Origin of the sequence: Peribacillus sp. YIM B13472 (genome assembly GCF_042788005.1) — a bacterium.
Classification (GTDB): Bacteria; Bacillota; Bacilli; order Bacillales; family DSM-1321; genus Peribacillus; species Peribacillus simplex_E.
Genome location: NZ_JBHZPG010000037.1, coordinates 1 through 57,021, shown reverse-complemented (window position 1 = coordinate 57,021; position 57,021 = coordinate 1). Strand labels below are relative to the sequence as shown.

Sequence of the window (57,021 nt, the reverse complement as noted above, 5' to 3'; positions counted from 1 at the left end):
TGCTTTTTTAATAGTGTGTGCTCACTTAAAATTTAACGTTGGCGCTTTGTTTTGTTCAGTTTTCAAAGAGCAATTTGTTGTCGTTTCTCTCAGAAGCGACCTCTATAATGTAACACATTCTGTCACGTTTCGTCAACAACTTTTTTTAAAATGTTTTTTCCAACTTGTTAGTTGTTTAAGTTGTTGTCTTAGCGACAAGAAATAATATACCATGTACTAAAAATGTTTGCAATACGTTTTTTAAAACTTTTTCAAAAAAAACATTTTCACCTATTCCCTTCTATATATTCTTTACATCACCATCACACCCTTTCCCTGTTTCCGGGCCAAGCTCATGTATTATGAATAAACGAAGCATATTTCCAATGAAACACAAATAGACATATATAGATATCTTTTTTCCATGAGGTGAAGCAATGAATCTCGCATTAATCGGATTACTCATTTCTTACTGTATGGCCCTTTACTTATTCAGCACCGCTTTTTATGAAGCCATCAAGTTCAGCAGAGAAAAAGGGAAGGTAAATGGTACGACGTTTTTATTCAGCTTTACTTTTGCTTTGATTTTCACACGGATCACCTATTTGTTTCACCCCTATTAAATAAAAGCAGTAAGTCGGGAGACTTACTGCTTTTATACGGAAACTTGCGCTTCTTTATTTACCTTGCCTTTCTTTTCATCCTTTAAGAACATCATCAAACCACCCAATATGATGGTACCTCCAAGGACCTGCGTCCAGAGTATCGGTTCATCTAATATGAAGTAAGCCAGAATTGTCGCTCCCACCGGTTCAAGTAAAATTCCCATCGAAAGCGTCGAAGTGCTTAACCACTTTAGCGACCAATTGAATAAAGAATGCCCTAATAAAGTCGGGAAAATGGCAAGCAAAACGAAATTGATCCAATCGGAAGCAGGATAAGGCGCCAATGCCTCTCCTTTGAAGACCACATAGAAAAACAATGCGATAGTGCTGATTGCATACACGACAAATGTATATGTTATAGAAGAGATGCGTTTTCGAACATTTTGACCAAACAGTAAATAACCGGTTACCAGCGCACATGCGATAAGCGAAAGAATATCTCCCCAAAGCGCCATACCGCTGATTCTCAAATCACCCCAGCTTATGACAAGGCTGCCTGCTATCGCAATGACACCGCTCAATATCGCCTTCATTGAAAACCTTTCTTTAAAAAACAGGTAGGCTCCGGCAAAAGCGAATAAAGGCTGGAGGGTGACAAGCACAGTTGAACTCGCGACCGATGTGTAATTAAGCGATTCAAACCATAAAATAAAATGGAAAGCCAAAAACACTCCTGCCGCAATCGAATACAGCCAATCCTTTTTTTTAATGAATTTAAGTTCATGACGGTATTTCACCAAGAACACCGGCAACATAAGAAGGACAGTAAATAATAAACGGTAAAAGGCGATAACACCCGATGGAGCGGTCGCCAATTTAACAAGGATGGCCGAAAACGATACGGATGCCACACCGATCGCTAACGCTACATAAGGATTCAATTTTGGCATTTGACTTAAATTCCTCCTTTCAATGGAATTACGTTTCATAGAACTCTATTCTACTATGTTAAAATTATTAGGGTAGTTTTTTTTAGAAAACGGGTATATGGCAACAGACGATCTTATTATTCGATAATAATTCGGAAGTGGTGAAACAAAATGGAATGGACATTCGACCCTCAATCGGAACTGCAGATCCTTATCAAATTGGGGATTTCAGCTCTCCTTGGACTAATTATCGGACTAGAGCGAGAAATGAAACGAAAACCCGTTGGATTAAAAACAAGCCTGGTCATTTCAATCGTTAGCTGTTTATTAACGATCGTTTCCATGGAATCCGCTTATAAGTTCCCGGGGAGCGACGACGTAAATATCACAATGGACCCCTTGCGTCTAGCGGCTCAGATCGTTTCGGGCGTCGGCTTTATCGGTGCAGGCGTCATCCTCCGGAGGGACAACAACAGCATATCCGGATTAACGACAGCCGCCATCATCTGGGGAGCGGCGGGAATCGGAATCGCCGTTGGAGCAGGATTTTTTCTCGAAGCAATAGCCGGCGTCATCCTATTGATCATCAGTGTCGAATTGGTGCCCCTAATCGTCACCTGGCTCGGACCGATGAAGTTGCGGCAAAAAGAAATCTTTCTGCAGCTGGTGGTAAAAAATAAAGATGACATTGCCGTCGTACTGAAAAAAATCAAAGACGAAAAAATATTCATCAAAAACCTAAGAATCAAAGATGTGGAAGAAGACCACCACCTTTTGACGCTTAAAGTATTGGTCGATCATAAAGTAAGAACATCGGAAGTGTATTATACCGTCTCCAACCTTAAGGAAATTGCACGGGTAGAGATCGAAAATGCATAATAAAAAACCGTTTGACTTACCCTCAAACAGTTCACTAGATAAAAGGGGTTCGGAATTAAACATTCCGAACCCCTTTTAATTTCCCACAATATTAAGAGATCGAACCTCTACGAGTCAAGTATGTTAGACCACTTTTTAACCTTGGCAAAGTCCAATTGAGCATCCTCTAAGATTAATGGCTAAGTCTTGCCTGCATAAACCAATCGAAACTTCCGCAATCCTCTGGCTTTATCTCTAGCATCAAAAGCCAACACCATGCATATATGGACAGGTCAGTGAGAAAGTCTAGTGTTACGTGACTTCACTGTGGCCTGATCCATTATTTATTTTTCGGATCCACTATATACATATATTTCAAATTCGCAAAATATTCAAACCGATATCCTTCTCTATACGTTTATATATAGTGAAAGGACGAACTCCGGCTTGATTAAATATTTCAAAGGAAGGCGGGCAGGGCAACCAGCAAGATATTGACAGGGATTTAAACTATTATCAAGAAATAATTTTCCGAGGTGAGTAATGTTTAAAAAAATGAAGTTAATAAGTATATGGATTATCCCCTTACTATTTGTGGTTTTTATACCGAGTGTAATTGGTGCTTCTTCTACTAAAGGTGAAAGCCCGGTATTAGGGACAGGCTTCGGCACCCACATCACCAACAATTCCCTTGCCGTAAGTCCTGATGAGCAAATAGCGATTGTCTCAGATAGCCGTGAACACTCCATCCTGATCTATGGTCTCGCCAAAGGCAAGTTGCGTAAAAAGATTGACGGCTTCGGATCACCGAGAAACATCGTATTTATTGATGGGGGTTCAGAGTTTGTCGTCTCAGATAGTACGCTCGGTACACTTCGATTTTACAGCATTAAAAATTTCACCTTGAAAGATGAAGTTGTCGCTGGTCCAGGTGCATTTGGGACTGCTGTCAGTCCGGATGGAACGAAAATGTATGTGAACAATCCAGCAAACAATTCCGTCACGGTCGTCGATTTGGTAAAACGAAAACCCATTGACGTCATTACAGGTTTCGCCCAACCAAGGCAAGGCATTAAAGTCTCTTCAGACGGAAATTTCATTGGTGTAATGATTACATTTTGTGGCAGGTCTCAATCGTATAAACAAAAAACTGTAGGTCACTCGATTCATCAAGTCTATAGTCTGATCCATTTGACTGCCCTCAAACGGTTTTTTTATCATTTTTGCAAAAATCTCATATTTAATATTGACTTTTCACCAAAATCCGATAAAATAATTATTGTACCTCAATTCGGGGCATTAGCTCAGCTGGGAGAGCGCTACGCTGGCAGCGTAGAGGTCAGCGGTTCGATCCCGCTATGCTCCATACTTTATACGAAATCAACGTCACGACAACGTTCGTGGCGTTTTTCGTTTTCGTTGACTTGAACGAATAACAGCTATACCAACAAACCGATAACACGTCTTTTCTTTACGATAAATAATCGTATAGAAGAAACTAATCAATCGAAAGAAGAATCGGATAATCAAGGAGTAATGTACGACCGACTACTTGTTCAAGGAATCGAAGCACATATTCGACTAATGAATGAAGAGGAAGCCGCCAACCTTGAACCGTTTGGTTTCGACGCCGGTACGCCGATTAATCGAATTCATCAATACAATGCTTTAATGGTATTGTCCAATTAGATTTCCCACGGGAAGAATCGCTTGATCCGAAAGGCCAACCAACGAAGTATGTGGACGAATTAGCAAAGAATGAATCCAACGTCGATACCATTATCGAAAAGTTAGTCGCATATAAGGATGAAAGCGTCAATTCATGACGGTTTGGCACGTTTTTTATTTTTTGATTATTCCTTAAAATATGAATCTATTTATATTACGGTTAAAAAAGGAATTACATAGGGGCGATTTGCATGAAAGGGAAAAGAATTCTCGGTTGGTTATTGGGGATTGCAATTGTTGTCGGATTGGGTACTTGGGGAACTTTCGCAGTATTAGGAAACGTCAATGATTATAAAGCGATCGAAAAGAAACATGGAACAGCGGCGGCGGACGAAGGGGACATCTCCCGAGACGTTGACCAAGAAGTCGTGCACACACCGATTGCAAAGGACGTTGTAACATTGGCGGACGGCGGAGACGGTCACACGTTCATTGCGGATACTCATTCATTCTTGAACGATACGCTTGGATATGGTCGCGTTAATTCGGCGGATTATAGGTCACAACGAGCGAATGCCGAAGACGTGCTTCAAGCGTTGAAGGGTGCAAAAGTGAAGAACAAAGAAATAACGGCGGACTTCAAGAAAATAGAAGAATATGCGAACGTCGTATTCAAAGAAGATAATCGTGACGCAATGGTTCAACTTCACCGATTGTTTCACGATTTGGATATCTACTTCAACGGATATGATTATGACCAAACTTGGGGTGTAACTGATTTCAAGGGCGAATAATTGGGTCATTGGTCATTTCGTTGCAAATAAATCGGAGATAAAAGCACCATACTATTGCGGCTAACAGTTCCTAACGATATAAATAGACGTGTGACGTGTGACTTGTCATTGACTTTCGTTGATACTATTGACTTTCGAAAGACTTGACGCTTAATTTCGTAATAGATGATAACTGGGAGCGTAGAGGTCAGCGGTTCGATCCCGCTATGCTCCATATCCGAAAACCCTTGTGTAGCAAGGGTTTTTTCTTTGGCTTAAAAGAAAATAAACGAGAGGATAAAGCCACTTCTTCTTGCATGTTTGGAAATACATCGCGAAGGAGTTAATGAATTCTTTTATTAACAAAATGCACCTACCTCCTTTACGGAAGCAGGCGCATTCAAATTCAATAAAAAAAAGCTTCGAAATAGCTTGGAGTGTTAACCATTGCAATGATTAACTATCTTACAATCCTTCAGGGCAATCTATGAAAAAAAGATGCGATAAGCTGTCCTAGTCTTCGAATTCCCTCATTTATTTCTTTCTCATTGGCATAGCTGAACGAGAGCCGGAGAAACTCGGTTCCATCGTTTTGATCCAAGAAAAAGTATTTCCCTGGAATATATGAAACACCCTCAGCTAGTGCCTGTGATAATAGATGCGACGTATCAACACCTGGAACTCTCATCCATACAAAGTAACCACCATCTGGTACATACCAGGAAACGGATTCTGGAAGAAATTGTTTCATCGCATGGATTAACGCAATACATTTTGAACGATACACATCTTTTAGAAGGTCGAGCCGTTTGTTAAAATCGGTGTTTTCTAAGTATACAGCCATTGTACTTTGAGCAAATGGATGGTCTAAATCTTTTTTAAACCACTCTAAAGCCTTAATGAATTCACTTTCTCCTGCTATCCATCCAATCCGCATTCCTGGAGCAACAACCTTGGATAATGACCCAACTTGGAGGACTCGTCCGCATTTATCCAAAGATTTTATTGGCACCGGATTTTTATCGAAGGATAATTCTCCGTATGCATCATCCTCTATAATGAGGAAATCAAACTCGATAGAAAGCTCCAATAAATGCTTCCGGCGCTCAATTGTCATAGTCGTCCCAGTTGGATTTTGAAAGGTTGGGATTGTATATAGAAAACGCGGGAGTGTTAGACCTGTACGTTTCCTTTCATCCAATATTTCTTTTAATCGGTACGTTTGGAGTCCCTGTTCATCTATAGGTATACTAATAATCTGCTTCGTATAGTTTTGAAAAATCTCTAAAGCCTCCATATAGGTGGGAGCCTCTACCGCTACGACCGCTTTATCATCAAGAAGGATGCGGGCAATAAGATCAATTCCCTGGCAAGCTCCTGATGTAATCAAAAGCTGATCTTCCAAAATGCAAATTCCACGCTCTCCCAATCTATTCTGGATTTGATGCTTTAGTCTTGCAATTCTTGGACTTCCGATATAATGGAGCGGCAAATCCTGCTCCTCATCAAGAAGTCTGGCTACAGCTACCTTGAGCTCCTCAGCAGGAACGAGAGCAGGATCAGGATAGCCTGAACTCAAGCGAATGCAACCATCTGGCAGATCTGGCATCCATGCACCGGGCGGATCATTCTTAAGTGCCGCTTTAATGTTCTCAGGAAAAAAGGATTCAACATTCACCTCAACCATACACCTTTCCGTCAATCAAACCTGATTGATTCTCGCGATTTTTGAAGATAGCTGCTTATTTCATGATACACACAGATAGTCATCAATCTTTTGTAAAAAAACTGAAATTAATTTTAAACTCTCTTCTGATGAGAGACAACAATGCCGCTTTATATTTTGCAAGTTCCGGAGTCTCTTTTACACAGAACTCTCTTGGCTGCTCCAATCGAATAGGAGCTTTTTTCCTTTTAACTTTATGTGTATAGATAAGGACTTTTTTTGTCTATCAGTACCTGTAAAGCTGATAAAGAACCTAAACAATAAAGAAAGGCAGATCGTCCGCCTTTCTTCACTTTTTATGGAACTCATTCCATTTCTTAACCACACGCTTCGGTGCCGCACGTAAATAGGCTTCTTTAATTAGATAGGTCAATTCATCCCAGTCTTCCCTATCCGGATTTTGAATAGAAACCCAACCGTGACGTCCTATATATGGGGTTTTGAAAAAGTTCTCTTTCTGTAGCAATAATTCTTGAGTTTCTCGATCTGACTTGAACGACAAGCTGAACCCTTTCTCGCTTTCACCCGAAATCACGAAGGATTTTCCATTGATTTTAAAAGTATTGTGACCGAAACCGTCAATATGTTCAACAGCCTCGGGTAGTGCAAGACAGATATTGCGTACAATTTCAAGCATGGCTTCCGTGTCTTGTACTTTCATGTTTTAATTCACCTATTATCAACTCTATTTTGCGTTCACATCGGGTTGATGAATTCCGAATATATTGCCTTCGGTATCAATATAGTATCCTTGCCAAGCCATACCAGGCAGGGCATATTTGGGCATTGCGACCTTGCCGCCATTCTCAATAATTTTAGCTTCAGTTAAATCGTAATTTTCCACTCCCATTGTACAAGCAAATGCATTTAATGCTTGGTTTGTTTCCGGCGGAGCACTTTGACGCTGCATCAAAGCACCATTGATCCCAAGTTCTTTCTCATCGCCAGTTACCGCTCCAAAGTAAGGCATACCTGCATACTCACTCCAATCTTGAAATGACCATCCAAATACCTCTCCATAAAACTTCTTTGCCCGTTCCATGTCATTCGCATGAATTTCGAAATGAACTAATCTTCCCATGATTCCCTCCTAAGTAACATATGAATTAACCATTTACTTACCTTATCCAGTCTGTGTTCGCTTACAAATACCCATTTATTATTATAATGTAAATGGAAATAAATTCAAAGAACTTAGAGCTTCATCATAGTATCTGTCATGACCTTTTAGAAAGACCACAAGAACCGGTTTTCAAATATCGTTTGTTCCGACCAACCGTTTGTATACTAAAAATTTGCGAAACTATGTGTATATTTTTGTGAAAGTTGGACTAGACTGCTAGTAAATAATTCTAGGAGGTTATCAAAATGTTTAGATTCGGGAAGAGAAAGCTGCGGAGCAAGGTCGGTAAATTAATCGATAAGCACGGATATACTCAAGAGGAGTTTGTAAGTGCTTCAGGAATCTCACGTAATACGATAAGCAGAGTTTGCAGCGATCCTAAGTATGTACCGTCAGCCGGAGTTTTAAAGAAAATCATGAAGGCGGTTCGAAGCATAGATACTGGCGCAAAGGCAGATGACTACTTTGATTTGTAAACAAAAAGGGCCCTAGCGCAATGGCCGGGGCTAAATGTATTTGTTCGCCTTATCCATGCCCACATAAACCATGCTTTCCTTTCGCTGGAATATAGTCATCCAGAAGCTGCATACCCTTAACTTCCCAAGCGAACCCTTCCACTTTGAATTCACTTCCAATATTGCCTGCGTTCCGTTATTTTCAAGCTTACATACACCAATGATCATACCAGTTGAAAGGTTGCCCTTTGAGTATCCATGCTTATCCAGCAACAGCTGGATTGGCTTTCTCGCTACAGAAAGCCTCATCCACTTGGATCGCCAGCGGGCCACGATAATTCGTTCTCCAAGACCTTGTTTCGTATTTGACCTCGCCCAAGGCTGGGTCATCGATAATACCTTCAATCCAAATTCCCCCGAATCTGAAAATTAAAATCCCCCACTTCCATTAGGAGCGGGGGTTTTCAGATGATATGTATATTTTGCGGTACTTTTGTCCCTTTTAGACAAACCCTGCAGGGATTTCTTTAGACAACGGCTTGTTATCGATTAGGGACAGAAGGTTATGTATTCCGCTTAAATTATTTTCGACTAACCATTTTCTTTATGAACTGAACCACAGGTGACACAATCGATTCATGTACATTCGTAAGGGCATAACCGATCAGACCCATTATTACCAGGGCCAAGATTAATCCTATTATCAATCCTGATGTTTCTCTAAGTTCTTCAAGTACAGCATGCATCATTCCTTATCCTCCCCGGCTTGCCGATGCGACTTAATTTTATGGTTTTACATCCATTTTACTTCTGTCATTTATCGTTTTTTCTTGGCCTTTGCCCCATTCTGTTAAATAAGGTTCATTATAACGCATTGGATGATTATGGTCGAGATGCCACTTTTGAACGTATTTATTGATGTCATTCACATCATTGCTTACTATAAAGGCTTTACCTCTAGCGTTTCTCTTTAAGTTAAAATATAAACCTTCGTTTCATCCGAACATACAAGAAACAATGTAAACCCTTTCATTTGTCCAAAACCGACAAATAAATGACACAATTATTGTTTTTTTAGAACATTGAGAATATTGTCGAAAAACCGTAAGCTTAATTTATTGAAATACATCTTCTTAGGGGGTGCGCTTTATATGGAAGCCATTACAAGGGACTTTTTCTTATTTTTATCTAAAAATAATCTGCTTAATAATATTGCTAAAAAAAGCGGAGGAAATTTTGCTGCTGGAAAGATCATTGGGGGAACTGATTTCCAAAGTTCCATTAAATTCATTAAACAACTTAACAATAGCGGCTTGTCGGTTACAGTAGACCATCTTGGGGAATTCGTTGATTCTAAGGAAGTGACTCAGGAACGGACGGCAGAATGCATCGAAACCATCGAAATGATCAGCAGGGAAAAACTTGATTCACAGGTTTCTCTGAAGATGACTTCTTTGGGACTTGATATCGATCATAAACTCGTGATTGAGAATATGACGAAAATTCTTGATACAGCCGAAAAACATAAAGTCATGGTCACGATCGATATGGAAGATGAAGTTCGCTGTCAGGCAACTATCGATATCTTTAGACAGTTCAAAGAAAAATACAGCTGCATAAGTACTGTTCTACAAGCATATTTATTCCGCACAGAGAAAGATTTGGAGGACCTTGGCCAATATAAGCCATTCCTGCGTCTCGTAAAGGGTGCCTACAAGGAATCTGCCGAGGTGGCTTTTCCCGAAAAGAATGATGTAGACGAAAACTATAAAAAGTTGATTAAGCAAAGTCTTCTTAACGGAAATTATACGGCCATTGCCTCACATGATGACAAAATCATCGAATATACAAAAGAGCTGGCTAAGAAGTTCGACATCCCGAATACACAATTTGAATTTCAAATGCTTTATGGCATGAGAAACAAAACTCAATATGAATTGGTCAAGCAAGGTTACAAAATGCGCGTCTATGTACCATATGGTCTGGATTGGTATGGATACTTCATGAGAAGGCTTGCAGAAAGGCCATCCAATATTGCCTTTGCCTTCAAAGGGATGGTCAGAAGCTAAATATACATTCAACATTACTAATACTACAAAAATTCTATTAAAAGGTGTGATTATCAATGATTTCATATAAACACGAACCATTTATTGATTTTACAAACGAGGAAAACAAAAAAGCATATCAGGAAGCACTTCAAACTGTTGAAGGCTACTTAGGGCAAGACTACCCTCTTTATATCGGGGCAGAGAAAGTGACGACTGACGAGAAAATCGTTTCATATAACCCTGCAGATAAGCAAGAGGTCATCGGCCGAGTATCGAAAGCGAACAGGGATCTTGCTGAAAAAGCCATGCAAGAAGCTGTTACCGCTTTTGAAAGCTGGAAAAAAGTGAAGCCGGAAATCCGTGCTGACGTTTTGTTCAAAGCTGCTGCCATCATTCGCAGACGCAAGCATGAATTCTCTGCGTTATTGACAAAAGAAGCGGGAAAACCTTGGAATGAGGCTGATGCAGATACAGCGGAAGCGATCGATTTCCTTGAATTCTATGCCCGCCAAATGCTGACGCTTAAAGATGGTGTGCCTGTTCAAAGCCGTCCGGGAGAATTTAACCGCTATGATTACATTCCATTAGGAGTAGGCATCATCATTTCTCCTTGGAACTTCCCATTTGCAATCATGGCAGGTACAGCTGTTGCCGCTATCGTCACTGGTAACACAATCCTGTTGAAACCAGCTTCGACTACTCCTATCGTTGCTGCGAAATTCGTTGAAGTGATGCTTGAAGCCGGTCTTCCAGCAGGTGTGTTGAATTTCGTTCCAGGAAGCGGAGCCGAGGTGGGCGACTACCTGGTTGACCATCCTAAAACACGTTTCATTTCCTTCACAGGTTCACGTGATGTAGGTCTGCGCATTTACAAACGTGCTTCAGAAGTGAACGAAGGCCAAATTTGGCTGAAGCGTGTCATTGCTGAAATGGGCGGAAAAGATACGATCGTCGTTGACAAAGAGGCAGATCTTGAATTGGCCGCTCAATCGATCGTGAAATCTGCATTTGGCTTCTCTGGACAAAAATGTTCTGCTTGTTCCCGTGCTGTCATCGTGGAAGATGTATACGATCAAGTATTAGATCGCGCTGTTGAATTAACCAAACAACTAACAGTTGGTAATCCTGTAGAAAATCATTTCATGGGACCAGTTATCGATCAAGCTGCTTTTGACAAAATCATGAGCTATATTGAAATCGGGAACCAAGAAGGACGCGTTCTGACTGGAGGAGAAGGAGATAGCTCTAAAGGCTACTTCGTTCAGCCGACAATCGTAGCTGATGTCGATCCGCAAGCACGCTTGATGCAAGAAGAAATTTTTGGACCAGTTGTTGCCTTCACAAAAGCGAAGGACTTTAACGAAGCTCTTGAGATCGCCAATAACACTGAATATGGTTTGACTGGGGCTGTCATTACGACAAATCGCCTTAACATGGAAAAAGCACGCGAGGAATTCCATGTGGGGAACTTGTATTTCAACCGCGGCTGTACTGGTGCAATCGTAGGTTATCAGCCATTCGGCGGGTTCAACATGTCAGGAACCGATTCCAAGGCAGGCGGACCGGACTACTTGCAGCTTCATATGCAAGCCAAAACAACATCCGAAACGTTTTGATAATGAAGAAGATTTGAAACCCCTTTGGTTTTCGTATCTTCCATTCTGGATACGGAAACCAAAATGAGGTTAAATGGAGGAAGTGACAAATAGGTTGCTTCCTCTTTTAAAACAAAAAAATATAAATTTCAACCTGAAGGGAGTCTTTTATGGATTACGCATTAATAATTTCGATCAGCATTTACATGGCTGGCATGCTTTTCATTGGTTACTTCGCTTACAAAAGAACTTCCAATTTAAATGATTATATGCTGGGCGACCGGGGTCTTGGACCTGCTGTCACTGCATTAAGCGCCGGTGCCGCGGATATGAGCGGCTGGCTTTTAATGGGGATGCCTGGTGCCATGTTCGCAACAGGACTAAGTTCCATCTGGATTGTAATCGGTCTCACGTTAGGAGCCTATGCGAACTGGCTGTATGTTGCACCAAGATTGAGAACTTATACGGAAGTCGCCAATAACTCCATTACGATCCCCGCTTTCCTGGAAAATCGTTTTGGCGAGGGCTCACGGATCTTAAGGCTCATTTCGGCATTGGTTATCCTGATATTCTTCACCTTTTACGTTTCTTCCGGAATGGTATCCGGCGGAGTCTTATTCCAAAGTACATTTGGCCTTGATTACCACTCAGGTCTATGGATTTTGACAGGTGTCGTCGTCGCCTATACTTTATTCGGCGGATTCCTGGCAGTAAGCTGGACAGACTTTGTTCAAGGTATCATCATGGTCGTCGCCTTGGTTCTTGTACCGATCGTCACCCTTTTCCATGTTGGCGGTTTCGGTCCTTCGATCGACACGCCACGTTCCATTGATCCAGCTCTATTGAATATTTTCACAGGGACGAGCTTTTTAGGCATCATCTCATTGTTTGCATGGGGACTGGGTTACTTCGGACAGCCGCATATCATTGTCCGCTTTATGGCGATCAGCTCTGTTAAGGAAATCAGGAAAGCCCGTAATATCGGGATGAGCTGGATGATTTTCTCCAGTGTCGGTGCGATGTTGACTGGATTCATCGGAATCACGTATTATCACCAGAACGGACTCAAGTTAGCTGATCCTGAAACGATTTTCATAGAGTTAGGGGAAATACTATTCCACCCATTCATTACTGGTTTCTTGATTTCAGCAATACTGGCAGCCGTCATGAGCACGATTTCTTCGCAGCTTTTGGTTACAGCCAGCTCTTTAACCGAGGATATATACAAAACCTTCTTCCGTCGCTCCGCTTCAGACAAAGAACTTGTTTTTCTCGGCAGACTTTCTGTACTGATCATTTCAATCATCGCGCTTATTCTCTCTTGGGAGAAAAATGACACGATTCTTGGACTTGTCGGGTATGCTTGGGCTGGATTCGGTTCTTCATTCGGTCCATTGGTCTTACTAAGCCTTTGCTGGAAACGGATGACAAGATGGGGGGCATTAGCAGGGATGGTCGTAGGTGCAGGCACCGTAATCTTCTGGTCCATGGCCGGATTATCCGATACGCTTTATGAAATGATTCCTGGTTTTGGCGCAAGCTTGATTGCCATCATCGTGGTCAGTCTCCTAACAGCGAAACCATCAAAAGAAGTAGAAGCGAAATTCGAGGAATTCGAAAGAACATTAAAACAATAATAAATCCCCTAAAAGGAACGGTATTTTTTCATATACCGTTCCTTCTTTGTTCTTGCCCCCTATACACATCATTACTTTAAAAGTATTATTAAACTAAGTTGTCATATACTTCAAAAAACTACAGGGGGCCATATATGTCATTAGAAAAAATTCTGACTCTCACAAACATCAACGATATAACGGATATGGTCAGCACTTATTTAAAAAAACCAGTCGTCATCGAAAATGACCAATTTTTATTGCTGGCATATAGTTCATATTATATCGAACACTTCGACCAAGCCAATCGGCAAACCATCTTCACAAAGCATTGGCCGATTCCAATTCTGGAAAAATTCATGGATGAGGGCATTGTCGAACAACTTAAAACCGTGGAGCATCCATTTAGGGTGAAACAAATCGAGGAAATCGGATTAAATCAAAGAGTCGTTGTGAGCGCCGTCCACAAAGGACAGGTCTTCGGATTCATTTGGGTCCAAGAAACGGAAATGATGACTGATTCCGATTTGGAATTTTTACATGAAGTTTCCCATCATATCGGCAAGCTCCTTTATCAGAAAAAACAGATAAACATGAAAAAAGATGAAGAAAAAAATGAGTTTTATCAAAAGGTCATTGACGAAGTCTATCAAACGGAAAATCAAATAAAATGGGAAGCCGCCAATATGAGACTTCTCATTCCGGAAACATTCCTTGTCAATGTCTTTACCATCGCTCAATCCGATGCGGAACATTTCGATGAATTAGCGGATACAGTCAGTCTTTTCGCCAATGCATTGAATCATTTTACCCATGTATTCACAAACCAATTGAAGATCATCGTCTTGATTGGCAGCAACGGAAAAGGGAAAGACCTGCTTACCGATAGCGCCAGTGATTTAACGAACACCGTTCTTTCCCAATTCAATGACAAAAAGGTATTCCTTGGAATCGGAAATGAGTACTCTTCGATTCTTCAATTAAGAAAATCCTATCTCGAAGCCCTGGAAGTGATCAACGCAGCCAAGTTCATCGGTGAACCTGAACAGCTTCCCTTCCAATATAGCAAGCTTGGGATTTTCCGTTACCTCGAAATGATCTCCAACCATCATACTAAAACGAATTATATCAATACGGATTTAGAGATTCTTCAAAAGAAGGACCAGGAAAGCCAAACCAAACTCCTTCAAACACTGGAAATATATCTGTTGAACAATTGCCGGATCAAACCGACAGCTGAACAGCTATACATTCATACCAACACATTGAAATATAGATTGAATCAAATAACCGATCTCACCTCAATCAATTTTGATGACTTTCATTCGAGAATGCAACTATACATCGATTTACAGCTTATAAAGCAAAGATCTTAAAGAGCATCCCCGGTTTTTGAGTTCGGGAGATTCAACAAGCTAAGGAGAGAAGAAACTCGGCCAGGTCTGCCGGTTTCCTCTCTCCTTATACATGTTTCACCTATTTTCAAAAGGTTTACAGTTTCGTCTTGTTACGATTTAAGTGGACTTACCTTATCCGGAAACTTTATGCGTCCCAGTACGAACTCCATAATTTCCTCTTTCGATAGTTTGCTAAGAACAAGAGTTTCAATGGTCCCACCACTTTGCGGAGTGCCGCCAACAAGAATTTCCCCCAAGGTGATCATGGAAATCCATCACTGGTGTTTCCAATCCAATATGGTCGGCAATTGAAGCGAATGTTCGCAAACTAAAAGGAATGTCTTCGGATGAATAACGCGATTGTTAGTGAGTCATTTCCCTACGACGAAAAATGGCTCCAAGAAAAGCTTGATACCAATGTGCCGATTCTCGACTTATCACTTGAACCAAGCACCATTCCGTCTTTATCAGTAATAAGCACATCATGGCCGATTACTTCACTGGTTATGTTCGCAATTTCTTGAGCAAGTTTAGCTAACCTATCATCCCCCCTGGTTATCGCAAAACTATAAAAAACCAGCTCTCAAATACCTAGAGCTGGTTTTTCATGTATCTTCTTATATTAAATTAATATAAGGGCATCTTCCTTTAAGAAACATTTTCCTTGTCACCGGTGTATTCATGCTCCCAAAAATCGGCATTTTTTATGCCTAAAGATTTGGGATTGAAAACTGGATCCACCCCTGCCTTCTTTTGCTTTTCGTAATCCTTTAGCGTAATAAGCGCAGGTTTAGCCAGAATTAAAATGGCAATGACATTGAGCCATACCATAATCCCTAATCCAGCATCACCTAATGCCCAAGCCAGCTCTGCCGTACGAATGGTTCCATAGAAACTAGCCGCAAGTATGACAAGTTTCAATGCCAGCATGGCCCACTTACTATTCCGGTTGCGCATTAAATAGGCAATATTCGTTTCTGCAATATAATAGTAGGCCATGATAGTCGTAAAGGCGAAGAAGAAAAGGGCTATTGCAACAAAGCCAGCACCAAAACCTGGGATTACACTATCGATTGCCGCTTGTGTGTACCCTGGACCAGGTGTTACATCTCCCAAATTATTGACGATATATGAACCATTTTCCGCTTGTGTATTATACATGCCTGTAAATAAAATCATGAATGCCGTAGCGGAACAAACGAACAATGTGTCGATATAAACCGAGAACGCTTGGACAAGACCCTGTTTTGCCGGGTGCGACACCTCTGCGGCAGCAGCCGGGTGAGGCCCTGTGCCTTGTCCCGCCTCATTCGAATAAACGCCGCGTTTCACTCCCCAAGCTATCGCCATCCCGATTAGCCCGCCAAATGCAGAGTCCATCCCGAAGGCACTTCTGAATATTAATGAAATGACACCTGGTAATTCTGTTATATTCATTAGGACGATGACTACAGATAGTGCTATATAGCCCAGGGCCATGAATGGCACGATTATTTGTGCAGCATTAGCTATCCTTTTTACACCGCCGAATATAATGAAACCAAGTAATAGAATGACAGCTACACCCGTGATTGCAGGTTGAATTCCAAATGCGTTCTCCATACCGGCAGCAATTGAATTGGACTGAACACCAGGCATCAGCACAGCCATGGCTATTAGTGCAGCGAATGCAAAAAGGACAGCAAACCACTTCACGCCCATTCCCTTTTCAATATAATAGGCAGGGCCCCCTCGATATTGACCGTCTTGTTTGACTTTATATATTTGAGCTAAAGTGGATTCCACGAATGCACTTGATGCTCCAATGAAGGCTATGGCCCACATCCAAAAAACGGCACCAGGGCCACCAAAAGCGATAGCCGTCGCGACTCCTGCAATGTTACCTGTACCGACCCGCCCTGAAAGTGCTATGGATAAAGCTTGAAATGAGGAAACCCCCGCTTCCGAACTTTTTCCTTGGAACATCAAAACGACCATTTCCTTTATATGCCTCACTTGCAGAAAACGGGTTAAAATCGAGAATACTAAACCTACTCCCAATAAAATATAAATGACAGGTGTGCTCCATAAAACTCCATTTACAGCCGTAATAAACTCAGACAATCATGTTCCCCCTTAGAATATATTTAGAAAATTCAAACTTATCTATCGATGATTATATTTCATCTTGAAGAATTAAACAATAGTTTTCGGGTCAGGAAACCTAACATGATAGTATCTATTTTTCTTTCCTTCCCGAATTTAAAAAAACGCCAGCGATTCCGCCGGCGTCATGCTTTTTTGCATATAGGTCAAGATACTCTAATCGCACCCGATATTTCCTGTTCCAATTGATTGGTTCTCTCCATTTTTGTTGATTCCGTCCATCCAAAATATCCAGCCATATAATCGATCACTGCATGTTTATGCGTTTGGACTAAATCGATATCGAATAATAGCGTCCCCGTCCTGCGGAAGAAGAAATCCACTGGAGTTGCGGCCATTTCATGATCTAGTGCGTATTTTAGCTGTACGAACAATTTCTTTGGAAGGCCCCTGCTTGCCCCTCCGTCTCCTTCGCTTTTTGCGATATCGAATAACACAGGTGCGTTGGACCCGTACATGGCCAATATCACTTCCGAGTCCTTAACATCGAGTCCTGAGTCAACTCCCATTTGAATATGTTGCTTGATATAATAGGAGAAGTTGCTTGATCCCCCGACATCCCCTCCGGAAATCGGCATGCCTTTAGTTCTGCTGGCTGGGTAAGTTTTATTGGATTGCTGGGCAAGCTTCCCTGCCAAAAGGTCGACCGTCGTTTTTGCCATTTTGCGATAACCGGTCAATTTCCCTCCCGCAATCGTGATAAGGCCAGAATCGGACTCCCATATTTCATCTTTCCTTGATATCTCAGAAGGATCTTTCCCTTCTTCAAGAATCAGCGGCCTTACTCCAGCCCAGCTTGATTCGATATCATCATCCGTAATGTTCACTTCTGGAAACATATAATGTATGGACTTTAATAAATAGGCACGGTCTTCGGAAGTAACGGTCGGCACTGCAGGATCACCATCATAAAAAGTGTCCGTAGTCCCTACATAAGCTTTACCGGCTCTCGGGATGGCAAAAATCATCCGGCCATCAGGCGTATCAAAATAAAGAGCCTGCTTCAACGGGAATTTCGATTGGTCGATGACCACATGAACACCTTTGGATAACTTCAGCGTTTTCCCTTTTTTCGATTGGTCCTTCTCACGAATGGAATCGACCCACGGACCTGCTGCATTAATAACTTTGTCTGCGTATATTTCATAAGCATCCCCTGAAAGTAAATCGGCAACTTGGACGCCATTCACCTTGCCATTGTCATATAACAATTTATCTACTTTTGTATAATTTATCGGTGTTGCACCTTTATCGACAGCCGCCTTCATGACTTCAATCGTAAGACGTGCATCATCTGTCCGATATTCAACATAGTAGCCTCCGCCCTTTAGTCCCACTTTCTTAACGAGAGGCTCCCGTTTTAGTGTCTCCTCCGCCGAAAGCATTTTCCTGCGTTCAGCTTTTTTTACCCCTGCAAGGAAATCATATACCCGAAGTCCAATGGAGGTACTGAATTTCCCGAAGGTACCTCCTTTGTGCATCGGTAACAGCATCCATTCCGGCGTGGTAACATGCGGTCCATTTTCATAAACGATTTCCCGCTCTTTACCAACCTCGGCAACCATTTTTATTTCAAATTGCTTCAAATACCGTAATCCGCCATGAACAAGTTTTGTCGAGCGGCTTGAAGTACCTGCTGCAAAGTCCTGCATTTCAACCAAAGCCACTTTCATTCCACGGGCCGTTGCATCCAGGGCGATCCCTGCACCGGTAATTCCCCCGCCAATGACAACCACATCATATTTCTCTTTTTTCAGAAGTTCGATCGTTTCTTCCCGATATATATTTGAAAACCTCATGCCTGACTCCTCCTATAAGTATTGCATTCTATTTTTTTCTTGAATTCTGCATTTACTCGTGAATTTGTGCGGTTTACTCGTGAATTCTGCACTTTTACTCGTGAGTTCGCGCTTTTCTCGTGAATTTGTGCGCTTTACTCGTGAGTTCGCACGCTTTACTCGTGAATTCGCACGCTTTACTCGTGAATTCTGCACTTTTACTCGTGAATTCGCAGCTTTACTCGTGAATTCTGCACTTTACTCGTGAATTCGCGCTTTACTCGTGAATTCGTGCGGTTTACTCATGAATTCTGCACTTTTACTCGTGAATTCGCGCTTTTCTCGTGAATTCGTGCGGTTTACTCGTGAATGCACACGGTTTACTCGTGAATTCTGCACTTTTACTCGTGAATTCGCACGCTTTACTCGTGAATTCACACGGTTTACTCGTGAGTTTGGTCATTATATTCAATTGGTTCATTTGTTCGCATAGTTTATATAGATATTAATATCCCTAATCTGCCATTAAAAACAAAAAAAGAGACCATAAATGACATTATCGAATTTACGATAACGCATTCATGGTCTCTCCTGTTCTCCGGCCGAGTTATTAACTTGATTTCATTATAGCATACTCCAGCTCATTTGAGAAAGAATACATCTTGTTTTTTATTTAAATGCCATAGCGGCATGTACAGCTTTTTTCCAGCCTTCATATAATTTTTCACTATTTTGCTCTTCCATGGAGTGTTCAAAGGTTTTGTCTACCGCCCATTGCCGGGAGATTTCTTCTTGATCCTTCCAATACCCGACAGCAAGGCCAGCTAAGTATGCAGCACCTAATGCTGTAGTTTCGTTTATGGTCGGCCTCTCGACAGGCACCCGTAATAAGTCGCTTTGGAATTGCATCAAGAAGTCATTCTTGACTGCCCCGCCATCCACTCTTAATGTCTGGAGCTCGATTCCTGAATCCGCCTCCATTGCATCAAGGACATCCTTCGTTTGATATGCCAGTGATTCAAGTGTGGCACGAATGAAATGTTCTTTGGATGTGCCGCGCGTCAAACCAAAAACGGCTCCCCGCACTTCGCTGTCCCAATATGGAGTTCCAAGTCCTACAAAAGCCGGTACCACATATACTCCATCCGTACTTTCCACCCGTTTTGCATAGCCTTCGCTGTCCTTGGCATCATGAAGCATCCGCAGGCCGTCGCGCAGCCATTGGATTGCGGAGCCCGCTACGAATATACTGCCTTCGAGTGCATATTCGACCTTCCCATTCAGTCCCCAGGCAAGGGTCGTCAATAGTCCGTGTTCGGAACTGACAGCCTTGGCCCCTGTATTCATGAGCATGAAACAGCCTGTTCCATACGTATTTTTAGCCATTCCTTCATTAAAGCAGGCTTGGCCGAATAATGCTGCCTGCTGATCACCGGCTGCCCCGGCGATCGGAATCGATTGGCCGAAGAAATGATATTCGATCGTACGTGCATACTCTTCAGAGGAAGGCCTCACTTCCGGCAGCATCGACTTTGGTACAGTCAATATCTCGAGCAGTTCTTCATCCCATTTCAGTTCATGGATATTGTACATCAATGTCCGGGATGCATTGGAATAGTCCGTTACATGAGCCTTGCCTCCTGATAGCTTCCAGATCAGCCAAGTATCGATGGTACCGAATAACAGCTTCCCTTCATCCGCCTTTTGTCGTGCCCCTTCCACATTATCGAGGATCCATTTCACTTTCGTTCCGGAAAAATAAGCATCTATCAACAATCCCGTTTTATCCCGGAATAGATCGTTAAGTCCCTTTTCCTTCAAATCATCACAGATTTCACTTGTTTGCCTGGACTGCCATACAATCGCATTATAGACAGGGGTACCTGTTTCCTTATCCCAAACGACTGCCGTTTCACGCTGATTGGTGATCCCGATCCCGGCAATTTGCTCTGGCTTTACACCGGATTCAGAGAGTACACCGGCAATGACCGCCAAGATCGATCCCCAAATCTCATTGGCGTTATGCTCGACCCAGCCCGGTTTAGGGAAATGCTGCGTGAATTCCTTTTGGGAGGAATGGACGATTTCCCCCTTTTCGTTAAATAAAATCGCCCGGGAACTCGTTGTTCCTTGATCTAATGATAAAATGTATTTTTCCATTGTGTATGCCCCTCCTTTTAATTAACTGGCAATATTTCTGCTTTCCAATTCATGTGACTGTTTTTTACCAAATGCATAGGCTAATATCAATAGTACCAGGCTTGCACCCAAAACAGACCAAAATCCTGCTGTTATTTCTCCCATAAAGAATGCTTTATAACAAACGGCACCAAGTGAACCCCCAATAATCGGTCCAACGACCGGAATCCATGAATAGCCCCAATTCGAATTGCCTTTACCCGGTATCGGCAGCAAAAAGTGAGCGATGCGCGGTCCCAGATCGCGGGCAGGGTTAATCGCGTATCCTGTCGTTCCCCCAAGTGACATCCCGATCACGACAATCAATAACCCGACTGCGAATGGGTTTAGACCCTCTGTAAAATTATTGGCACCTATAAATAATAAACCAAGAATAAGGATGAAAGTTCCAATCATCTCACTTAATAGATTTGAAAATGTGTGCGGGATCGCAGGTGATGTCGCGAACACACCAAGCTTCGCTCCTGGATCATCCGTAGCTTTCCAGTGTGGCAAATAGTGCAGGAATACTAGAGTTGCTCCAAGGATTGCACCAATCATTTGGGCCACGATGTAACCGGGCACATCACTCCAAGGAAATTCCCCAATAATGGCAAACCCTACTGTGACCGCCGGGTTTAAATGCGCCCCGCTTATGGAACCCACTGCAAAAACACCCATGGTAACAGCCAATCCCCACGCAATCGTGATAACGATCCAGCCGGCATCTTTTGCATAGGATCCCTTTAAGGATGAACCAGCCCCAATGCCCGCTCCGAATAAAACTAATATCATCGTACCTAACACTTCTCCCCAAAATGGAGTCATGAATAAAACCCCTCCCCTGATAAATTTTTAAACCTTGCCAACAAATAAAAGGAGACCCACAGCAGAACTATCTTCATAAAAAAAATTATGAATAGATCTGTTGTGAATCTCCTAGTCTCCGTCACATATATTAACTTGTACTGTAAAATATACTAGTTTATGAAAACGCTGTCAATATTTTGTGAAAAATTAATCCTATTTTTCTGTATTTTTTTAGTTCCCCTATTAAACGATATCCCATAATTCAGTTTTGGAAGTGGTAATTGACGATGCTCCTGCATCAAGGGCGTTCAGGACTTCATCCGAAGTACGTATGAGGCCGCCTGCAAAAATCGGTGTCTGCAATCGTTCCTTCACTTCTTTTATCATCCATGGCATAGCGCCCGGCAATACTTCGATATAATCCGGCTTGGTTTTCTGCACCAGCTTATAACTTTTCTCAAGCGCATGTGAATCTATTAAAAAGATTCGCTGGATGGCAATGACCCCCTTTTGCTTCGCCTTCAATATAACGCTTGATTTAGTCGAAATCAGCCCATATGGATTATATTCCTGACAAATGAATTCTGTCGCGTACTCATCACTTCTTATGCCATGGATCAAATCGACATGATAAATCATTTTCTTATTATGCTGCTTTGCCATCATACTTACGTTTTTCAATTGTGATATATGCAAATCAAGAAACACACCTATTTCATAGGAACTTTCTAAAAATCTTTCGAAATCCTTCATGCTTGCTGACGCAGGCAAAATCTTCTGATCCATCATTATCCTCCTCATTCCCAGAAAAACTCAAAACTTCAAGTCATTTAGTATATTTTAAAGAGCTTGATTTATCAAACACATTTTTTCATGACCAATGTCACCATAACACTATCATACATGGCACACCCTTTATAGTTTTCGGCTAAGGATGTATGTAACCTCCATCATAAAGTAAGTTTCATTTTCAATGCGCCTTCGACGAGTTCATACGATTTAATTGTGCCAACGGGAATTTTTCTCACGATGTTCCAAGCATTAACATTCATTTTGATCGTTCTTTTTTCAAATTCAAAAAATGGCGGTCTGTTAAATATCCTTTGGTTGATGAAATTCCTGTCAATTGGTTCCATTTCCACTAATTCAAATAAAATCGTTCTTTTTTCCACATGAACCGGTTTTAATGTAATCCGGAAAGCTACGTTTTTCTTAAACATCATTTTCTTCACTTCCATCGTTCCGGAAAGCACTATATGCTTTGGCGTAATCTCGACTTTAATATCTTGACCATATGATTTCATTCTTAAGATTTTCTCTATCATGGCTGCAGTTACCGTTATCGGTATGCCATTTTTGAATGGACTGAATGTACTCACCCTTGCATTCCCCTCCTGCCGCTCCTACTGAACGTCGGTTATAGCATATGCCGGGTTCCCTGATGTAGTTAACATTTCAACCCATATTAATAATCGGTATATTCTAAATCTTCCACCTTCAACACTTGACCTTTATAAAAACTACCTGTATAGTCATAATTAATTTAATAGACAACTCTTATCCAGAGAGGTGGAGGGACTGGCCCTTTGATGCCTCAGCAACAGACTATTTATGTACTGTGCTAATTCCAGAAGTGTAAAAACTTGAAGATAAGAAGAGTATATCGCTTTGCTGCCAACACCTCTTCTTATTTTCAAGAAGAGGTTTTTTATTTTTAAAAGGAAAGAAGGAATGCAACATGTCAATCACATTAACGAAAGCACCATTCAGGGCCGATCACGTAGGAAGTTTATTAAGACCAGAACGTTTACATATTGCCAGAAAGCAATTTAAGGAAGGTACCATTTCAGCAGAGCGGCTTCGTGAAGTTGAAACCGAAGAAATCAATCGGATTGTCAATAAACAAATTGAAGTTGGATTAGAGGCAGTGACGGATGGTGAGTTCAGACGAACATGGTGGCACTTTGACTTCCTCGAACATTTAAATGGCATCGAGGGATATGTTACTGAAAAAGGTCTCACATTCGATGGTGTGGAAACAGAGAGATATAACGTTCGCAATACCGGGAAGGTTTCATTCAATCCCGAACATCCCTTCATTCGTGATTTCATTGAATTGAACAAAATCGTGAACGGACGTGCCGTTGCCAAGCAAACGATTCCCAGTCCGAATCAATTATTTGCTGTAGGCATTCATAATGAAGACATCTACCCTGATATTGAAGACTATGCTAATGATATCATCAAAGCGTATCAGCATGCTTTGAAGGCCTTTTATGAAGCAGGTGTGCGTTATCTTCAATTGGATGATGTATATATTGCCAGGCTTTCAGCTCCAGATTTCCAGTTCAAAGATGGAAAATATACGAGGGAACAGTTAATCGATCTTGCACTTCGTGTAATTAATGGCGCATTGGAAGGCAAACCAGAGGACCTTGTCGTCACTACCCACCTGTGTCGTGGAAACTACCAGTCGACTTGGGCGTTTGAAGGAAGCTATGCCCGTATCGCCCCAACATTATTGGCAAAAGAAAAAGTGGATGGATTCTTCTTGGAATATGACGATCAACGCTCAGGGGATTTCAAACCACTGGAATACATTCCAAATGGCGGTGCACGGGTCGTACTGGGTGTCGTCACTTCAAAAAATGGAGAAATCGAAGACAAGGAAGCTGTTAAGGCACGCATTAAAGAAGCCTCGCACTTCGTTCCTCTCGAACAATTATGTTTAAGCCCGCAATGCGGCTTCGCCTCCACCCATCACGGCAACAAGCTGACCGAAGAACAGCAATGGGAAAAGCTGAAATTCGTCGCTGATGTAGCAAAAGAAGTATGGGAATGATTTTTTTTTATTAATCATTTGACATATCGATAATTCTCGATATAATGAAATGTATGAAAACAATCGAGATATTTAAAGCATTATCCAACGAATCCAGGTTGCAAATCTTACAATGGCTCAAAGCGCCTGAACTCCACTTCACCCCTCATGAGGGAATAGATATGAAGGAAACCGGCGTTTGTGTAAGTCAGATTACGGAAAAATTAAACATGACCCAATCCACGGCCTCTCAATACCTCTCGATGCTCCTTAGAGCAGGATTGATTAAAACGGAGCGGATAGGAAAGTTTACGTATTACAAACGAGATGAAGATGCCATCTCAAAAATTACTGATTTCTTGAAAGAAGAAGTATGAAAGTGAACCTGATCCGTACCTTAGAGGGTTGGGTTCATTTTTTTCCTAACAGTTCGATATTTCGCGATATGTTTATTTTTTTATCCATACATATCAACATATTGCGATATGTCTTTATATAAAATTGATCATTAATGAGGAGTGAATCTATTTTGCTTAATACATGGAAAATTTACATGTTGGCGATTATCAGTTTTTTAGTAGGAACATCCGAATTCATCATATCCGGGATTTTGGATAAGATTGCGCATTCTCTTGGAGTGACCCTCGCTGCCGCAGGACAGCTCATTACAATTTTCTCCCTTGTCTACGCAATCGGCACACCCATTCTTATGGCCTTGACAGCAAGTTTAGACAGACGAAAATTAATGTTGTATTCCCTTGGACTATTTGTAGTGGCCAATCTGCTTGCCTTTCTATTACCAGGCTTTGGACCGTTTCTATTTGCACGCATAATCATGGCACTTGGTGCAGGATTGGTTGTAGTCACCGCTCTGAATATTGCCGCTAAGCTTGCTCCGCCAGATAAACAAGCAAGTTCTATTGCGACAGTTGTCATGGGGTTTACAGCTTCCCTTATCATTGGCGTACCTCTCGGAAGAATCATGACGGATGCATTCGGGTGGAAATCCGTCTTTGGCGGAATCGCCCTATTCGGCCTGATTGCCATGATCGTTTTATTCTTTACCATTCCTCCTATCAAAGGGGATAAACCAGTACCACTTCTCCAGCAGCTGGCCCTTCTTAAAAAAAGGAAAGTTGCCCTTGGATTATCGATAACCTTTTTCTGGCTTGGCGGATACTCGATAGCTTATACCTATCTATCCCCTTACCTGCTATCCGTATCGGGGATAAGTGACTCTCTACTTAGCACGGCTTTGCTTATATTCGGTATCGCAAGCCTGATCGGATCAAAGTTTGGCGGATATAGTACGGATCGATGGGGTGTATCATATACACTAATTGGCGGTATGGCGCTGCATATTGTGATGATCATCATGTTATCCATCGTTACGAATTCATTGTTGGGCGTTTTGACAATCCTTACATTATGGTCGTTCGCAGCATGGTCATCAGGGCCGACACAGCAATATCATTTAGCAACCCTTGAGCCTGAATCATCAGGAGTCATGCTCGGTCTGAATCAGTCGATAATGCAATTGGCCATGGCGGCCGGTGCTGGAATTGGCGGTGTTGCTGTAGAACAAGTATCACTTGCTTCCATAACCTGGATCGGTGCAACAGGGGTTGCCATTGCCATGGTCATTGTTCTGGTCCCTTCAAGTTCATCGTCAAGCAGTAAAATAGCACAGTCCATAAAATCCTAGACCGTTATATAAACATTCATCATAAGGCTAGATTTTTAGCCTTATGATAAATCCTAAATCCGAAAGCAACAAAAAAAGAACGGCCACCAGCACGTCCCCTTTTTACTTGCAGCTATCTTCATCATCCATTTTCTTCACAAATATATCATCCGTCACCCTATCTTCCAGCTTGTTCCTCAAGGCCAATTCCGCAGCCTTCCCATCACTGGGCGACCCGTCCGAGAAATACATCGGAAACAAGGAGAAAAACAAAACATAAAAAGAAAAATAGATGAATTGATACCAGATCACCGAGCTGTCCAGGATATTCTGATACACTAAGCTATAGATGATCAGCATGCTGATTAAATTAAAGATAGCCCCCCCTAAATATATCAGCGTATTCGTCAATCGATTATCATGTTTCAATCCCTTGAACTCGCAAGTCCCATTCCAAAAATAATATTTCCTCACCTCTATGTTCCGAAAAGCAAAAAGTTTATTACCACAACCGATCAAGATTTTCTTTTCTGATCCCCCAAAGATCGTAACAAAGAAAATATGCCCGCTCAAATGTATCAGAGTAACGATCGGCATGATCAAAAAAAAGGAAAATAGAAATTTAATGATATCAGAGAGACCAAACATGTTTAATCAATCCTCCTTACCAGAGCAATTTTCTCAAAAACCCTTTTACCAGGATGTTACTCTGATACCCTGTCCAAAATAGTTATAACTAGCAAATTTTCACAGTAGTAATATGTTGCTTTCCACAAGTGATAAGAGGATAATTTGTTCTCCTTCTGCTTAATTCGACCTTCAAAAAACAGGCTATCCCCTTCCAAAAAAACTCGGAAAAGTGATAGCCTTTACATCTTTATTTAGCGATTGGGGGTGTGAAGAATTTCTGGGTTGTTTTGTCCTGGCCTCAAGCCTGCATGTTTATATTCAGGGGTGAAAGCCGATGTTTTGATTGGGCAGGCGATTTGCTTCAGGGCATTTCCTTTTCCGTCCGGTACCTCGATGATCATTCCCCTCTCCTTCAATTGGGGGTGTTCGGCCGCTTCAGTGAAGGTCAGCACTGGTTCTGCGCACGCCTCGAAATCAGCGAATATTTCCTGCCATTCATGAAAGTCTCTTTCAAGGAAAGCCAGTCGGACTGCCATTTTAAACCTGATTCCGCTCTCTTCATCGCTTTTCATGCTCAGTTCATACAATTCGGGTGCACCGATCGCTTCGCATAAGGCTTTTCGAAAAGGGGGCTCAAGGCTTCCTACCGAAAAATAGCGTCCATCTTTCGTTTCGTAAAAGTCATAAAAGGATCCTCCATTCAACATCAGTTTTTCTGGTTCAAGCTCGAGTCCCCCTTGTAAATTCAGAGGTGCGGATATGGCATTCAGGGCAAAACTGCAGTCGGTCATGCTGATGTCGATGGCTTGGCCGAATCCCGTTCTTTCCCTGTGAATGACAGCAGACAATATACCGATAACAGCATGCAGTGATCCTCCGGCAAGATCTGCTATTTGGGTTCCATTTTTAGCCGGGCCGCCCTTTTTCGTACCGGAATAGCCTGATAAGCCTGCAATCGAAATATAATTGATATCATGTCCCGGTCGGTCTTTATAGGGACCGGTCTGGCCGAAGCCCGTGATGGAACAGTAAATCAGCTTCGGATTGATCCATTTTAATGCCTCATAGCCCAGTCCTAGGCGTTCCATGACACCTGGACGGAACTGTTCAATGACGATATCGTATTCCTTCACTAGATTTTTTACGGATTCGATGGACTCAGATTGTTTTAAATCAAGTGTGATCGACTTCTTCGATCTGTTTAGATATTGGTTCACACCCCATGAATCCGTTGCTCCCGGCCTCTCTATCTTCAAAACGTCCGCTCCTAAATCCGCTAGCATCAAAGTGGCAAATGGGCCTGGCAGTAACGTTGAAAAGTCCAATACTTTTAAATGAGTCAATAAGGTCATCAGCCGTGCACCTTCCCTTTCCAATGAAAAAATTAAAAGCTTTCCCCGTCGTTCTGTACATGCAAGTTAGCAGAGTTTACGATTATCATATAACACCTCCTACGATATTTGTATAAATTTCCATTTAATAAAAATAAAAAGCTAGGAATCAGCTTCCTAGCTTTTGATAATGAGCCAATAGATCACAAATAAAGGCCGGACAATTTAAAACTCATTGTCCGGCTGATTTTACTTATAGCTTGTTCATTCGTATTTTTTGTCAAAGTCAAACTCGACTTCATCAAGTTTAACGAACTTAGTCTTTCTTATCAGTTTATAGCCAAACCATAGACCAAGGAAAAGCGGGATTCCCAGGTATGCCGCTATAACACTGCCCCAATCAATCTGGTCTGAGAAAAAGGCTTGGATATTTTGGGACAGGATGACGATCAGACCAATTAAAATGGCAAAGATCGGTCCTATCGGGAACCATAATGCTTTATATGGCAGCTTCTCCAATGAATGGCCTTGAGCGATGAATGCTTTCCGGAAACGGTAATGACTGATGGAAATGCCGAGCCAAAAGATAAATCCTGTAATTCCAATGGCATTCATTAACCAAATATACACTTTACCATCACCGAATACGGAGGCTAAAAAGGCCAGCATACCGATGGAACATGTCAAAACCATTCCTGCAACCGGTACTCCGCGTTTATTAAGTCTTGCAAAAATACGCGGTGCTTGCCCATCCTTTGCCATTGAATATAGCATACGCGTAGATGCATATAGACTAGAGTTACCTGCAGATAATACCGCTGTTAAAATGACTGCATTCATAAGCGAAGCGGCAAAGGCCACTCCAGCTTTTTCAAAAATGAGCGTGAATGGGCTTACCATGACGTTATCACCTTGTAAACTTGAGTTCGTATAAGGGATAAGAAGCCCTATTACAAAGATTGCCAATACGTAAAAGAGCAAGATTCTCCAGAAGACACTTTTAATGGCCTTCGGTATATTCCGTGCAGGATCTTCACTTTCCCCCGCTGCCACACCGACAATTTCGGTACCTTGAAAAGAAAAGCCAGCTGCTATGAACACGATGAAGACACCCATGAACCCACCCGGGAAAGGCGCGTCATCGACGGTGAAGTTTTTAAAGCCTACTGCTTCGCCGCCCATAATGCCGACAATCATTAGCAGCCCGACGATTATAAAAATAACGATGGCTGTTACTTTTATGAAGGAAAACCAGTATTCCCCTTCACCATATCCTTTAACGGATAAATAGTTCAATAGGAAAATGAGCACCAAGAATGATGAACTCCATAACAATGATGGACTATTCGGAAACCAGAATTTCATGATCATAGTCGAGGCTGCCAACTCTGCCGCTATCGTCATCGACCAATTGAACCAATACGTCCATCCCAAGGCAAAACCAAATGCCGGATCGACGAATTTCGATCCATAGGTACTGAATGAGCCGCTTGTCGGCATAAAGGCTGCCAGTTCCCCTAGGCTCGTCATCACAAAGTAAACCATTGCCCCAACTAGGGCATATGCAAGTAATGCACCGCCTGGCCCAGCTGTATGAATGGCTGCCCCGCTGCTAAGAAACAGCCCGGTGCCAATAGCCCCGCCAATGGAAATCATCGTTAAATGGCGGGATTTTAAACCGCGCTTTAGTTCTTGTCCTTCTTGCTGCGAAGGTTGTTGAACGATGTCATGTGCTTGTTTTGGTATCATAAATTTTCATCCCTTTCTACATAAGCGCTTTCATATATGGGAAATCCATTTAATAAATTTTCCTATTTCATAGACTTTCAAATAGATCTAATTTACAATTCGAATTCCTTTTCTGAATATATGCAATTTTCATGCCAAATTTAAAACCCGCACGATTCAACAAATTAGCCATTTATTTGACGAAATATTTTGCACTTTACGCCACGATTCTTTGCACTTTACGCCATGTTTTTTTGCACTTTTATTCATTTGGTTCAATTTAAATACATTCCAAATATTACTAAAAGAATATATTCAGAGAACATTTCTATTAAAATCCATTTTTCTCCATTTTATTCCTTAAAATGTCATATTTTTTGTGAGTTTTCTCCATTTGATAATAATTATGAAACGATGTAAAAATGAGGTATTCTCATGAAGGAGTTGAGTGTTATGAAAGGTAAGGTATTTTTAGGAACCGCACTATCTCTCGGTCTATTATTTTCTGCTATCCCCCATCAAGAAGCTTTAGCGGCAAAAAATGTGTTAAGTGTTGAAAAGTACAATAAGCATAAGGATTCCCTAGAGTACAAGTCTGGGAAACTTACGGACCCATCAAAGCAAACTGCAGAAGATATCATTCTTACCTTTTTTGATGAAAACAAAAAGTCTTACAAGCTAGAAAAGCAAAAGGCGAAAGACTCCTTCACGATCCAGAAAGAAAGCAAGGATGAACTAGGCAATACCGTCCTTAAATTGCAACAAACCTATAAAGGCGTACCTGTATGGAATTCCACACAAGCAGTATTGATTGACGCTAAAGGTGTATTGACGGTCGTGTCGGGTACGGTTGAGGCCAATCTAAACACGAAATTAGGGAAAAAGGCTAAAAAAGGCATCAGTAAATCCGAAGCTATCAAAATAGCTGAAGCGGATCTTGGGTTCACTCCTGCCTACGAACAATCACCTGAATCTGACCTATATGTATACGCAAATGAAGGCAAGGCCGATTATGTATATAAAGTCAATTTGAAATTCTTAAGTCCTGAACCAGGAAATCATAATTATTTCATATCAGTCAAAACAGGTAAAATCCTGAATAAATTTAATACACTAGATGAAGTGACGGGGACCAATTCCGTCGGAACGGGCACCGGCGTCTTAAACAATACCGTGTCATTGAACACTACCTTATCCAGCGGCCGATACTATTTACAGGACAATACACGCGGTCAAGGCATCTACACTTATAATGCCAATAACCGTTCAAGATTGCCTGGTACACTCTTTTCCAACACGACAAATGCTTTCACTACTTCTACCGATAAAGCTGCGGTTGATGCCCATTATTATGCGGGTAAAACCTATGATTATTATAAATCCGCATTTGGCCGGAACTCTTATGATGGAAATGGAACCATCCTGAAATCAACCGTTCATTATGGCTCAAGATACAATAATGCATTCTGGGATGGCACCCAAATGGTTTACGGTGATGGAGATGGCACGACGTTCATCCCATTGTCCGGCGGTCTGGATGTCGTTGCACATGAACTGACGCATGCCGTGACTTCCTCGGAATCGAACCTTACCTATCAGAATGAATCCGGTGCTTTGAATGAAGCGATTTCTGATATATTTGGCACCGTCGTCGAATTCAAGAACCAAAGTGCCAAAGCCGATTATTTGGTCGGAGAAGATATTTACACACCTAACATTTCCGGTGATGCACTCCGTTCAATGGCTAATCCAACTTTGAATGGTGACCCTGACCATTATTCGAACCGCTATACGGGAACTGGTGATAACGGCGGGGTCCACACGAACAGCGGAATCATCAATAAGGCGGCCTATTTGATTTCTGCAGGCGGAACTCACTATGGCGTGAGCGTATCCGGGATTGGCATCGATAAACTGGGAACCATCTTTTACCGGGCAAACACGATTTATTTAACTTCCTCGTCGACATTTTCACAAGCCAGAGCGGCAGTCGTCCAAGCGGCCTCTGATTTATACGGTTCTAGCAGTGCAGAAGTCACAGCTGTCAAAAATGCCTTTACAGCTGTCGGTGTGAATTAAGGGATTTACCTATATGACCGACACCTCCCTAGCTTCACTTCTAGCGGAGGTGTTTTTTTATTGTAATTGATAAACGGGGCTATCCCGATTATTTCAGCTGTTCGCTACCTTTTTTCGTCCTTCATGTGAAGAATTCCGTCCTACGGTACCGATAGAACCTCAATAAAAAACAATCGTGCCGTTTGCTAAAATTGATTAATTCCGTAAAATAGTTGCTTTTCTTCTTATTAACTGTCAAGCTTAGATAATCTGGACTATATTGAATAGAACAAGTAGGTGACGAACATGATTGAAGTTAAAACTTCCACACTAAGTGATGGTGAGTTCAATAGAGGCGTATTCGCAACACGAGACATTAAAAAAGGTGAGCTTTTGCATGAGGCACCTGTCATTGCTTATCCGAACGAGGAGCATGTTTTCATAGAGAAGACATTGCTGGCTGATTATGCGTTTGAATATGGAATTAACCATACTGCCATGCTTTTAGGTTATGGCATGCTGTTTAATCATTCTTATACACCCAACGCTACGTATGACATAAACTTCAAGAATCATACGTTTGATTTCTTTGCTTACACCGACATAAAAGCAGGAGAAGAAATCCTGATTAATTATAATGGTGAAGTCGATAATGAGGACCCTCTTTGGTTCAATAAAGAAGATGACGGTGAAGATGAAGCTGAATGATCATTGACCATTCATGAAAGCACTTGTACTTTTGAAAAACCTTTCCAAGGTCTTCGAAAGAAACGGGTGCTTTTCCTTTTTCCTTTTACCGGCTTGATGAGTTCACTGCTGGATTTTAATCGTTTTAATTGTTCACCAAGAGGATATTAAGCAATTAAAAAAGCCCCATTAAATAGTTCTTAATGGGGTTATTCCACCTTAACGTACGGATGGGTTACTTGATTTTGTTTTGGTCATTGATTGGAATTGGCTCTTAACCTTATCAATGGTTTCCGGTGTGGCTAGGGACCTTATTTGACTCATCGTTTTTTCACGGGTTTTCTTATTCCGCATTAAAAATGCGGCTGCTCCTATCAGGACGGTTCCAAGCATTTTGTTTGATGGCATGTTAGTTTCCTCCTTCAAGTTAGTCATATATAGTATTCCCTCTATCAACTGATTTAAACAAAAGCATCTTTTGAGAGAGTGGTTTCGCTTTTATTCATCATCGCCCAGGCTTTCGATATACTTTATGCTTTCGGGATTTTTCACCACTTTTTCAGCTTGTTCCGGGTCAGCTTTCGATTGCTTCATATTGTAAAGTTTATATGTCAGCACTCTTTTCACTGACTCGTTAATTCTATCCATTGGAACTTCCCCTGCTTTCACTGCTTGCAGTAATCCGTTATATACTTCAATCTCATGGGAATATTCATGACAGACAAGTAATAAATCAGCTCCTGCAAGGATTGCCTGCTTCCCCATCTCTTCATAGGAGTAATACTTGTTCACAGCACCCATTTCCAAATCGTCGGTAACGACCAGTCCTTCATATTTGAGTTTCCCCCGAAGCAGGTCTTCTATGATGATTTTAGAAAGGCTTGCTGGTTTTTCTTTATCATAGGCTGGATATTTAATGTGGGTCACCATCACGAAAAACTTTTGGTTATCCATTTCACTTATGATTTGCTTGAAAGGATAAATATCCGAATTTTCCAAATCAAGTTGGTTTGCCTCCACGGAGGATGTTTCGACATGCGGATCGATTTCGCTGCGTCCGTTTCCAGGAAAGTGCTTCAATGCACCAGTTATCGATACATCGTTCAAGCCTTGAATGGCTTTCTTTCCGTATTGATAGACCTTTTCGGGATCTTTCCCAAATGAACGTTTATCCGTTTGCGATAGATCTAGTACAGGGGCGAAATTAATGTTAATCCCCATGGATCCAAGTTCTGTTCCATTCAATTTGGCCACCTTGTACACGTCTTCAATAGAGGCATTTTCCCCAAGATCCTGTTGCGCAGGGAGTGGTGATACCCTTTCCTTCATCCTGATGATGTCCCCGCCTTCCTGATCGATGGCCACCATCAATGGAAGCGAATGTGTACTTTGATTGGCCGTTTGCTGAAGCGAATTGGATAACCTAGCCACTTGTTTAGGTGATTTCATATTGCGGTCAAAATAAATGACGCCTCCTATATGTTTTTGTTCGATAAGCTCCGTAATTTCATTGCCCTTTTCAGTTCCCTTGAAACCGACCATCATAAGCTGTCCGATTTTTTCTTCAAGCGTCATTTTTTTCAGCAATTTTTCTATTTTCTCATGACTATCCGCATCGGCGTCTTTCCCTTTTTCCTCTCTGGAGTTCACATCGATATTCAATTGAATGAACAATATTGAAAAAGCGAGGATTGCGATGAAAAGCAGGCCCATATAAATTTTTTTATTCTTCATGCTTTGACCTTCATTGACATTTTCTCTGTCCTTCCTTGATTGCCTTTTTTGATTTCGTTGCACACTTCTTAATCATGTTCATAAAGTGACATTTCTATATCATCAGTGCGTATTTTTTTGCATAAAGCATTAACCACGTACCATACTACAAACATAGCCTAATAAAAAGGAGATGCCCCCCATGAACGGAATGTTGAAGAATCTTGCCGTCACCTTCAGTCATGCAGTCGATTATGCAAAAGAAAAAATAACAGCCATTACAGGAACAACCCCTGTTACGATAGCGGAATTGAGTGAGCACATCATCAATCAGCCTGAAACAAAACTAATCAGGAAAAACCTTTTAGGGATACCTTTTTCTTTTTATCATTTACAAAAAGAAGACGTTACGTACTATTTGGAAATCAAAAGCTCACAGGTTCTCCAGTTGGATGTTCAAGCGCATAATCATCCGATTGTGTCTTACAGGTCTTATCGAGATAAATCCAGCTTGCCCACAGCCATCAGACTTCCTAAAACCCTTTTATCCGAATGATTCTGGTACAAAAATAAAAAAGCTGATATTCCCTGCAAGGGGGTTATCAGCTTTTTTCAAATCTTATAGGGAGAAAAACCTGTCTCTTTCACTTGAAATCCATTTCTCGGTATCTTCTTCATCCTTTTTAACCAAGCGGTTAACGAGGATATCATGCCAAATGTAATTTTCGAGAAAATTGATATGAATGGGATCATCTGTGTAAAACGCCGTTTCTCTCATTTCCGGAGAAGGGCCGTAAATCGTCTCCTTGCCATCGATGGATAAGATGAACCATTTGTTTTCTCCGATATTTTCCACATAGCTTGTTTTGCGATGTATATCTATACCTGATAATGGATTTTCAACCTGAAATGCAATCCCCTTGAGAGTGCAATGCGCAGCAATCCCTTTTAGCTCTTGTTCAAGTTTTCCATACATCTCGTCCCATAAGGAAACCACCACCCTTTTCTCGGCTTTTTGAATCAAAGTACGGCAAAAGGAAAGGATGTGCCCTTCACCCTTAAGCGTCATTACACGATTGTCGGACATCGGTTCGATTTTCTCGAATTGTTTCAGTGTATGGCTGATGGATTGATAGGTATCGTTCCATTTTGATTGAACCGATTCCAGAAACACATCGACTGGTAGCGGTGAATATTGTATCGAGTCATTGATTTCCTCTTTTAAGACGATTCCTTCTTCTTGCAGTCCATTTAATATTTCATAGATGCGGGCCCTGGGAATTCCTGATTCCTTGCTTACTTGATAGGCACTGGTTGGACCTTGACGAACCAAAGAAACATAAGCCTTTGCTTCATATTGACTAAACCCGAGAGACTGTAGTTTTTGAATGATATCTTGCATAGTACCTCCTAGTGCTTTTAGTAAGTTATATGCCTATCATACCAAATCTCTTATCGAAATCTATTCGATTGCAAAAGGTATGACTCATAATGTTCTTATTTACAGAACGGTTTTTATTAGTTACTATTTAAATAGTGACTAAATGAAAAACTTGGGTTATGGCTTCGGCAAAACAAGCATTTCAGCCATAATGCCATTGATACGGGGGCTTCTTGGATGGAAGATATACAAATTTCAACACTCTTGCTGCTGATGTTTTTCGGATTTTTGGCAGCATTCATTGATTCTGTGGTAGGCGGCGGGGGCCTGATTTCCATACCCGCTTTATTATTTTCAGGACTTCCCCCTTCTCAAGCTATCGCAACGAATAAGTTAGCAAGTTCCATGGGGTCTTTAACAAGTACCATTGCCTTCATTCGCTCAGGTAAGGTTGATTTCCGATTGGTCTCCAAACTTTTCCCACTGATTTTCATAGGTTCCCTGCTAGGCGCTTGGGTTGTTAATTTCGTCTCGCCTGAATTATTAAAGCCCATGATCTTGGTCCTATTAATAGCTATTGCCATTTATACCTTTTTTAAAAAGGACTGGGGACAGAAATCGACTTACCATAAACTCACATGGCAAAAGGCTGCACTATTTGCGTTCGCTATATTTGCCATTGGTTTTTATGATGGGTTTTTGGGCGCTGGAACGGGATCTTTCATTCTGTTTGCCTTTTTAATGATTGGCTTTGATTTTTTGCACTCTGCAGGGAATGCAAAATTTTTGAACTTCGGAAGCAATCTGGCAGCACTGATCATGTTCATATTCCTTGATACCGTCAACTTTTCCTACGGAATACCGATGGGGATCTCCATGATAGCAGGTGCATTGGCCGGATCTAAATTCGCCATTAAGAAGGGAGTGGCATATGTAAGGGTATTATTTATCATAGTGACCGTCATTCTGATCTTGAAAAATATAATGGATTATTTAATGGGCGGCTAATTTTTTTAAAAAAATAGCATACAGCATTATGTTCCCGCCACAGAATGTGACATATAGGAATTATTTGGGTATATGATAGGTATAGACTGTGTGGGAAGGTGTGATTGGATGATTGAAAAGTGGAATGGCGAAGAAATGGCAGATGTATCGGGGCAAACCATTGTGATTACTGGTGCAAATAGTGGAATTGGCTTCGAAACGGCTTTTGCACTGGCCGGTAAGGGGGCAGAGATCATCCTTGCAGTCCGGAATGCTTCAAAGGGTGAAAAGGCAGTCGATAGAATCTTATCGGTCCATCCTAAGGCAAATGTACACGTGATGCAGCTGGATTTAAGTGATTTAAGCAGCATTCGGCATTTTGCTGATTCCTTTCAGGAAAACTATGACTCTCTATCCGTCCTCATCAATAACGCAGGTGTGATGATTCCGCCATACAGTAAGACGAAAGATGGTTTCGAGCTGCAATTCGGCAGCAATCATCTCGGCCATTTTGCTTTGACAGGCCTCCTTCTTCCGCGTATCCTTTCTACGCCAAAATCGCGTGTGATCACATTGAGCAGCTTGGCCGCCATCAATGGATTTATAGACTTCGAAAACCTAAATGGTGAAAATGGTTATAAAGCAATGAAATACTATGGGCAAAGCAAGCTGGCCAATCTGCTCTTCGCCCGCGAATTACAGAATAAATTCACCCAGCATGATGCAAACCCGATGAGCATAGCCTGTCATCCGGGCCTTTCCCATACTAATCTCATGTCTCGCGGATCTGGCAAACCCATAAATAGATTCGTGCATTTTCTTTCGAAAACCATCACCCAGCCGGCGAGTATGGGAGCATTGCCTACCCTTTATGCCGCAACGGAACCAACATTAACAGGCGGGGAGTATATCGGACCCGATGGAAAGAAGAGCAGAAAAGGCTTTCCGAGAAAAGACGATATCATCGATTCCTTATATAATGAAGAAATTTCGAAAAGATTATGGGATATTTCAGAAACCTTGACAGAGGTCAAATATCGTTTCACTGAAAGCATGACGCCAAAATGACTCTATCATTCCCCTGTTTTCGCTCATGAACAGTGCAAAAAGAAAGAGGGAGCATAATGCCCCCTCTTTTCGCTTTCATCATTCAGCGTCAAAAACTTCTACTTTTTCCATTTTATCGCCATTTTTCATAGCTTTGGCTGTTTCAAGTCCAGATGTCACTTTACCGAATACTGTGTGAACACCGTTAAGATGCGGTTGTGGTTCGTGCACGATAAAGAATTGGCTTGAGCCTGTATCTTTTCCGGCATGTGCCATCGATAGGCTTCCTGCCTCATGTTTGTGAGGGTTGCCTTCTGTTTCACATTTGATTTGCTTGCCGCTTCCGCCTGCACCTGTACCTGTTGGATCTCCGCCTTGGCTTACGAAACCAGGGATGACACGGTGAAAGACTACACCATTATAAAAGCCTGTGTTTGCTAAGTTTTCGAAGTTAGCCACTGTGTTAGGTGCTTCGTTCGGGAAAAGGTCGAATTCGATCTTTTCTCCATTTGCCATAAGTATGTATCCTTTTTTAGCCATGTAAAACATCTCCTTTAATATGAACTGAATCAAATCTAATAGTACCATTTTTAGAAGCAGAAAGAAAAGCAAGCGCTACTTATTTCGAATTGTATCATTATACATTCCTATATTTTTTCTTTTATAATGGGATAGATTCATTATTAAAAGGGGGAAAGAACCATGATACAGCAATTTGAAGCATTAGTAGTGAACAAGCAAGATGATCAATTCACCGTTAACATTCAGCAACTATCACTTGATGATCTACCTCAAGGCGAAGTGCTCATCCGTGTTCATTATTCCGGTGTGAACTATAAAGATAGCCTTGCAGCAATTCCAAATGGAAACATTGTCAGCAGCTATCCGATCGTTCCGGGAATAGACATGGCCGGTGTTGTCGTTTCATCTGAGGATTCCCGCTTTAAAGAAGGAGACGAAGTCATTGCGACCTCCTACGGGATTGGCGTTTCCCAATCAGGGGGCTATAGTCAATTTGCCCGCGTTCCTGCAGAGTGGATCGTCCCGCTTCCTGATGGCCTTACAATGAAAGAGGCGATGATCATCGGAACGGCCGGTTTCACTGCAGCCTTATCGGTTCTAAGGCTGGAAGAAAACAACATCACCCCTGAGCAAGGGAGCGTTCTCGTCACTGGTGCAACTGGCGGGGTCGGCAGTTTCGCAGTCTCGATCCTTTCCAAACTTGGCTATTCCGTTGAGGCGAGTACAGGAAAAGATTCGGAACATGGATACTTGAAGAAAATCGGCGCGGCGACCATTGTATCGCGTGAAGATGTTTATGATGGCAAGCTGCGGGCACTGGGCAAACAGAAGTGGAGCGGGGCGGTAGATCCCGTCGGCGGTGAACCGTTAGCTTCAGTCCTTAGCCAAATCAAGTATGGCGGAGCTGTGGCGGTCAGTGGATTGACAGCTGGTACAAGCCTTCCTGCCACCGTCTTTCCATTCATCCTAAGAGGGGTTAATCTGCTTGGGATCGATTCGGTCAATTGCCCGATGGATACAAGATTGAAAGTTTGGCATCGCCTTGCCACCGACTTTAAACTCGAGCAATTAGAACAGCTCATTCAACAGGAAATTTCACTTGAAGAATTGCCTGACGTCCTTCCTACCCTATTAAAAGGGGAAGCAAGAGGCAGGACGATCGTTAAGCTATAAACCAAAAAAGTGACGAGAGCATGGCTTCTCGTCACTTTCATTGTGAACTTTCATTGATGGGAAGACTGATATCTACAATCGTCCCTTCTCCCACTTCGCTGCTGAAATGAATTTCCCCATTATGCTCATGGATGATTTTAGTACTGACCATGAGCCCAAACCCCGTTCCTTTTTCAGAGGTGCTATAAAAAGGCTGCCCTAGATGCTCCATGCGCTCATTTGAGATTCCGCAGCCTGAATCAATGAATCGGATCATTGCAGAGTCTCCTCCATGGTGTAATTGTATATGAAGTTTGCCGCCATTCGGCATGGCTTCTATCGCATTATTGACGACATTCGTGAATACTTGTTTTAACTGATTCGGTTCGCCAAAGACAGATGCCGAATCCGTATTATATTCCTTGATGATTTCAACATCATTCAAAATCGCTTGTAACTCGGCTAACGTAATCACACTATCCAATATATTGTTAAGCTGGATGTATTCACAAACCTTCGCTTCAGGCTCTGCTAAACTTAAAAATTCATTGGCCAGGGTTTCGATTTTTTCAACTTCACTGACCGTCATTTCAAGATAGTCCTTTTGCTCAGGATTTTCCCTTAATAATTGTAAAAATCCTTTGACCGTAGTTAATGGATTTCTTAATTCGTGCGCGATGCCCGCAGCCATCTGTCCTACCGCTGATAACATATTGGATTTACAGAGCAGCTCATCGGTCTTTTTACGCTCCGTAATATCCCTGCAGAATACCTGTATGGCCGGTTGACCTTTATAAATAATCGGAAGACCGAGTGTTTCTCCATAAAATACTTGTCCGTCAAGTCGAATGAACTTTTGTTCCAGTAAACCAACCGCCTGATGATCATCCCTCATGATATCGATTCTTCTTTGTACACTTTCCCGGGACTCCAGGTGAACGAACTGAAAAACCGATTTACCGATAATATCTTCCACACTATCCATCCCAAGCATTTTTGCCCCCATGGGATTCATATACTCGATGATCCCATTGCGATGTACAAAAATCGCTTCAGGTGATACCTCCACTAAACTGCGGTACCTTTGCTCACTTTCCTTCAAGGCAGCTTCAGCAAGTTTTTGATTCGTGATATCCCGATAAACGAAAACCAGAGCGCACGGCTCATTTTCATCATCCCGAATATTGAACAGGGAGATGCTTACATCGATTAACTGACCATCCTTCCTTAACCTGACCGTTTCAAAGCCTTTCTTTTGTACCCCTGCCTTAATCTGGTCATGCAATTCATTGACTGATTCCTTCAAGAAATCAGGAATAATAGGAAACGGCATGCCAATGAGTTCATCATTCGTCCAACCGAAAAACTCTTCAAAAGCTGCATTCACTTGAAGGGTCTTTCCTTCCAGATCAACAATGGAAATGGCGTCCGGGTTGTTCTCCATGAAAGACTTAAATTTCTCGGTATTATCCTCCGGTTGTACTCCCATTTGCCCTTGTCCATAATTAATAAGCCTTTTACTCATCAATTTTTTATTCCTTTCTTATCCGGAAATTTACAGACTCAATTTTACAGTATCAGTAAATCATTTGCCAGTTTTATCATATGAATTTTCCTAGTTAAATACTGATGATGCACTAAGAGGCCAAACCTCCATAAGGTTCAGCCTCCTCCTTAAAATGTATTATAAATGTTCGGACATTCTGTACCTGTTGGTTCATAAAAGCAATGAAGCTTGAAACGCCCAACCAGGGGCTGATTATACCAGGTTTCCGGACAATCTCCCGGTGGCCTGAAGTACCATAGGCTATATTTCGAGGGCCATAGCCTTTCACCACTTACGCTCCGGCGCGCAAGCCTTTTTTCCCTATCCCTTGCCCGCTGATAAAAATACCCCTTCTGTACAGCTTCAAAGGCATGCTCCTGATAAATCATTTCTGGAATCGTCCTCAACCCTTTGAAATCGGAACAATTCGACCTAATCCGATTGACCCCCACATTACCGATCATCAACATGCCTTGATCACCTTCACCCTCGCCTTCCGCCCTAAGCAATCTTGCCAATAAGGCAATATCGGCATCAGTGTGCTTAACAACGGCCATCCCATCACCTCCACTTTTTTATCCTATGCCTTGGAGATGGAAAAATACTCCGGTTATTAACAAAATCTTCATATATAGTACACGTCCTATCAATAATATAACCTTATACTTAAGTAAGGCTGGATAGCACGCGTGGCTATCATGGTATTTGGCGAAGGCGGGGCCGATACTTTCTTTATACATAAAAAAAGGCGACACACAATGTGCCGTCTTTTATCTTGTCATTCTTTCGCTTCAAATGCCGCTTCAAACGCCAATGATACCTTTTCGAACTCTTCATCCGATTCGATATCGAGCAGTTCACCTTCGCCTTCGACCCTGAAAAAGAAAATATCGATATCTTCATCTGTATCCTCTTCAATATCTTCAAGCAAACCTACTGCTACATATTCCGTTCCTTCTACATCCAATGATCCTAAAACCTCAACTTCATGGCCTTCATCGCTGTCATCGGTAAGGGTGAAAACTTCACCTTCACGAATTTTTCCCATACTACCTCTCCTTTCATATCCATTAATAATGGAGTTGTTTCAATAGTATATCGACTATTCCATTTAGAAACAAATTTTTGCCCTGGAAAATGCTGAATGCCATTTTTTCCAAGAATAGAATCTATCAAAAATAATTATGGAAGAAAACTATTATCCCATAAGTCATTTGACATTTTTTATTATTTACCAATACTTTCCTTCCGTTAACATCATTTAAAAAATTATCTGAAAACGGCTATAAAAATGTAATTTAATTCCGAATAATCTTATATATACTAATAGTAGCATTTTGCATCTGGATATAATGAAGGAGGAAGATTTCTTGGCTGTGAAAAGGGTCGATCACATTGGCGTCGTTGTAAAAGATATTGAAAAATCCATCGCCTTTTATCAAGATGTGCTGGATTTAAAATTAAAAGCACGCATGACCCATACTAATGGGGTAATCGAACTGGCATTCCTGGGTTATCAAGAGTCGGACGAAACAGAAATAGAATTGATTCAGGGATATAGCGACACACTGCCATCCGAAGCAACGATCCATCATTTTGCCATTACCGTGGATGATATCGAAGAAGAATATGCCCGGATCAAAAGCTTGGATAACACTGAGCTGATTGATGAAGAGATAGTCACCCTTCCAAATGGTTATCGCTATTTCTACGTATATGGACCGGAAAAAGAGTGGATTGAATTTTTCCAAAGGTAAAAAGCAGAGTCTTAGAGACCTCTGCTTTTTTAACGTTCACTCTACAAGCCGCTTCGTCAATGGTCAACAAGGTTTACAGATAAAAACCCTTTCTTTACCAGGAGCCCTTGTTCAACATAGGCCTCTTTTTTGTATGAATGATTTCCATAAAAAAGGAATGAAAGAAAGACTATTAAATCACCTTTCATCTCCCCGCTTCACCAGCTTGACTTTTTGACACCCGGCAGTTGCCCTTTATGAGCAAGCTCCCTAAAAACGATACGTGACATGTTGAATTTGCGCATATATCCACGGGGCCGCCCCGTTACTCCACAACGATTGTGGACCCTTGTCGGCGAGGAATCACGAGGGAGTTTGGCCAATGCGGCATAATCCCCTTTCTCCTTCAATTCCTTTCTAAGTTCTGCATACTTTTCGACCATTGCCAGCTGTTTTTCCGCTTTTATCACCTTGGATTTTTTCGCCATTTATATTCTCCTTTTTAAGATCTTTTTTTATAGATTCTATAAACTATTCACAATTCGTTCCGCTGCCTGTCTTGCTCCGGATATATTCCTGGATATCGGTCCCATTTCAAGTTCAGCCAATGCTCCCGTGACATATAAACCAGGTCCCCACTGCAACGACTGCGATACAATCGGATAACCACATTCAGCAAAGCGTAAATCATGCGACCGGATGACTGGCTTTAGCCAATCCTTCCCTGGCATTAATGACTTAAAGCCGGTCGCTAAAAGGATCGTCCCTGTTTGTTGAATGACCTTTTCGTTTTTATCCTTGAGACTGATATGCCCGTCCCTCCACACAGCGCTTATCACTTCAACATCCATCACACGCAATAATCCCTGTTTAACCTGATTCATCAGCGCTTTATGTAAGTCAGGTGGGATGGATCCCTTATTACGGCCCTGGATAATGGTCTCGCGTCTTTTTTGATAGCAGGATATAGCACGGAAAGGACGCTGTTTTTTCGGCCCCAACCAACCAGGATCACTGTCGAAATCATGAATTCTAAAATGATGCCGCTTTAGAACCGTTACATCATGGGGATAGATCTTACTCAGCTTTAAAGCGAGATGGACAGAAGAAATGCCACCCCCAATGATCGTGATGGGTCCTTGTAAATGTGTCAGCTCCGGAATATTTTCATCGAATATATGGTAAATGGAACCCTCATGCTCTTGTTTTAATTGATGTGCCCAATCAGGCCAATAAGGCTGTTCACCAATACCAATTGAAATCACAAGTTTTTGCCCTATAAGCCGTCGCTTGTTTTGCAATTGGATTTCCCAGCCCTGTCCCGTTTTGCAGGCAGAGGTGACTTCCCCTTGCACCCATGCCTGCTTAATGGATAAATCATCAGCCAAGTGAACACAATGTTCATTGAAGGATTTTAGGGATGGCCGCTTATATTGACCGTAAAAGTTAGTGTTCCAGTCTGCCTTTTCCACATATTTCTGAAGGCTGAATGGATTCACATCCAGATGGTGTACGGATGGAGAACGTAAATAGGGCATTGAAATGACTTCCGTACAATGCTTCCATCTTGCCAATGGTTCTTCATTTCTATCAACAATCGCCATCTGGTCCACTGTCGTTTTTCCTGACTTAAGTAAAAATGCAGCCATCGTCATACCTTGGATGCCTCCGCCAATAATGATCCATTTCAACATGAACTTCCCTCCTTTTACATCCATTCTCCTCAATAAAACATAATCATTACGATTTAAACCTCAAAATTACTTCGTTTCACGGTGAAGCGTGTGTTTCTTTAATCGCGGGCAGTACTTTTTCAATTCGATCCTGTCCGGGTTATTCCGCTTGTTTTTCGTCGTGATATAATTTCGGTCCCCTGTTTCTGTGCATGCTAAAGTAATGTTTACTCTCATTTTTGTTTCCTCCTAAAGTTTTTTAATGAACGATTTCCGTAAATGCAGGCAATCGATCTTCATACAGAGACCAATCCTGCTGCATCTCGATTTCCGTCAATAAGCATTGATCTAATTCAGTTTCGATTTCCTGTTGATTCATTTGAATGCCAATCATCACCAGCTCCGTCATCCTGTCACCGTATATTGCATTCCACCGTTCCAATAATTCAGGTGCTTCCTTTAAAATTTGGCGCTGTTCTTCCTCAGGGTATGCTGCGATCCATTTACCTGCTGCTTGTAAAGTTAATGACGGTCCTGCCTGCGATAGCAAGCCTGCCGTATCATTTCTCGATGCCAGCCAAAGGAAGCCCTTTGCCCTCACCACTTGTACAGGCCAGTTTTCTAACCACTCCATCAGCCTCTCAGGATGAAAGGGTATTTTCCTTCTGTAAACAAAGGAAGAAATCCCGTACTCCAGAGTCTCCGGAATATGCTCTTCATTCAATTCCTTTATCCAGCCGGCTCCTTGGCTCGCCTCTTCAAAATCAAATAAATGTGTATTCAATACATAATTTAGCGGCACCTTGGAATGGTTTGTTTCGATGATCCTCGCATCCGCATTCATTTTTTGAAGAACCGCTTTCAATTCCTCAACGGCTTCAGCATCCATTAGATCGATTTTATTCAACAGGATGACATTGGCGAACTCTATCTGATCTATTAATAGATCGACCACTTCCCTGCCATCCGCAGCATCAGTTGCCTGCATCCTGTCAATAAGTGTTTCCCCGGAAGTGAAGTCTTGCCAAAAGTTATACCCATCAACAACGGTGACCATCGTATCAAGCCGGCAATATTCCGCTAAATCAATTCCCATGCTTTCATCAACATAGGAGAAGGTTTGGGCTACAGGTACCGGTTCGCTTATCCCAGTCGATTCAATCACGATGTAGTCAATGTCCCCCTGTTTCGCCAATTTCTCCACTTCAATCATTAAATCCTCACGAAGCGTACAGCAAATGCAGCCATTCTGCATTTCCACCAGTTTTTCATCCGTCCTGGTAAACCCTCCCTGTTTGACCAGAGATGCATCAATATTGACTTCACTCATATCATTAACGATGACGGCAACCTTCAGATCATTCCGATTTTCAAGAATATGATTCAAAAGCGTCGTCTTTCCCGCACCAAGGTAGCCACTCAATACCGTAACCGGAATTTTCTTCATCTCCATCGCTTCCCACTCCTTTACCTGATATCTTCACATAAATCAAAATCATTACGATTTAAATATCGAAGCCATCACTCATGTAAAAACACCTTTAATAATAAAACGTAATCATTACTATTTGCAAGTTTTTTTCGAAATTCCCCCCGAATACTTTTCCTATCAGATTTAATCACGATTGCTCCAATACTGCTGCAGGGGCAGTCACGGATAAATGAAAGGTGCTGACATTCTTCATGAAACTTAAAACAAAAATTAAATGGAAGCCCAATCACACATAACATCAGTGCAATGAACCTCCATTGAGTTATCATTTAATGTACTTTTGACAAGCTGCTGATCATCAGCAACGTTTCATTTTCCAATCCATTTTTCTTTTTCATTGTTGCAAATCGAGAAAAAAATTATTGGTCACTATGCTTATTCCGCCATTTCCCACCCTGAAGATTTTACTGTCTTTTGTTCAAAAGTTTCAATTTCTCTCTGTTTCGCCAGTTTAGAAGCTTGTGACACGGACCACGTTAAATTCCCAAAAGCAATCACTGTCCCGATCGAGATAACTAACACCTTTTTACAAAGTATTTTCTTCAATAGCTTCCTCCTGAGAATGTATTGGAATACTCTAAATATAAACCAACATTGTTAACCTATCATGTAGCAGCTGTAAATGTACGGAATTTTTTTAAAACTTAAGTTTGCACACAAAAAAGCTGAGTGCATATGCAGTCAGCTTTTCATTGGTACTTCTTATTTATAAAACACTTTGTCGACGTTGTATTTAGCATGAAGCTTATTGATCATGTACGTTTCATAGATTTCACGTTCCATAGCGTCTTCGACTAAAAGAATGTCAATTTTCTTGACTTCATTACGATGCTCTTTAATCGGAGAAACATTATCCTCGAAATGCTTCTTGACCCTTGGTCTTAATTTACGGGCTTTACCGACAAAAATCAGTTCATCATTCTCATTGTAAAACAAGATGATGCCGCCTTTATCACGGGGAATCAAATGAAAATCGATAAACCCGTAAATTTCAGGAATGACAGCTTCGTCTCCTTCTATAACTTGCTTTCTTTGTTTGATGCTTATATCCGCTGCAGGGATTTCAATTTTTATCATTACAATTCACGTCCTCTATTTGTATAAAGTGAAACTTTCAATCGGAATCGAAACTCCGGTTTCACGCCAAGCTCATCACTTCAATCTTAAAGGTAAATGGTATCATAATTATGAATGAAAAGCCATGTATGCCTTGATCGTTTAGATGATTCTGGATTAAATACAAAGAAGAAGACTCGCTGGGAGCCTCCTTCTTTGTCGGAAATATCCGTTACCACCTGTGAGCCTTTGCATTGCTTCTTAGTATAATGTTTGTTTGTGATTCTTGCGTGTGGCCATTAACTTGAGATTTTGAACGCTTAGGTCTTGTCCAATTATGGTGAAACTTTTGAGAATGTGGATCTAATTGATCTTTATAGCTCATTCTGTGTCACCTCATCATTAGGATTTGGATATTCCGTTCAGTGATAGAAATCCCCATCACTTGTTCTAGTATTTTATATTTCCAAGGCATTTATACATATTCTTTAAAAAGCGAATTCAGCTGACTTGCCTTTTGCAAGGACTTCCCCTTCTTCATCCACCGCATCACTTGTCATGACGGATATGCCCAATATGTTCCCATCATTTAGAATGAAACCAATATTTCCGCTTTTTGAACCGTTTCCTTCTATTTCACCAGCAAGTTCTTCTAAGTAGATATCATCTTCCCATGTCAGATGTTCTCCTCTGTCCGTTTCAAGGAAAGCAACTGGGGAAAAATTGATTTTTTTATCCGTATTGTTTTTGATTTCCACGTTCATTTTTACGATATCGAAATCTTCATCATGCGTATAGCCGTGGAAGAAATCAATCATGCTGTAATCCGGAGTGGCATGCATCACTTTCATTTCTTTGACTTTAACCTCGATCGGGCCAACATTCAATGTTTCATTCACTTTTTTATAGGCCTTCAAAGTTAATTCGCCTTTTGCATCGGAAACGTTCTGACCGATCTGGTTCAATTTTATATCATCAGGAAGCTGTGGATTCGGAACATAGACATCCTTTTTTACCAGTGGTCGTGCAATTTCCTCTGTTTTTTCTTTAGCTGTCGTTTCTTCTTTGTAAGCTGGTTGGGTATTAAGAGCACCAAATGCCGTTAATAACAGGGCACCAATCATCAGTCTTTTCATTGAATCCCTCCCTGAAGTGTTTTTACTTCTTTAATAGATCAAAGATGATTTTGGCATGATCCGTGTTATCGACCTGTCCTGCAAAACGTTCTTTATATGGTCCATATGCGTAGACCGGAACATCTTCACCTGTATGTCCCCCGGTAGTCCATGCAGTGTTGGTCCGATTGTCGAATATGGCTTCGATGGCATTATCGACGTTCGTCACATTTTTTGATTTGGCAGCTTCTGTTACCGTTTTGATTTCACCGTCAGTTAGCTTCACTTCATTTTGATTAATATATTGTTTTAGCGTCTTTTCAACATCGGCCCCTTTGACGATGGCATCCGCCATGAAGTCAGGGGTGCGTTTGGCTGCCTTGATCGGTTCACCATACCAGTTATATATTCCTTTTGCCCCAATCGAGAATCCTCCTGTAGAGTGATCCGCAGTAGCTACCACTAAGGTATGTTTGTCTTTCTTCGCAAATTCCATGGCCGCTTTGTATGCTTTTTCAAAGTCTTCCATTTCACTCATTGCACCTACGATATCATTATCATGTCCGGCCCAATCGACCTGGCTTCCCTCGACCATAAGGAAGAATCCATCTTTGTCTTTATTCAAGCGCTGGATCGCCGAACTTGTCATATCTGACAATGATGGCGTTTCACTTGGGCGGTCAATCATTTTCGGAAGTCCTTCAGAAGCGAATAAACCAAGGACCTGTTCATTTTTGTCCTTAAGCATTTGATTTTTATCAGTCACATAACTGTAACCGTCTTTTTCGAAGGCTTTCGCCAAATTGACATCAGGCCGGACAAAATTGGACTTCCCGCCGCCCAATAGGACGTCAATTTTATGTTTGCCCTTGATTAAGTCATTATAATAATCGTCTGCGATTGAATTCATGTTTTTCCGATTTTCATCATGGGCGCCAAAAGATGCAGGTGTAGCATGAGTGATTTCTGAAGTGGCAACCAATCCCGTCGCTTTTCCTTTTTCCTTTGCTGCTTCCAATACGGTTTTGACTTCAGATTTATCGTTATCCACTGCAATCGCAGCGTTATAAGTCTTCACTCCGGAGGACATTGCCGTTGCGGCTGAAGCTGAATCCGTTATATTTTGTGCAGAGTCTTCTGGGTAAGTCATCTGCTGGCCAACCAGGTATTTATCAAACTCTGTCCGTTCTGCCACCTTCGTACCAGGGTTATCTTTTAAATATCGGTAAGCGGAGGTATAGGAAACACCCATGCCGTCACCGATCAGGAAAATCACGTTCTTGATTTCCGGTTCTTTTTTTGTCTTATCCTTTGCCGAAACACGATCCGCAGCGGACCATGATAAACCTCCAAATGCTAATGCAGAAGCCAGTGTGATGGGCAATACCTTTTTACTCCATGTGCGATTCAAATGAATAGCCTCCCTTTAATGTTTTCTATTTAATTAAACTATAGGTGAAGAAGATGAACTCAATGTCAAGGCTATGTAAAAATGCAGCAGGATAATTGTTAAGACAAGGTAAAGGAGACATGTCACGGAATTGCATGCCACTTTTATGAGGGTTGTTGGTTATTGGAGAAAAATCACCAGTAGTGGGACCATTTTACAGGGGTTGGAAAAGTGAAAAGAATTAGTTAAAAACCAGCGTCAGTAAGTGACCTTTTCATTCAATGTCTTCAAATCAGGGTGATTTGTCAGGAATTTGAAAGTGCTAAAAAATTAATGGAGAAAAGAAAATAAAGCATCCTATCAGGATGCTTAAGAGTCAGACTGTATACAAATTCTATCCCTACAGTTTTTTCAGAAATTCGCTCCCTTTCCGCCAGCTGTCTGCCAAGCCTTATCAAAGCAAGAGCCTTTGCCTTTGGAGTCTCGGCTAGCCAGTTATTCGCCAGAAGTGTCACAAATTTCTTCAATTTAGTAGGAGTTTTATAAAACAGTAAAAAACCATGAAGTATAAACTAGTCTTAAACAGTTCGGGATGAGACCAGCCTACAGTTTTCCTTTTTAAAAAAACATTCCATTTGATTGGAACGGAAGTTACGAGACTCCTGCTTAGAAAAGCGAGTCCAATATTACTCCTCTACAACTAAACATTCCAAAGCACGGGACGCATTGACTCTCGCCAACTCGATTGAATCGGCAGACGACAGGGCGACTGCGACCCTTCTACCTGCCTTTGTAACAGGTTTTCCGAAAAGACGCACTTGTGTATTAGGTAAAGCCAAAGCCTGTTCAACACCGACTATAGAATATTCCGATAACTCATCCTGCGCTTTTAATGGACGGCTGGCACCTGGGCTGATCAGCTTGATTTCCGGGATGGGAAATCCTAGAATCGCCCGAATATGCAGGGCAAACTCCGACAAATTCTGAGTCACTAAAGTCACTAGCCCTGTATCATGAGGACGTGGGGAAACTTCACTGAAATAGACTTTATCCCCTGAAAGGAAAAGCTCCACCCCGAATAATCCGTACCCTCCAAGTTCATCCGTAATGGCATGGGCAATTCTTTTCGCTTCCATTATTTGCGCTTCTGTCATATTATGCGGCTGCCAGGATTCAATATAATCCCCGCCCTGCTGAATGTGACCGATGGGGGCACAAAACATGGTACCATTTATGGCCCGGACAGTAAGCAGCGTGATTTCCGAATCAAAACGGATAAATTCTTCAATGATCACCCGTCCATTTTGAACCCGGCCGCCTTCCATCGCGATCCTCCAGCAATCCTCCAGGTCACCTTCCGTGCGGCACACACTTTGCCCTTTACCTGAGGAACTCATCAGCGGTTTTACGACATTGGGAAATCCAACTTCCTTGGCAGCTTGGACAAATTCTTCATATGTATCGGCGAATTTGTAGGCTGCGGTCGGAATCTCCAGGGTTTCAGAAGCCAACCTCCTGATTCCTTCACGATCCATAGTTAATTTAGCCGCTCTTGCCGTCGGAATGACATGAAAGCCTTCCTCTTCCAATTTGATTAATTCAGATGTAGCGATGGCTTCGATTTCCGGTACAATCAAATCGGGTTGTTCTTTTTCCACAATTCCCCTTAGTTGTTCCGCATCCAGCATATCGATCACATAACTGCGATGAGCGACTTGCATGGCAGGTGCATGTTCATAGCGATCTACAGCAACGGTCTCCACACCAAGTCTCTGTGCTTCAATTATGACCTCTTTCCCCAATTCACCCGAGCCCAATAATAAAATCTTTTTCGATTTATACATTCAGTCTCTCCTCCTCCATATCCTCAAAATCATTATATACGAACTATAAATGAATAAACATAAATATTTATTCGCATTTTCCTTTATATTGCACCAGAAAAATTAAAAAAACTTATTTCATTTAAGTTTTTTTAAAAAAACACACTTGACAAATAGGAATAATATATTTTATGCTGGATTAAAATATCTAAGCTGACCAGTTCACTGGAGGCTCCCTATTCAACATGAGTAGGGAGCCTTTTCGTTTTTATCAATAAGGGAGGAAATACACTATGCAAAAGGAATCGGTAAGGCCCATTTTCCCCATTTTGACTGAGAAGAAAAATTGCCGCCTTGAGGATATGAAGTACATCAATCTGCCTGACAGATTATTCTTCGAATGGTGCCGGCAGCAATATGCCCTGAATAGAGGGGTTTACAATGCAATCGATAATTGGTTCTATCAAAATGGCATTGACCATATACTTTACCGAAGGATCAACCTTTTAGCCTTTTTGGAATTTGCTGCTTCCCCGGCACAAGCAGCCGGAAAGACAAAGTTCATTAAATTTGGCAGTGGCGGACTAACAAAAAAGTTGCAGGAGTTCATTGCAGATTAACCTGAATCTTATAGGGCCCTTATCAGTAATACGCCCATTCTCCTCCTAACTGGTAAGGGACACTTATGCGAATGTCGAAATTTGCATTACGATTATCTTTGAATATGTAAGCGCTTTCTATTATAATGAAATTAGGTTGGATGGCATGCGTGGCCGTCACAGTATTTGGCGTAGGTGGGGCCAATACTAGCGTTAAGGAAGTTAAACTTCTTACCGTAAAACTATTAGAATTCCTTTTGGTAAGGGCTGCACTATTACTGGGACATGGAGAATGTCCGTTAATTCAGGCTAAAGCGTGTCAATCATGCAATCGATAAGTAAAGCATGACTTTACTTATTTTTTGCAGCAGCTCTCACCGTTTCAAGTCTAATAGTTTATAAGACTAAAAAGCTCTTCCCCATGGTAACGGAGTTGAGCTTTTTCATTTGGTCAAAATTCACATATATAACCCTGCCAAGAAAATCCCAAGCGACTTCTGATAAATCTCATCGAACTGTGATATAGGGAGGGGATTCGTTCCTTTGCCCAGCTCCACGGTAAACCCCGGCCTGCGCCAATCCTGAATGAACCAATCCTTATACCCTGCGTAACTATCGGCGGATTTGACAGGCTCATATCCACTGACCCTCGCAAACTCATTGACTATCGTTTCCGACTCGGGCGGTTCCAAACCTTCAAACCCCCAATAAATGACCTCTCCTTGGGTATGGAACGCAAGGACTTTGCCAAAATCACGTTTTCTTGTCAACTCTGACATTGCAATGACTTCTGGCTGTGTAAGCGGCCCTTCCCCGGGATAATTTGCCGGACCTGGCTCCGTTACATTATTGCGTTCTTTTTCCAGTTCCCATTTGGCGGGAAATTGATCATTCAGATCCACCCCGTTAATATTTGCCTTCCAGCCAGAGAAGTCTTCGCTTCCATTATTCCATTCCACGAGCCGTCGCCTCAATGACTCATCTGCAGGCGGGCCTTTAAGAACCAACTCCACTCCGTCCGGATTCACCATTGGGACGATCGACAGCATTGTCTGTTGATAAAAGGGAAACAGAGATAGACCGCGGATGTCAGCCTGATTCGTGATTGCGAGTAAATAATCATTTAAAAAGGTCATGATCACAGGCGTCGTTATCCACTCATTTGCATGAAAGGAACCATTATAGTGAACTCGTTTGTTACCATTTCCAATCAGCACTTCGGGGATATCCCTTTCAAGCACCGAGTCTCCGATCGGGGAGGTTTTAATAAATGGATAGATCGTTTTCAAACGTCTTACATCGGTCATCATCGTCTCATAATCATATTCCCGGTTTCCTTGAATTAGCCTCCACGTAATCCTTAATGGCACAGAAATTGTCTGACCAACTTGCAGGGCATTCGGGTTAAGATTGGGATTAACCAAAAATAGGGCATCCAATGAAAGATTACGTGACCTGGCAATTGCCCATAACGAATCACCTTGTTTAATAGTATAACCGGTCGTCGTAAAGCCAGGAATTTTGATTTGTTGGCCAATCATAAGTGCAAGTGGATCAATCCCACTATTGGAATCCATGATAAGTTGGTAATTCACCTTGAATAATTGGCTATAATACCACAAGGAATCATTTTGCCGCACAAAAACGTCCATACTGCACCTCCTCTTACCAAATGTATGCTGATTCGATTTAATTATTGCTTTGACATTGTTCTGCTCCTGACTGAAATCTTCGAGCAATTTGCTTGTCATCAATGAAGAAAATGCCAAGCTCTTGTCCCTCCACATCCAACCTTTTAAGTGAGAGCAGGAACTTTTGTAAAATATATGGTTTCTGGTGAATTGGACTGCCTACTAATACCCGATTCTTTTTACTAGTCATAAATTCCACCCTTTACCGATAACTAAGTAACTGGCCCCCAATTAATCTGACAGCATGACGTCCTTACAAACCATTTATAACTATATATTCTTACCGAACTTGTCGGGTGTCATTTATATAATGGAGCCCAGCATAAAACAAAACAGGCATCCATTCATGAATGGATGCCTGTTTGCATTTACTAGATTGGGAGTCCCATATTTTACGCTTCTTGCGGTACAGGTAAACCTAAACCTTCGGCTATGCGCGTTCCGTATTCCGGGTCGGCTTTGTAAAAATGACCGATTTGACGAAGTTTGATTTCTTCCAATTCCACAGGTTTCATTGCGCCCACGATCGTGTCAACAAGGCGAGTCTTCTCTTCGGCACTTAATAGACGGTATAAGTCACCTGCTTGAGTGTAGTGATCATCACTATTATGCCCGACTTGTGCAGCTTGCCCAGTCACCTCGAAAGGAGTGGCTTTATTTTCCGTTGATTCGGCAGGGCCGCCAAAACTATTCGGCTCATAATAAACAGATCCCTTGCCATTGTCATCTGCACGCATGAAGCCATCACGCTGATAGTTGTTCGCTTCCACTTTCGGACGGTTAACCGGAAGCTGGTTGTGATTCGAGCCCACACGGTAACGGTGTGCATCTCCATATGCGAATAGACGTCCTTGAAGCATCTTGTCTGGGGAAGCTTCAATTCCCGGTACGAATGTTCCCGGTGAGAACGTGGCCTGTTCTACTTCAGCAAAGTAGTTTTCAGGATTTCTGTTCAATACCATACGGCCAAGCTCGATCAGCGGATAATCTTTTTGTGACCATACCTTCGTCACATCGAATGGATCGAAACGGTATGTATCCGCATCTTCCAGAGGCATGATCTGAACATATAATTTCCATGCAGGGAAGTCCCCTTTTTCAATCGCATTGAAAAGATCTTCCGTATGGTAATCAGGGTTTTCACCTGCTAATTTTGCAGCTAGATCCACATCCAGGTTTTTGATGCCCTGTTCTGTTTTGAAGTGGTATTTCACCCAAACGCCTTTTCCTTCAGCATTCACCCATTTAAATGTGTGGCTTCCGAAACCATGTGTATGACGAAGTGTAGCAGGAATGCCACGATCGGACATCAGGATCGTCACTTGGTGCAGAGATTCCGGTGAATGTGACCAGAAATCCCAAACTGCCGTAGGGTTTTTCAAATGTGTTCTAGGATCTCTTTTTTGTGTATGGATGAAGTCGGGGAATTTAATCGCATCGCGAATAAAGAATACAGGCGTATTATTACCGACGATATCGTAGTTTCCTTCTTCCGTGTAGAATTTAACAGCAAATCCACGCGGGTCACGGACTGTATCAGCAGAACCCAATTCACCTGCAACTGTGGAGAAACGGATAAAAAGATCTGTCTTCTTGCCCACACCATTGAAAAGTTTAGCTTTCGTGTAATGAGAAAGGTCGTTCGTTACTTCGAAAGTTCCGAATGCACCGGCACCCTTCGCATGAACTACACGTTCAGGCACACGTTCACGGTTGAAGTGGGCTAGTTTCTCCAATAAGTGTACATCCTGAATGAGTACCGGGCCGCGTTCGCCGGCAGTAATCGAGTTTTGATTATCTCCTACTGGCGCTCCCCAGCTTGTAGTAAGGTTTTTCTTATTCGACATAATTGAACCACCTTTTCATTAATATTTATGTATATAATGATAAAGCTTCTCAGAAAAAAATCAATACTTATTTATAATAATTTTAATATAATAATCACTTCATTATTTTTTCGTTGATGATATGACTTCACCCCTAACCATCTTATGGAGAATTCAAAATGTATAAACGTTGACGGAACAACTTATAGGCATAATAGAATTCCTAATAATGGTATACGACCCTCATAACCAATAATCCTTCATGACAAGTGACTTTTTCATTTCTCCTACCAATGGGATAGTAATCGAGAATGATAACGAATATTCATGGATACTTTGCGCTACTTTACCTATTTCCTTCTATTTATCTTATAACAAACCGAAGTGATCTCCTGTGACTTTATTCACTTCATCAGGCTTTATTTACATGACGAATAGAAGGGGACATAGAAACTGAATTTTTCATTGCTTTTGTGAGCCTTATCTTCAGCAGAACTCTTCATAAACGGACTGAAACAAAAGGCCTTCACCCTTATTTTGCTGGAGATATTGTAAACTTACTGGTTTGTGTTCGTATAGAAAATAAGATACTATTACGTTAAAATGACCGTCCAATAAGAGTAAGGGTGATATATATGAATGAGCGCAAACAATTGGTAGTTAAATATGCACACCAATTATTTATTGAAAAGGGTTATCAAGCAACTTCCATTCAGGATATTTTAGATTATAGCGGCATTTCAAAAGGAACATTTTATAACTATTTTTCTTCCAAAAGCGAATTGCTTAAGGCAGTCTTCCTGACTTCGCAAGAAAAGTTCGAAAAAGAGCGGAATGAATTGCTGATTGGGCAAAACCTTGCAGATATTGAAATATTCATCAAACAATCCGAATTACAAATGCACTCCAACAAAAGCAATAAAATCTTTTTCTTATATGAAGAAGTAATGATTTCAAATGATACCGAACTTAAGAACTTCATAACACATGCTAAATTCCAGCATATCCATTGGCTATCAAAACGGTTTCTGGACATTTTCGGTGCTGATAAAAAACCTTATATTTTGGACTGTGCCATTCTCTACTCGGGGATGATGCATCAAACGATTCATTTTAATGCCTTGGCTAAAGAGCCCGATTTCAACCCTACTGAAATTATCCGTTATTGTGTCGATAGGATTAAATCAATTTTCGAAGATGTCAGCACGTCAAAAGCACAGCTTTTGGAACCCGACCTCATCAAGCAATGGCTGCCTGAGTGCTTCCATACCCAGCAGGATTTTCACACAGCACTCCTGCACTCTGCAAATGACCTAAAAAAGATGATCTTGAGGCTATGCCAAGATGATGAAGCGGAACGGGTCAAAAACTTAAAATTGATTCACTTTATCCAAGAGGAATTATTACAAAACGCTGAACCGCGAATCTATCTCATCGAAAGTGCCCTGCTTTCCTTAAACACGAATCCAAAATTGAAAAACACATTGGAATTAAGTGAATTCGAAAAGATCATTGCCAACAACTAAATAGAACCTAATGGGTCCCATTTTGCAGACAAAAGGGGGTTCTTTCGGCGGAAAGGGAGCGGATTTCTGAAATCAACTGGACCTTTTTAAATGAAAAGACTGTAGCCGAACCATGTTTTTA

The 57,021-nt window shown here is 41.6% G+C and carries 61 protein-coding genes, 1 tRNA gene and 1 riboswitch; of the genes, 25 read left to right on the top strand and 37 right to left on the bottom strand.

Features of this window, described 5'->3' with window-relative positions; translation table 11 throughout:
* The first annotated feature begins 416 nt into the window (after positions 1–416).
* Positions 417–602 (top strand): hypothetical protein, encoded by a 186-nt coding sequence (locus ACFX4I_RS22110; RefSeq protein ID WP_098372326.1) that lies wholly within the window; start codon positions 417–419, stop codon positions 600–602.
* Positions 603–634: 32 nt separating this feature from the next.
* Here the strand turns inward: ACFX4I_RS22110 and ACFX4I_RS22105 are convergent, their stop codons facing one another.
* The gene (locus tag ACFX4I_RS22105; protein ID WP_377423021.1) at positions 635–1,534 is read right to left on the bottom strand and encodes a DMT family transporter; all 900 of its coding nucleotides are present in this window, start codon (positions 1,532–1,534) and stop codon (positions 635–637) included.
* Between the two features lie 150 nt (positions 1,535–1,684).
* Between ACFX4I_RS22105 and ACFX4I_RS22100 the strand changes: the two genes are divergently transcribed.
* A complete protein-coding gene (locus ACFX4I_RS22100; RefSeq protein ID WP_230302437.1) occupies positions 1,685–2,392 on the top strand; it encodes an MgtC/SapB family protein in 708 nt (235 codons plus the stop codon).
* Positions 2,393–3,252: 860 nt separating this feature from the next.
* Here ACFX4I_RS22100 and ACFX4I_RS22095 read toward each other — a convergent pair.
* Positions 3,253–3,414: a hypothetical protein gene (locus ACFX4I_RS22095; RefSeq protein WP_377423019.1), complete on the bottom strand. Its 162-nt coding sequence runs from the start codon at positions 3,412–3,414 to the stop codon at positions 3,253–3,255.
* 250 nt (positions 3,415–3,664) lie between these two features.
* On the opposite strand from ACFX4I_RS22095, the gene ACFX4I_RS22090 reads away from it, so the two are divergent.
* From ACFX4I_RS22090 to ACFX4I_RS22080, 3 genes are all read left to right on the top strand, one after another.
* A tRNA-Ala gene (locus ACFX4I_RS22090) sits at positions 3,665–3,737 on the top strand.
* Between the two features lie 170 nt (positions 3,738–3,907).
* Positions 3,908–4,060, top strand: coding sequence for a hypothetical protein (locus ACFX4I_RS22085; protein ID WP_377423016.1), 153 nt, complete (start codon positions 3,908–3,910; stop codon positions 4,058–4,060).
* 230 nt (positions 4,061–4,290) lie between these two features.
* Positions 4,291–4,833, top strand: coding sequence for a hypothetical protein (locus ACFX4I_RS22080; RefSeq protein WP_377423013.1), 543 nt, complete (start codon positions 4,291–4,293; stop codon positions 4,831–4,833).
* Between the two features lie 454 nt (positions 4,834–5,287).
* Here the strand turns inward: ACFX4I_RS22080 and ACFX4I_RS22075 are convergent, their stop codons facing one another.
* From ACFX4I_RS22075 to ACFX4I_RS22065, 3 genes are all read right to left on the bottom strand, one after another.
* A complete protein-coding gene (locus tag ACFX4I_RS22075) occupies positions 5,288–6,490 on the bottom strand; it encodes an aminotransferase-like domain-containing protein (protein ID WP_377423011.1) in 1,203 nt (400 codons plus the stop codon).
* A gap of 337 nt (positions 6,491–6,827) precedes the next feature.
* Positions 6,828–7,199 carry an MmcQ/YjbR family DNA-binding protein gene (locus ACFX4I_RS22070; RefSeq protein ID WP_230302441.1) on the bottom strand — a complete coding sequence of 124 codons (372 nt, stop codon included), beginning with the start codon at positions 7,197–7,199 and terminating at the stop codon, positions 6,828–6,830.
* A gap of 24 nt (positions 7,200–7,223) precedes the next feature.
* Entirely contained in the window at positions 7,224–7,619 is a 396-nt protein-coding gene (locus tag ACFX4I_RS22065; RefSeq protein WP_377423009.1) for a VOC family protein, read from the bottom strand.
* Positions 7,620–7,906: 287 nt separating this feature from the next.
* On the opposite strand from ACFX4I_RS22065, the gene ACFX4I_RS22060 reads away from it, so the two are divergent.
* A complete protein-coding gene (locus ACFX4I_RS22060; RefSeq protein ID WP_230302443.1) occupies positions 7,907–8,137 on the top strand; it encodes a helix-turn-helix transcriptional regulator in 231 nt (76 codons plus the stop codon).
* 30 nt (positions 8,138–8,167) lie between these two features.
* Here the strand turns inward: ACFX4I_RS22060 and ACFX4I_RS22055 are convergent, their stop codons facing one another.
* A complete protein-coding gene (locus tag ACFX4I_RS22055) occupies positions 8,168–8,521 on the bottom strand; it encodes a hypothetical protein (RefSeq protein ID WP_230302444.1) in 354 nt (117 codons plus the stop codon).
* Between the two features lie 176 nt (positions 8,522–8,697).
* Positions 8,698–8,865, bottom strand: coding sequence for a hypothetical protein (locus tag ACFX4I_RS22050; protein ID WP_214791073.1), 168 nt, complete (start codon positions 8,863–8,865; stop codon positions 8,698–8,700).
* A 402-nt stretch (positions 8,866–9,267) separates the two neighbouring features.
* Between ACFX4I_RS22050 and ACFX4I_RS22045 the strand changes: the two genes are divergently transcribed.
* The 4 genes from ACFX4I_RS22045 (at position 9,268) to ACFX4I_RS22030 (ending at position 14,754) form a co-directional block, all read left to right on the top strand.
* Positions 9,268–10,185 (top strand): proline dehydrogenase family protein, encoded by a 918-nt coding sequence (locus tag ACFX4I_RS22045; RefSeq protein WP_095394596.1) that lies wholly within the window; start codon positions 9,268–9,270, stop codon positions 10,183–10,185.
* Positions 10,186–10,241: 56 nt separating this feature from the next.
* A complete protein-coding gene (pruA, locus tag ACFX4I_RS22040; protein ID WP_377423005.1) occupies positions 10,242–11,783 on the top strand; it encodes an L-glutamate gamma-semialdehyde dehydrogenase in 1,542 nt (513 codons plus the stop codon).
* Positions 11,784–11,932: 149 nt separating this feature from the next.
* Positions 11,933–13,399 (top strand): sodium/proline symporter PutP, encoded by a 1,467-nt coding sequence (gene putP / locus ACFX4I_RS22035; RefSeq protein ID WP_377423002.1) that lies wholly within the window; start codon positions 11,933–11,935, stop codon positions 13,397–13,399.
* 134 nt (positions 13,400–13,533) lie between these two features.
* Positions 13,534–14,754 (top strand): PucR family transcriptional regulator, encoded by a 1,221-nt coding sequence (locus tag ACFX4I_RS22030; RefSeq protein WP_283932300.1) that lies wholly within the window; start codon positions 13,534–13,536, stop codon positions 14,752–14,754.
* A gap of 400 nt (positions 14,755–15,154) precedes the next feature.
* On the opposite strand, the gene ACFX4I_RS22020 is transcribed toward ACFX4I_RS22030, so the two are convergent.
* From ACFX4I_RS22020 to ACFX4I_RS22010, 3 genes are all read right to left on the bottom strand, one after another.
* Positions 15,155–15,256 carry a hypothetical protein gene (locus tag ACFX4I_RS22020; RefSeq protein ID WP_355482901.1) on the bottom strand — a complete coding sequence of 34 codons (102 nt, stop codon included), beginning with the start codon at positions 15,254–15,256 and terminating at the stop codon, positions 15,155–15,157.
* A 167-nt stretch (positions 15,257–15,423) separates the two neighbouring features.
* Positions 15,424–16,878 carry an alanine/glycine:cation symporter family protein gene (locus ACFX4I_RS22015; protein WP_230302450.1) on the bottom strand — a complete coding sequence of 485 codons (1,455 nt, stop codon included), beginning with the start codon at positions 16,876–16,878 and terminating at the stop codon, positions 15,424–15,426.
* 188 nt (positions 16,879–17,066) lie between these two features.
* On the bottom strand, positions 17,067–18,719 hold the full coding sequence (locus ACFX4I_RS22010) for a glycerol-3-phosphate dehydrogenase/oxidase (protein WP_230302451.1): 1,653 nt from the start codon (positions 18,717–18,719) through the stop codon (positions 17,067–17,069).
* A gap of 79 nt (positions 18,720–18,798) precedes the next feature.
* Here ACFX4I_RS22010 and ACFX4I_RS22005 point away from each other — a divergent pair, with 79 nt between their 5' ends.
* Together ACFX4I_RS22005 and ACFX4I_RS22000 are read left to right on the top strand one after the other, a co-directional pair.
* Positions 18,799–18,966, top strand: coding sequence for a hypothetical protein (locus ACFX4I_RS22005; RefSeq protein ID WP_377422997.1), 168 nt, complete (start codon positions 18,799–18,801; stop codon positions 18,964–18,966).
* A 36-nt stretch (positions 18,967–19,002) separates the two neighbouring features.
* The gene (locus ACFX4I_RS22000) at positions 19,003–19,191 is read left to right on the top strand and encodes a hypothetical protein (RefSeq protein ID WP_377422994.1); all 189 of its coding nucleotides are present in this window, start codon (positions 19,003–19,005) and stop codon (positions 19,189–19,191) included.
* Between the two features lie 176 nt (positions 19,192–19,367).
* On the opposite strand, the gene glpK is transcribed toward ACFX4I_RS22000, so the two are convergent.
* The 4 genes from glpK to ACFX4I_RS21980 all read right to left on the bottom strand — a co-directional run bounded on the left by glpK (position 19,368) and on the right by ACFX4I_RS21980 (position 23,065).
* A complete protein-coding gene (gene glpK / locus ACFX4I_RS21995; RefSeq protein WP_230302452.1) occupies positions 19,368–20,858 on the bottom strand; it encodes a glycerol kinase GlpK in 1,491 nt (496 codons plus the stop codon).
* A gap of 21 nt (positions 20,859–20,879) precedes the next feature.
* The gene (locus tag ACFX4I_RS21990) at positions 20,880–21,704 is read right to left on the bottom strand and encodes an MIP/aquaporin family protein (RefSeq protein ID WP_076368047.1); all 825 of its coding nucleotides are present in this window, start codon (positions 21,702–21,704) and stop codon (positions 20,880–20,882) included.
* A gap of 225 nt (positions 21,705–21,929) precedes the next feature.
* Complete coding sequence (locus tag ACFX4I_RS21985; RefSeq protein ID WP_048683275.1) at positions 21,930–22,472, bottom strand: glycerol-3-phosphate responsive antiterminator; 543 nt, start codon at positions 22,470–22,472, stop codon at positions 21,930–21,932.
* A gap of 164 nt (positions 22,473–22,636) precedes the next feature.
* Positions 22,637–23,065 (bottom strand): hypothetical protein, encoded by a 429-nt coding sequence (locus ACFX4I_RS21980; protein WP_283932303.1) that lies wholly within the window; start codon positions 23,063–23,065, stop codon positions 22,637–22,639.
* A gap of 175 nt (positions 23,066–23,240) precedes the next feature.
* A riboswitch (SAM riboswitch) is annotated at positions 23,241–23,342 on the top strand.
* 82 nt (positions 23,343–23,424) lie between these two features.
* On the opposite strand from ACFX4I_RS21980, the gene ACFX4I_RS21975 reads away from it, so the two are divergent.
* The 3 genes from ACFX4I_RS21975 (at position 23,425) to ACFX4I_RS21965 (ending at position 26,212) form a co-directional block, all read left to right on the top strand.
* Positions 23,425–24,528, top strand: a complete 1,104-nt coding sequence (locus ACFX4I_RS21975; RefSeq protein ID WP_230302454.1) for a 5-methyltetrahydropteroyltriglutamate--homocysteine S-methyltransferase — start codon at positions 23,425–23,427, stop codon at positions 24,526–24,528.
* A gap of 53 nt (positions 24,529–24,581) precedes the next feature.
* Positions 24,582–24,884, top strand: a complete 303-nt coding sequence (locus ACFX4I_RS21970; protein WP_057278291.1) for an ArsR/SmtB family transcription factor — start codon at positions 24,582–24,584, stop codon at positions 24,882–24,884.
* A 152-nt stretch (positions 24,885–25,036) separates the two neighbouring features.
* Positions 25,037–26,212 (top strand): MFS transporter, encoded by a 1,176-nt coding sequence (locus ACFX4I_RS21965; RefSeq protein WP_377422991.1) that lies wholly within the window; start codon positions 25,037–25,039, stop codon positions 26,210–26,212.
* Between the two features lie 102 nt (positions 26,213–26,314).
* Here the strand turns inward: ACFX4I_RS21965 and ACFX4I_RS21960 are convergent, their stop codons facing one another.
* The 3 genes from ACFX4I_RS21960 to ACFX4I_RS21950 form a co-directional block, all read right to left on the bottom strand.
* The gene (locus ACFX4I_RS21960; protein ID WP_230302456.1) at positions 26,315–26,839 is read right to left on the bottom strand and encodes a hypothetical protein; all 525 of its coding nucleotides are present in this window, start codon (positions 26,837–26,839) and stop codon (positions 26,315–26,317) included.
* 233 nt (positions 26,840–27,072) lie between these two features.
* Entirely contained in the window at positions 27,073–28,173 is a 1,101-nt protein-coding gene (locus ACFX4I_RS21955) for a CaiB/BaiF CoA transferase family protein (RefSeq protein WP_377422988.1), read from the bottom strand.
* A gap of 243 nt (positions 28,174–28,416) precedes the next feature.
* Positions 28,417–29,901 carry an amino acid permease gene (locus ACFX4I_RS21950; RefSeq protein WP_309519706.1) on the bottom strand — a complete coding sequence of 495 codons (1,485 nt, stop codon included), beginning with the start codon at positions 29,899–29,901 and terminating at the stop codon, positions 28,417–28,419.
* A gap of 432 nt (positions 29,902–30,333) precedes the next feature.
* On the opposite strand from ACFX4I_RS21950, the gene ACFX4I_RS21945 reads away from it, so the two are divergent.
* Together ACFX4I_RS21945 and ACFX4I_RS21940 are read left to right on the top strand one after the other, a co-directional pair.
* A complete protein-coding gene (locus ACFX4I_RS21945) occupies positions 30,334–31,959 on the top strand; it encodes a M4 family metallopeptidase (protein ID WP_377422985.1) in 1,626 nt (541 codons plus the stop codon).
* Between the two features lie 285 nt (positions 31,960–32,244).
* The gene (locus tag ACFX4I_RS21940; RefSeq protein WP_192206858.1) at positions 32,245–32,646 is read left to right on the top strand and encodes an SET domain-containing protein; all 402 of its coding nucleotides are present in this window, start codon (positions 32,245–32,247) and stop codon (positions 32,644–32,646) included.
* A gap of 198 nt (positions 32,647–32,844) precedes the next feature.
* On the opposite strand, the gene ACFX4I_RS21935 is transcribed toward ACFX4I_RS21940, so the two are convergent.
* Positions 32,845–33,033 carry a hypothetical protein gene (locus ACFX4I_RS21935; protein WP_252278885.1) on the bottom strand — a complete coding sequence of 63 codons (189 nt, stop codon included), beginning with the start codon at positions 33,031–33,033 and terminating at the stop codon, positions 32,845–32,847.
* A 90-nt stretch (positions 33,034–33,123) separates the two neighbouring features.
* Positions 33,124–34,359 (bottom strand): beta-N-acetylhexosaminidase, encoded by a 1,236-nt coding sequence (nagZ, locus tag ACFX4I_RS21930; RefSeq protein WP_377422983.1) that lies wholly within the window; start codon positions 34,357–34,359, stop codon positions 33,124–33,126.
* 181 nt (positions 34,360–34,540) lie between these two features.
* On the opposite strand from nagZ, the gene ACFX4I_RS21925 reads away from it, so the two are divergent.
* Positions 34,541–34,894 (top strand): hypothetical protein, encoded by a 354-nt coding sequence (locus tag ACFX4I_RS21925; RefSeq protein WP_377422980.1) that lies wholly within the window; start codon positions 34,541–34,543, stop codon positions 34,892–34,894.
* A gap of 63 nt (positions 34,895–34,957) precedes the next feature.
* Here the strand turns inward: ACFX4I_RS21925 and ACFX4I_RS21920 are convergent, their stop codons facing one another.
* Positions 34,958–35,740 (bottom strand): TrmB family transcriptional regulator, encoded by a 783-nt coding sequence (locus ACFX4I_RS21920; protein WP_377422977.1) that lies wholly within the window; start codon positions 35,738–35,740, stop codon positions 34,958–34,960.
* Between the two features lie 216 nt (positions 35,741–35,956).
* Between ACFX4I_RS21920 and ACFX4I_RS21915 the strand changes: the two genes are divergently transcribed.
* Complete coding sequence (locus ACFX4I_RS21915; protein ID WP_192206862.1) at positions 35,957–36,727, top strand: sulfite exporter TauE/SafE family protein; 771 nt, start codon at positions 35,957–35,959, stop codon at positions 36,725–36,727.
* A gap of 108 nt (positions 36,728–36,835) precedes the next feature.
* Complete coding sequence (locus ACFX4I_RS21910; RefSeq protein ID WP_377422975.1) at positions 36,836–37,774, top strand: oxidoreductase; 939 nt, start codon at positions 36,836–36,838, stop codon at positions 37,772–37,774.
* Positions 37,775–37,852: 78 nt separating this feature from the next.
* On the opposite strand, the gene ACFX4I_RS21905 is transcribed toward ACFX4I_RS21910, so the two are convergent.
* Positions 37,853–38,293 (bottom strand): peptidylprolyl isomerase, encoded by a 441-nt coding sequence (locus ACFX4I_RS21905; RefSeq protein ID WP_063234129.1) that lies wholly within the window; start codon positions 38,291–38,293, stop codon positions 37,853–37,855.
* Positions 38,294–38,455: 162 nt separating this feature from the next.
* On the opposite strand from ACFX4I_RS21905, the gene ACFX4I_RS21900 reads away from it, so the two are divergent.
* The gene (locus ACFX4I_RS21900) at positions 38,456–39,448 is read left to right on the top strand and encodes an NADPH:quinone oxidoreductase family protein (protein WP_377422972.1); all 993 of its coding nucleotides are present in this window, start codon (positions 38,456–38,458) and stop codon (positions 39,446–39,448) included.
* Between the two features lie 37 nt (positions 39,449–39,485).
* Here the strand turns inward: ACFX4I_RS21900 and ACFX4I_RS21895 are convergent, their stop codons facing one another.
* The 3 genes from ACFX4I_RS21895 to ACFX4I_RS21885 form a co-directional block, all read right to left on the bottom strand.
* Positions 39,486–40,952: a PAS domain-containing sensor histidine kinase gene (locus tag ACFX4I_RS21895; protein ID WP_377422969.1), complete on the bottom strand. Its 1,467-nt coding sequence runs from the start codon at positions 40,950–40,952 to the stop codon at positions 39,486–39,488.
* Positions 40,953–41,101: 149 nt separating this feature from the next.
* On the bottom strand, positions 41,102–41,530 hold the full coding sequence (locus ACFX4I_RS21890; protein ID WP_377422967.1) for a cell wall hydrolase: 429 nt from the start codon (positions 41,528–41,530) through the stop codon (positions 41,102–41,104).
* Between the two features lie 221 nt (positions 41,531–41,751).
* Positions 41,752–42,021 (bottom strand): DUF1292 domain-containing protein, encoded by a 270-nt coding sequence (locus ACFX4I_RS21885; RefSeq protein ID WP_034310405.1) that lies wholly within the window; start codon positions 42,019–42,021, stop codon positions 41,752–41,754.
* Positions 42,022–42,343: 322 nt separating this feature from the next.
* Here ACFX4I_RS21885 and ACFX4I_RS21880 point away from each other — a divergent pair, with 322 nt between their 5' ends.
* Entirely contained in the window at positions 42,344–42,730 is a 387-nt protein-coding gene (locus ACFX4I_RS21880; RefSeq protein WP_230303582.1) for a VOC family protein, read from the top strand.
* 197 nt (positions 42,731–42,927) lie between these two features.
* Here ACFX4I_RS21880 and rpsN read toward each other — a convergent pair whose 3' ends face one another.
* From rpsN to purT, 10 genes are all read right to left on the bottom strand, one after another.
* Complete coding sequence (gene rpsN / locus ACFX4I_RS21875) at positions 42,928–43,197, bottom strand: 30S ribosomal protein S14 (RefSeq protein ID WP_144478004.1); 270 nt, start codon at positions 43,195–43,197, stop codon at positions 42,928–42,930.
* Between the two features lie 36 nt (positions 43,198–43,233).
* Positions 43,234–44,403: a hypothetical protein gene (locus tag ACFX4I_RS21870; RefSeq protein WP_377422964.1), complete on the bottom strand. Its 1,170-nt coding sequence runs from the start codon at positions 44,401–44,403 to the stop codon at positions 43,234–43,236.
* Positions 44,404–44,469: 66 nt separating this feature from the next.
* Positions 44,470–44,619, bottom strand: a complete 150-nt coding sequence (gene rpmG, locus ACFX4I_RS21865; RefSeq protein WP_053348792.1) for a 50S ribosomal protein L33 — start codon at positions 44,617–44,619, stop codon at positions 44,470–44,472.
* 22 nt (positions 44,620–44,641) lie between these two features.
* The gene (locus tag ACFX4I_RS21860; protein ID WP_377422962.1) at positions 44,642–45,835 is read right to left on the bottom strand and encodes a GTP-binding protein; all 1,194 of its coding nucleotides are present in this window, start codon (positions 45,833–45,835) and stop codon (positions 44,642–44,644) included.
* Between the two features lie 414 nt (positions 45,836–46,249).
* Positions 46,250–46,420, bottom strand: coding sequence for a hypothetical protein (locus ACFX4I_RS21855; RefSeq protein WP_181762212.1), 171 nt, complete (start codon positions 46,418–46,420; stop codon positions 46,250–46,252).
* Positions 46,421–46,576: 156 nt separating this feature from the next.
* Positions 46,577–46,957, bottom strand: coding sequence for a nucleotide excision repair endonuclease (locus tag ACFX4I_RS21850; protein ID WP_170946990.1), 381 nt, complete (start codon positions 46,955–46,957; stop codon positions 46,577–46,579).
* Between the two features lie 205 nt (positions 46,958–47,162).
* On the bottom strand, positions 47,163–47,315 hold the full coding sequence (locus ACFX4I_RS21845) for a YpzG family protein (RefSeq protein WP_072272311.1): 153 nt from the start codon (positions 47,313–47,315) through the stop codon (positions 47,163–47,165).
* A gap of 103 nt (positions 47,316–47,418) precedes the next feature.
* The gene (locus ACFX4I_RS21840; protein WP_377422960.1) at positions 47,419–48,066 is read right to left on the bottom strand and encodes a DUF4352 domain-containing protein; all 648 of its coding nucleotides are present in this window, start codon (positions 48,064–48,066) and stop codon (positions 47,419–47,421) included.
* Positions 48,067–48,088: 22 nt separating this feature from the next.
* Positions 48,089–49,456: an alkaline phosphatase gene (locus ACFX4I_RS21835; protein WP_283932312.1), complete on the bottom strand. Its 1,368-nt coding sequence runs from the start codon at positions 49,454–49,456 to the stop codon at positions 48,089–48,091.
* 665 nt (positions 49,457–50,121) lie between these two features.
* A complete protein-coding gene (gene purT / locus ACFX4I_RS21830) occupies positions 50,122–51,279 on the bottom strand; it encodes a phosphoribosylglycinamide formyltransferase 2 (protein ID WP_309519699.1) in 1,158 nt (385 codons plus the stop codon).
* Positions 51,280–51,551: 272 nt separating this feature from the next.
* Here purT and ACFX4I_RS21825 point away from each other — a divergent pair, with 272 nt between their 5' ends.
* Both ACFX4I_RS21825 and ACFX4I_RS21820 read left to right on the top strand, forming a co-directional pair.
* Positions 51,552–51,878, top strand: a complete 327-nt coding sequence (locus ACFX4I_RS21825; RefSeq protein ID WP_377422958.1) for a hypothetical protein — start codon at positions 51,552–51,554, stop codon at positions 51,876–51,878.
* Between the two features lie 149 nt (positions 51,879–52,027).
* On the top strand, positions 52,028–52,195 hold the full coding sequence (locus ACFX4I_RS21820) for a hypothetical protein (protein ID WP_377422956.1): 168 nt from the start codon (positions 52,028–52,030) through the stop codon (positions 52,193–52,195).
* Between the two features lie 120 nt (positions 52,196–52,315).
* Here ACFX4I_RS21820 and ACFX4I_RS21815 read toward each other — a convergent pair whose 3' ends face one another.
* The 3 genes from ACFX4I_RS21815 to katA all read right to left on the bottom strand — a co-directional run bounded on the left by ACFX4I_RS21815 (position 52,316) and on the right by katA (position 55,395).
* Positions 52,316–53,509: a M14 family metallopeptidase gene (locus ACFX4I_RS21815; RefSeq protein ID WP_377422953.1), complete on the bottom strand. Its 1,194-nt coding sequence runs from the start codon at positions 53,507–53,509 to the stop codon at positions 52,316–52,318.
* A 37-nt stretch (positions 53,510–53,546) separates the two neighbouring features.
* A complete protein-coding gene (locus ACFX4I_RS21810; RefSeq protein ID WP_377422951.1) occupies positions 53,547–53,738 on the bottom strand; it encodes a hypothetical protein in 192 nt (63 codons plus the stop codon).
* A gap of 202 nt (positions 53,739–53,940) precedes the next feature.
* On the bottom strand, positions 53,941–55,395 hold the full coding sequence (gene katA, locus ACFX4I_RS21805) for a catalase KatA (RefSeq protein WP_283932317.1): 1,455 nt from the start codon (positions 55,393–55,395) through the stop codon (positions 53,941–53,943).
* 614 nt (positions 55,396–56,009) lie between these two features.
* Between katA and ACFX4I_RS21800 the strand changes: the two genes are divergently transcribed.
* On the top strand, positions 56,010–56,900 hold the full coding sequence (locus tag ACFX4I_RS21800; protein ID WP_377422949.1) for a TetR/AcrR family transcriptional regulator: 891 nt from the start codon (positions 56,010–56,012) through the stop codon (positions 56,898–56,900).
* Positions 56,901–57,021 lie beyond the last annotated feature (121 nt).

Coding starts and splice junctions, on each gene's coding strand:
- ACFX4I_RS22110 (WP_098372326.1), top strand. CDS start 417: ATGAATCTCGCATTAATCGGATTACTCATTTCTTACTGTATGGCCCTT.
- ACFX4I_RS22105 (WP_377423021.1), bottom strand. CDS start 1,534: ATGCCAAAATTGAATCCTTATGTAGCGTTAGCGATCGGTGTGGCATCC.
- ACFX4I_RS22100 (WP_230302437.1), top strand. CDS start 1,685: ATGGAATGGACATTCGACCCTCAATCGGAACTGCAGATCCTTATCAAA.
- ACFX4I_RS22095 (WP_377423019.1), bottom strand. CDS start 3,414: ATGACGTCAATGGGTTTTCGTTTTACCAAATCGACGACCGTGACGGAA.
- ACFX4I_RS22085 (WP_377423016.1), top strand. CDS start 3,908: ATGTACGACCGACTACTTGTTCAAGGAATCGAAGCACATATTCGACTA.
- ACFX4I_RS22080 (WP_377423013.1), top strand. CDS start 4,291: ATGAAAGGGAAAAGAATTCTCGGTTGGTTATTGGGGATTGCAATTGTT.
- ACFX4I_RS22070 (WP_230302441.1), bottom strand. CDS start 7,199: ATGAAAGTACAAGACACGGAAGCCATGCTTGAAATTGTACGCAATATC.
- ACFX4I_RS22065 (WP_377423009.1), bottom strand. CDS start 7,619: ATGGGAAGATTAGTTCATTTCGAAATTCATGCGAATGACATGGAACGG.
- ACFX4I_RS22060 (WP_230302443.1), top strand. CDS start 7,907: ATGTTTAGATTCGGGAAGAGAAAGCTGCGGAGCAAGGTCGGTAAATTA.
- ACFX4I_RS22050 (WP_214791073.1), bottom strand. CDS start 8,865: ATGATGCATGCTGTACTTGAAGAACTTAGAGAAACATCAGGATTGATA.
- ACFX4I_RS22045 (WP_095394596.1), top strand. CDS start 9,268: ATGGAAGCCATTACAAGGGACTTTTTCTTATTTTTATCTAAAAATAAT.
- pruA (WP_377423005.1), top strand. CDS start 10,242: ATGATTTCATATAAACACGAACCATTTATTGATTTTACAAACGAGGAA.
- putP (WP_377423002.1), top strand. CDS start 11,933: ATGGATTACGCATTAATAATTTCGATCAGCATTTACATGGCTGGCATG.
- ACFX4I_RS22030 (WP_283932300.1), top strand. CDS start 13,534: ATGTCATTAGAAAAAATTCTGACTCTCACAAACATCAACGATATAACG.
- ACFX4I_RS22010 (WP_230302451.1), bottom strand. CDS start 18,719: ATGAGGTTTTCAAATATATATCGGGAAGAAACGATCGAACTTCTGAAA.
- ACFX4I_RS22000 (WP_377422994.1), top strand. CDS start 19,003: ATGAATTCTGCACTTTTACTCGTGAATTCGCGCTTTTCTCGTGAATTC.
- glpK (WP_230302452.1), bottom strand. CDS start 20,858: ATGGAAAAATACATTTTATCATTAGATCAAGGAACAACGAGTTCCCGG.
- ACFX4I_RS21990 (WP_076368047.1), bottom strand. CDS start 21,704: ATGACTCCATTTTGGGGAGAAGTGTTAGGTACGATGATATTAGTTTTA.
- ACFX4I_RS21985 (WP_048683275.1), bottom strand. CDS start 22,472: ATGGATCAGAAGATTTTGCCTGCGTCAGCAAGCATGAAGGATTTCGAA.
- ACFX4I_RS21975 (WP_230302454.1), top strand. CDS start 23,425: ATGTCAATCACATTAACGAAAGCACCATTCAGGGCCGATCACGTAGGA.
- ACFX4I_RS21970 (WP_057278291.1), top strand. CDS start 24,582: ATGAAAACAATCGAGATATTTAAAGCATTATCCAACGAATCCAGGTTG.
- ACFX4I_RS21960 (WP_230302456.1), bottom strand. CDS start 26,839: ATGTTTGGTCTCTCTGATATCATTAAATTTCTATTTTCCTTTTTTTTG.
- ACFX4I_RS21955 (WP_377422988.1), bottom strand. CDS start 28,173: ATGACCTTATTGACTCATTTAAAAGTATTGGACTTTTCAACGTTACTG.
- ACFX4I_RS21950 (WP_309519706.1), bottom strand. CDS start 29,901: ATGATACCAAAACAAGCACATGACATCGTTCAACAACCTTCGCAGCAA.
- ACFX4I_RS21945 (WP_377422985.1), top strand. CDS start 30,334: ATGAAAGGTAAGGTATTTTTAGGAACCGCACTATCTCTCGGTCTATTA.
- ACFX4I_RS21940 (WP_192206858.1), top strand. CDS start 32,245: ATGATTGAAGTTAAAACTTCCACACTAAGTGATGGTGAGTTCAATAGA.
- ACFX4I_RS21935 (WP_252278885.1), bottom strand. CDS start 33,033: ATGCCATCAAACAAAATGCTTGGAACCGTCCTGATAGGAGCAGCCGCA.
- nagZ (WP_377422983.1), bottom strand. CDS start 34,359: ATGAAGAATAAAAAAATTTATATGGGCCTGCTTTTCATCGCAATCCTC.
- ACFX4I_RS21925 (WP_377422980.1), top strand. CDS start 34,541: ATGAACGGAATGTTGAAGAATCTTGCCGTCACCTTCAGTCATGCAGTC.
- ACFX4I_RS21920 (WP_377422977.1), bottom strand. CDS start 35,740: ATGCAAGATATCATTCAAAAACTACAGTCTCTCGGGTTTAGTCAATAT.
- ACFX4I_RS21915 (WP_192206862.1), top strand. CDS start 35,957: ATGGAAGATATACAAATTTCAACACTCTTGCTGCTGATGTTTTTCGGA.
- ACFX4I_RS21910 (WP_377422975.1), top strand. CDS start 36,836: ATGATTGAAAAGTGGAATGGCGAAGAAATGGCAGATGTATCGGGGCAA.
- ACFX4I_RS21905 (WP_063234129.1), bottom strand. CDS start 38,293: ATGGCTAAAAAAGGATACATACTTATGGCAAATGGAGAAAAGATCGAA.
- ACFX4I_RS21900 (WP_377422972.1), top strand. CDS start 38,456: ATGATACAGCAATTTGAAGCATTAGTAGTGAACAAGCAAGATGATCAA.
- ACFX4I_RS21895 (WP_377422969.1), bottom strand. CDS start 40,952: ATGAGTAAAAGGCTTATTAATTATGGACAAGGGCAAATGGGAGTACAA.
- ACFX4I_RS21890 (WP_377422967.1), bottom strand. CDS start 41,530: ATGGCCGTTGTTAAGCACACTGATGCCGATATTGCCTTATTGGCAAGA.
- ACFX4I_RS21885 (WP_034310405.1), bottom strand. CDS start 42,021: ATGGGAAAAATTCGTGAAGGTGAAGTTTTCACCCTTACCGATGACAGC.
- rpsN (WP_144478004.1), bottom strand. CDS start 43,197: ATGGCGAAAAAATCCAAGGTGATAAAAGCGGAAAAACAGCTGGCAATG.
- ACFX4I_RS21870 (WP_377422964.1), bottom strand. CDS start 44,403: ATGTTGAAATGGATCATTATTGGCGGAGGCATCCAAGGTATGACGATG.
- rpmG (WP_053348792.1), bottom strand. CDS start 44,619: ATGAGAGTAAACATTACTTTAGCATGCACAGAAACAGGGGACCGAAAT.
- ACFX4I_RS21860 (WP_377422962.1), bottom strand. CDS start 45,835: ATGGAGATGAAGAAAATTCCGGTTACGGTATTGAGTGGCTACCTTGGT.
- ACFX4I_RS21845 (WP_072272311.1), bottom strand. CDS start 47,315: ATGAGCTATAAAGATCAATTAGATCCACATTCTCAAAAGTTTCACCAT.
- ACFX4I_RS21840 (WP_377422960.1), bottom strand. CDS start 48,066: ATGAAAAGACTGATGATTGGTGCCCTGTTATTAACGGCATTTGGTGCT.
- purT (WP_309519699.1), bottom strand. CDS start 51,279: ATGTATAAATCGAAAAAGATTTTATTATTGGGCTCGGGTGAATTGGGG.
- ACFX4I_RS21825 (WP_377422958.1), top strand. CDS start 51,552: ATGCAAAAGGAATCGGTAAGGCCCATTTTCCCCATTTTGACTGAGAAG.
- ACFX4I_RS21815 (WP_377422953.1), bottom strand. CDS start 53,509: ATGGACGTTTTTGTGCGGCAAAATGATTCCTTGTGGTATTATAGCCAA.
- ACFX4I_RS21810 (WP_377422951.1), bottom strand. CDS start 53,738: ATGACTAGTAAAAAGAATCGGGTATTAGTAGGCAGTCCAATTCACCAG.
- katA (WP_283932317.1), bottom strand. CDS start 55,395: ATGTCGAATAAGAAAAACCTTACTACAAGCTGGGGAGCGCCAGTAGGA.
- ACFX4I_RS21800 (WP_377422949.1), top strand. CDS start 56,010: ATGAATGAGCGCAAACAATTGGTAGTTAAATATGCACACCAATTATTT.